Raw genomic sequence first — 56,337 nt, 5'->3', positions numbered from 1 at the left:
CGTTCACTCGACAGGGTGGAGGCGCTGACCCGCCATCCGTCGTTGACTTCTCCGACCCGGTGGGCGTCCGGCACCCGCGCGTTGTCGAGGAAGACCTCGTTGAATTCCGCCTCACCGGTGATCTGGCGCAGCGGGCGCACTTCGACGCCGGGTTGGTGCATGTCGAGCAGGAAGTACGTGATGCCTTTGTGTTTCGGCTGATCGGGATCGGTGCGGGCGAGCAGGATCGCGAAGTCCGCCTCATCCGCCCAGGTCGTCCACACCTTCTGTCCGGAGATCACCCATTGGTCGCCGTCGCGCACCGCCCGGGTCGCCAAGGACGCGAGATCCGAGCCCGCGCCGGGCTCGCTGAAGAGCTGACACCACTTCTCCTCGTTTCGCACGATGGGCGGTAGGAAGCGTCGCCGTTGCTCTTCGGTTCCGTGGCTGAACAGCGCAGCGGCGGCGTTGTTGAGGCCCAACGGATTGAGCCGGGTCAGCCGCAGCGGCGCGAGCACGCTCTCGATCGCGCGAGCCACGTCGTTGCCGATACCGAGGCCGCCGTGTTCGGGGCGCCAGGTCGGCGCCACCAGGCCGCTTCGGGCGAAGGTCGGATACCACCGCCGGTAGTCGGCGGGGCTCCGCGCGGCTCTCAGGGCGGCGGGGCCCTCGGCCGCCGCTGCGCGCCATTCGGTCGGCACCTCCGCCTGCACCCACTGCCGCACCACCTCGACGGCGTCGTCGGCGGCGGTTTCCGCGGTGATCGGTAGTGCTGTCATGTTCGCCTCAACGACCCTTGAACTCCGCGGGTCGCTTGTCCCGGAAGGCAGCCAGGCCCTCCTTGAAATCTTCGCTGCGACTCGATAATTCGAGGGCCATCGCCTCGTTCTGCAGATGCCGGTCGAGATCCAGACCGTTACCGCTGTGCAGCAGCCACTTGGTCAGGCCGAGCGCCACCGTGGGTGTGGTGGCGAGCCGGCTGACGAGATCTGTTGCCGCACCCTCGAGTTCAGCCTCCGGCCAGGCCCCGTGGATGATGCCCCATTGCGCGGCGGTGGTCCCCGACAGTTCTTCGCCGAGCATCAAAAGCTGGCGTGTGCGAACCATTCCGACGAGTCGTGGCAGCAACCAGGCCGCACCGCTGTCGGGCGTAAAACCGCGCGCCATGAACGGTTCCCAGAACACCGCGTTGGAAGCTGCGACGCAGAAATCGGCCGCCAAGGCGAGGTGGAAACCCAGGCCGGCCGCCCAGCCGCGAACGACAGCGACGACGGGCACCTGAGTTTCGAGCAGCAAGGGAATGAGCCGGTTGGCTTTGTTGGGCAGGCGCCGCTGCGTGCTCCCCACGCGCGGTTTGCGCTCGGACTTCGCGTTGTTGGCCACCAGATCCGATCCCGCACAGAAGTCCGGACCTTCGGCGTCGATGCGGATGACGCGAACCGATTCGTCGGTGCCGCACCGGGCCAGGTGCCCGATCATCGCGTCGAGCATGGTGTCGTTGACCGCGTTGCGGCGTGCCGCCCGGTCCAGGGTCAGCCGCAGAACCGGGCCCTGTTGTTCGGCCCGGAGTCCGGGAACGTTCGGATACGTCACGGCCGGCTCAATGTTCGGCGAATCGGTTTGAGACGGCCACCAGCAGATCGGCGAGGTCGGTCGCCCCGCCGGGCGGTTCCGGCAGGCGTACGGGGCCCCGCTGCCTGCTGGGCAACAGGATCGTGGCGTGTCCCGGCGTCGTGACTTGGCCGCGGTGATTGGTCGCCGCAAGGTCCAGGTCCACCGCCGGACGGTCTCCGTCGGCCAGGTACTTGCGGGTGACGGTGCCGGTGATGGTGTGCAGATCGCCCACGTAGTTGAACAACCGGAATTCACAATCCAGTTTCCACAGCCAGGCATCGTCGCCCATCCAGTCGGTGCACAGATGGATGAGCCACGTCTCGCGCATGCGACCGTAGTCGAATGTCGTCGGGTTGCCCGCGTTGCGCGCGGCGCTCGGGTCCCAGTGCACACGCTGTTGGACGTCGGGGATGCCGTGCTCGTTGGGTGTGTAGAACCGCGGAATCCGTTGCTTGTTCTGCCATGCCAGCCTCAGGGGTCGCACGCCGTACATGCCCATGCCCATCCCGACGTGCCAGCACACCATGTCGGTGACGGTGAGCGGACCCTTGGTGAGCGGGCCGATCTCGTCGCCCTCGGCGACGTCCTCCCACCAACGCGGTTCGGCGCCTCGGGGCGCCTCGCGGGCGTACCGCGCGTCGATCTCGGTGATCTCGTCGGCGCTCCACGTCTTGACGTCCACGTCTTCGTACTTCTTGCGTCCCCTGGCCTTGCTTCGTTCGGTGCGGATCATGTTCCGGTACTGGCCGCCGAGGATGACGCCGACATCGTCGGAGAACACCTGCGCCGACCATTCGTGCACGGCCCGGGCGGCGAACTCGCTGCTCTTGTCCAGCGCGGCGACGAGGGCGTTGCGGCGGAAGACTCGCCGGTTCGCGCGCAGCGGCGCCCACCACTCGCGCGACGACCCGCCATAAAAGGCGTGAACACCGCGCAGCGGGTCACCCGTGGTCAGCTCCCTGTCCTCCCGGGTGAGTTCGGTGACCTCGTCCTCGCCGATCAACGTGTCGCCGCCGATCAGCGCGGGTGGCGCGATCGGTTCACCCCAGACCGACTTCGTCGCATACTCGGGATCGCACCACAGCGGGTTCGCGTCGCCGTAGCTTTCCGCCACGATCCGGAACGTGTCCTCGTTGGGCCGGCGGTAATGCGGGGGCTGGGTGTGCGGGACGGCGACGCCGATGCGGGCGCGCAGCCTGGTCAGACCCTCATCGGTGATTTGGCCCGTTGCCGAGGACTGGGTCACGCATGCCTCCTCAGTTCGGGCCTCCTCAGTTCGGCACATATTGTCCCGAGGACGTCGGCGGAAATTAAGATACCCGAAAAACGGAAACGTCGTTAACGCAGGGGTGAGCGAGTTGACTCAAGAGCGGTCGGGCATCGAGAGCGCGGTCGGATCCGATGGTGTCTGCCGGATCACCATCGACCGTGCTGATACCGCAAACTCGTTGTCCCCGTTGGCACGTGAAGCTCTCACGGACGCATTCGAAAAGGCCGACGACGATCCTTCGGTGCGTAGCGTGTTGTTGCGGGCGACGGGGGACCGGCACTTCTGCTCGGGTGCGGGGTTGGGCCCGCAATCGGCGCAGCCCACCGTGGAGAAGAAGCCCGGAGACGTCGCTTTGATGCTGCAGAAGGGTTATCAGCGACTGATCTCCGCGGTGCTTGATTGTGACAAGCCGGTCGTCGCCGCGGTCAAGGGTGTGGCGGCGGGTGCCGGCGCCAGCCTGATGCTCGCCTGCGATCTGGTCGTCATGTCCACCGACGCGCGCCTGGCGGCGGCATTCGTGCATCGCGGCATCCTGCCGGACTCGGGCGCGATCCATCTGCTGACCAGGATCGTCGGACTGCGCAAAGCCACCGAACTCCTGATGCTCGGAGAACCCGTCGACGCCGCGACCTGTGAGCGGCTCACGTTGGTGAACCGTGTCGTGGCGCTGGAGGAGACCGATGCGGTCGCCGACGAACTGGCCCAACGCCTGGCCGCGGGCCCTACCGTCATGTTGGCATTGACCAGGCGCCTGTTGTCCGTGTCGTCGGAATCGGGGCGCGACCGGGCCTTCGAGCAGGAGGCATGGGCGCAGGAGGTGGTGTCGTGGACTGCGGACCTGCAGGAGGGTCTGCGGTCGTTCGCCGAGCGCCGACCGCCGAACTTTCAGGGCCGCTGACGGTCACCCGTTCGCGGGACCGCCACGGATGGTGAAGGTCGCGCTGTCGTCGATCTCGTCAATCGTCTCTGCTACCAATTCGGCTGTGAGTGAGCGGCTCTCGATCCCCTTGGTGACACCGATGAACACCCGCGACACCTTGCCCGCGCCCACAGAATAGATGTGAGCGGTGCGATCGCAATCCCGGTGCGACAGATAGACCACCACGGGTGTCACCAACTCCGGGTCCATCGCCCTACCCGCCTCACCCATGATGTCCTCGGTCATCCGGGTTCGAGCGATCGGCGCGACGGCGTTGATGGCGATGCCGTTTCGCGCCCCCTCGATCGCCAGCACATGCATCATCCCGACCAGCCCCATCTTCGCCGCACCGTAGTTGGCCTGCCCGAAGTTACCGAAAAGACCTGTGCCAGAGGTTGTCTGCACTATCCGCCCATAATTCTGCTCGCGCATGATGGGCCACGCGGCGCGGGTCACGTTGAAAGCGCCGGTCAGGTGGACCGAGATCACCGCGTCGACCTGCTCGACGGTCATGTTCTTGAACGCCGCATCGCGCAGGATGCCCGCGTTGTTGACGAGGATATCGAGCCGTCCGAAGGCGTCCATCGCCGCCGCGACGATCGCCGCACCACCGTCCTCCGTCGCGACGGAGTCGCCGTTGGCGATCGCGGTGCCGCCCGCGGCGGTGATCTCGTCGACGACCGCCTGCGCAGCCGAGATCGAGGCGCCTTGCCCGTCGACGGCGGTGCCGAGATCGTTGACCACGACGCGGGCGCCGCGGCGGGCGAGTTCGAGTGCGTGACAGCGGCCGAGCCCTCCGCCCGCACCGGTGACAACGGCAACCTGATCATCGAAGGTCAATGTCGATGAGCGCTCGCGCGAAGAGTATTGATCTGACGCCATGCTTGAGAGGTTACATTTACGTTGAAGAGAATCGGTATTTGCATCGGAGGACACCATGAGCGGGGCCACCGAGCTGCTGCGACACGCGCGGGAACGGGCGGGCGGTCTCAGGGCCCGCTACCGTGCCGCCGGCGTCTGGTCCGACCGGCCGCTCGACGTCGTGCGCTCGGCCGCCCAGCGGTATCCGGCACGACCGGCGCTGATCGATCGCGGCGCCGAAATCACCTACGCGGCACTGGATGAGCAGGTCGATCGGGCGGCCCGTGCGCTTCGTGACGCCGGTGTCGGCGCGGCGACACCCGTCGTGGTTGTGGTCGGCAACGACATCGGCTCGGTCGTCGCTGTGCACGCCGCCATCCGCGTCGACGCGGTGGTACTGCTCGTGCCGCGCAGTGCGGGCGCGACCCAGGTCGCCGACATCGTGGCCCGCGCCGGCGCCCGGTACGGCGTGGCCCCGAACTGGCCTCCCGCGGGCGATGCACCCTTGCGTGACGCGTGTGCCTGGATCGACATCTTCCGCACCTCGGAGGCATCGGTAAGCGACGAGCCCATGCGTCCCGCCGACGAGCCGTCCTTCGTTCTCTACACGTCCGGCACGACGTCTCGACCGAAGGGCGTCGTCCATTCGCTGAGCACGCTCACCAAGGCATCGGCCAACTACATCGCCGCCGCCGGACTGGATGGGGACGACCGCATCTTCCTCATCAGCCCGCTCGCCTCGGTGACGGGCGTGCTGCAGGCGCTGTTCATCGGACCCATGCTCGCCGTGCCGGTGGTGCTCGAGGATCGCTGGGATCCCGACGCGACGTGTGAACTTCTGTTGTCTTCCGGCGCAACGTGGTACGGCGGTCCGGACCGGCTGCTCGACCGGCTGCTCGACGAGGCGGTCGCCAGGGGAAGCGTCGTGCCGCTGCGGGCGGTGTATCTCGGTGGCACGATGCTCGACAGGCGCATCGTCGAACGAGTCGAGGACGATTTCGGCATCGTCGTGATGCGGGCGTACGGATCGTCGGAAGTGCCGGTCAGTACATCGGGGCTGCGCACCGAGAGCAAGGCGGTGCGGCACGCGGATGACGGTGTGGCGCTGCAGGACGTCGACGTGCGGGTGGGATCGGCGGCGGACCCGGGCGAGTGTTGTATCAAGGGCCCGCACGCCTTCCTCGGTTACACGGACACCGAGGACGATCTGAACGCGTTCGACGGGGAATGGTTCCGAACCGGCGACGTCGCCGAGGTTAATGACAATCGCGTGCGCATCGTGGGCCGGATCAAAGACATCGTCATCCGCAACGGGATGAAGATCCCCGCGGCGGAAGTCGAGGAGGCGGTGGCGCGGATCCCCGGTGTGCGGGAGTGTGCGGCTTACTCGGTTGCCGACGCCACCACCGGCGAACGGCTGGCGGTGGCCGTGGTGCTCGACGACGGCGTCGAGATGTCGCTCTCCGACGTGGCGGATGCCCTCGTCGGGGGCGGAATGCCAAAGTACAAGCTGCCCGAGGAGCTGGTGTTCTGGGATGAGCCCCTGCCGCTGAACGCCAATGGCAAGGTGCCACGCAACACCCTCGAGGCACGTTCGGAGGGGCGGCCGCGGGTACTCGCCGACCGCCTCACCGTTGCCGGTTGAACCGACCGCCGTTCGTCAATCGCCGGCTGTGCCACTGACGTTGGCGGTGGCCTTCTTCATCTGAGCCTGCCAGTCCGACGCGTCGCCGGTCTTTTCCTTCTTCGACAGGGCTTGGATGGAGACGTCGTGGCCTTCGGCGGCCTTGCGCAGGGCACCCACGGTGGCCTGTTCGCGCGTCATGTGGGTGAACGGGTCCCAGTGATACCAGCGCATCGCGTTCTCGAAGGTCATCTTGTTGATCTCGTCATCGGGCACATTGTTGGCGGTGAGGACCTCGTCGAGCTGCTCGGGAGCCCCGGGCCACATCGAGTCGCTGTGCGGGTAATCGGCCTCCCAGCAGATGTTGTCGATGCCGATCGCATTGCGGGTGGCCACCCCCACCGGATCGGCGATGAAACAGGTCAAAAAGTGCTCACGGAACACCTCACTGGGCAGCTTGCCGCCGAAGTCCTGACCCGTCCACGTCGAATGCATCTCAAAGGTGCGATCCACCCGCTCCAAGAAGTACGGGATCCAGCCCGTACCGCCTTCAGACAGCGCGATCTTCAGCGTCGGGTATTCCTTGATCGGGCGCGACCACAACAGGTCGGCCGCGGCTTGCACGATGTTCATCGGCTGCAAGGTGATCATCACATCCATCGGCGCATCCGGGGCGGTGATCGCCAACCGGCCCGACGAACCGATGTGCACGTTGAGCACGGTTTCGGTGTCCACCAGCGCATCCCACATCGGCTTCCAATGCTCGAAGTCATGGAAACTCGGATAGCCCATGGCCGCCGGATTCTCAGTGAACGTCAACGAATGCACACCGCGCTCGGCGTTGCGCCGGATCTCCTTGGCGCACTCGACCGGATCCCAGATCACCGGCAGCGTCATCGGGATGAACCGCGCCGGATAGGCCCCACACCACTCCTCGACATGCCAGTCGTTGTAGGCCTTCACCAATGCCAGCGAGAACTCCTGATCCTCAGTGGCAAACAACCGACCCGCAAAACCAGGGAAGGACGGAAAGCACATCGAACCCAGGATGCCGCCGGCGTTCATGTCCTTGACCCGCTCATCAACCTGCCAACAGCCAGGCCGGATCTCATCCAGACCCTGCGGTTCCAGGCCGTACTCCTCCTTCGGGCGCCCCGCCACCGCGTTGAGCGCCACGTTCGGGATCACCGTGTCGCGGAACTGCCAGGTATCGGACCCGTCCGGGTTGTGCACCAACCGCGGCGCCTCATCGATGTACTTCTTGGGCAGATGGTTCTTGAACATATCGGGCGGTTCGACGATGTGATCATCAACGCTGATCAAGATCATCTCGTCCTTGTTCATTTCCGGTTCCTCTCTGTGCTTTCAGTCGCCGGTCGAAAAACCGGTACGACGAATCCGTCGTCGTCCTCGCGGAAGCCGATCTCCAGTTCCATACCCGCACTGAGCCGCTCGGTCGGGCAGTCGACGATCTGAGTCATCAGGCGCGGACCCTCCTCGAGGTCGACCATCGCCACGATGTAAGGCACGGCGTCGAACGGCGCGACGTTCTGGTGAATGACGCTCCACGTGTAGAGCCGCGACCGTCCGGTGGCAGGCGTGAGACGCACGTCCTCACTCCAGCAGTGAGGGCAGAACGGCCGGACGTACAACGAGTTTCGGCCGCAGGCGCCGCATCTGTTGACCATCAGCATGCGATCCTGCACCGCCGCCCACCAGCTTTCGCCGTCGGCATCGATGGTCGGCCGGTTCGGACCGCTGGGCGATTGCATCACTGCCTCCCGAGGATCATCGTCGCGCTGTGGGTGAAGAACCCGCCCATCGCGTGCACGCACGCCAGACGTGCACCCTCGACCTGTCGTTGGCCGCATTCGCCGCGCAGTTGCCGAACCGCTTCGACCATCAGGAACATTCCGCGCATCCCCGGATGACATGACGCCAACCCGCCGCCGTCGGTGTTGGTGGGCAGCGCGCCGCCCGGCCGGAGCGCACCGGAGCCGATGAACGGACCACCCTCGCCCTTGGCGCAGAACCCGAGGTCTTCGACCGTCAGCAGGACGGTCGAGGTGAACGAGTCGTAGAGCTGACAGACGTCGATGTCGGCCGCGGTCACCCCCGCCCGCGCGAAGGCGCGCGGACCCGATTGTGCGGCCGCCGATGTCGTGAAGTCGGGCCATTCGCTCATGCTCACGTGCGAGGCGGCGTCGGCCGCGCCGAGAATCCAAATCGGTTCCTTCGCACAGTCCTTGGCCACCCGCTCGCTGGCGAGTACGACCGCACCACCTCCGTCGGTCCGCAGACACACATGTTTGGAGGTGAACGGCTCGGCGAGCATTGGTGCCGCGGCGACATCCGCCGTGGTGATCCGGTCGCGCTCGAAGGCGTTCTCGTTCATTGCCGCCCACTCGTGGGCGGCGACGGCGACCTCGGCCAATTGTTCCTCTGTCGTCCCGTACTCGATCATGTGGCGCCTGGCCGCCATCGCGTACTTGGCGATCAGCGTGGCGCCGTAGGGCGCTTCGAACTGCATCGCGCCGCCGGTGCTCAGCGCTGCGGCCGAGGCCCGCAACCGGCGTTTTACGTCGGAGCGTGCGGTCGAACCGTAGGTCAGCAGGGCGACGTCGATCTCGCCCGCCGCGATGGCCGCTGCCGCGTGCCGTCCCATGACCTCCCATGAGGAACCGCCGACATTGGTCGCGTCGACCCAGGTCGGCCGCAGGCCCAGGTACTCGCTCACCTCGATGGGCGGCAACAGTGTTCCGTGGCCGCCGAAGCCGTCGATGTCGTCTTTCGTGAGGCCGGCGTCTGCGACGGCGCGCCGGGCGGCCTGCGCCATCAGCGCCATCGCCGTCTTGTCGGGCACCCGGCCGCAATCGGACAACGCGGCGCCGACGACCGCGACCCGGTTCTCGGACATACGTAATGGTTACCACAGGCGAGAATGACGTTGCCCAGATAGTGGAATCATGGTTCTCGCTCGGTTACCGTGAGTGGGTGCCGGGACCGCTGCGGGATGCGCTGAAGGGCGATCGCCTGGTGTTGTGCCTGGCGTTGTTGAATGCCCGCACCCCCGATGTCCCAGCGATCGCGGCGGCCTGCGGATACGACGCCGTCTATGTCGATCTCGAGCACACCGCCTGCTCGCTCGAAACGGCCGGGATGCTCTGCGTGGCCGCGCTCGGCGCCGGTATCTCCGGCCTCGTACGGGTACCGTCGCACGACCCTTCCGTGATCGCGCGTGTGCTCGACGCTGGAGCTGTGGGAGTGATTGTGCCGCACGTGAACTCGGCGCAGGAAGCGCAGGGGGTCGTCGATGCCGCTCGCTACCCACCCGTCGGCCATCGGTCCATCTCCGGGCCCAACGCGGTGAGTGGCTACGCACCTCGTCCCGCCGCCGAACTCACGGCCGAACTCGAGCGCCACACCGTGGTGGCGGTGATGATCGAGACACCCGACGCGGTAGCGGTGTCCGATGAGATCGCGGCCGTCGAAGGGGTTGACATGGTGCTCCTGGGGCCCAGCGACCTGACGGCCGAGATGGGCATCCACGGCCAATATGAGAATGAGCATTTCCGCCGTGCAGTAGACTCTGTCGCAGCGGCCTGTCGTGCACACGGCGTGGCGCTGGGAGTGGCCGGGATCAAGTCCGTTGACCTGCTGGAACGCTTTGCAGGGCTGGGGTTGCGATTCATTTCGGCGGGTACCGACGTCGGAATGATGACCGAGGCCGCCGCTGCCCGTGCGCATGCCCTGCGTGAGCTCGAGAGGCGCGCGGCGAGCCGATAACCGAGAGCCTCGTCACGACAACAGGAGGACGGATGCCCACCGCGATCTACACCGAGCAAGTCAGCGATCCGATGGCATGGACCGGTGCCGACTTCAGCAGCAAGGAGGACTTCGCGTTCGACCTGTCGTCTCGCAATGTGGCGGCGCTGGAATCAGTTCTGGCGAAGACCGCCCACAAGGATCGTGACGACATCACGCCCGATGATGCCCGGCACCCGGATCTCGACGAGGACCTCGCGCGGCTGTATCGGGAGCTGATGTTCGGACGGGGGCTGGCGTGTGTGCGCGGTTTCCCCGTCGAGCAGCACTCGATCGAGGATCTGGAACGCATCTACTGGGCGTTCTGCACTCACCTCGGTTATCTGGTGTCCAACAACTCCTTCGGCCACCGCATGGTGCGCGTGCAGGAAGAGGTGCTGCCCAACGGCGTACAACCGGCGCGTGGCACCAAGTCCCGAGCCGAGCTCGCGATGCACAACGATGCGGCGGACATTCTGTCGCTGCTCTGCGTGTACCCCGCCGCCGAGGGTGGCGAGAGCCAGTTCGCCAGCGGCCCTGCAGCGCACAACCGGATGCTCACCGAGCGTCCTGACCTGCTCCCGGTGCTCTACCAGGGATTCCCGCACCACCGGCGCAGCGAGCAGCCCGACGATCAACCCGACGTGACGCCTTATGACGTGCCGGTCTTCTCCCAGATCGACGGTCGTATCTGCATCAACTTCACCTACAGCAGTATCCTGCCGGCGATGCACACCCTCGGCCGGGAGTTCACCCCCGAACAAAACGAGGCCATCGAGTTGTTGCGCAACATCCTGGTCGAACAGCAGGTCGAGTTCCGCCTGGAATCCGGGGAGGCCGCCGTCGCCAACAACTTCGCGATGTGCCACTCCCGCTCCGACTTCGTCAGCAGCACCGACCCGAAGAAGGCGCGGTGCTTCCTGCGCGCGTGGATGGAGGTTCCGCGCGAGGACCGCCGCCTGCCCGTCGGGCGGGAGTACTTCCACATGGAGAACAAAGATCTGCGCCTGGGCTATGACCCCGTTCCCGGGCGGGACGGCACGATCGCACGCAATGACTACAAGAACGTCGACCCCGCACTGGCCGACATGTTCAAGGCGGCTCAGGCGAAGCCAAAAATCAAGCGATGACCACCCGTCCGCGACTGGTCTACGAGAGGTGGACCGATCAGGTCGCAGGAGACATCCTGGCGGAGACCGACATCGAGCTCGTCAAGCTCGACCTCCAAGCGCCTGACGAACAAGGTTGGGTGGCACTGGAATCGGCACACGGATATCAGGTCGCCACCCGAACGGACGTCGCCTCGATCGGCGACGGTACGCAGTGGCTGGCCGGGCAGGCTCTGGTGAATCGCTGCCCGCAGTTGCTTGCCGTGTGTTCGGCGGGGGCGGGCTATGACGTGATCGACGTCGAGGCGTGCACCCGCGCGGGGGTCGCGGTGTGCAACAACTCCGGTCCCGGCGCCGAAGCGGTGGCCGAACATGCGCTAGGACTCATGCTGGACCTGGCCAAGAAGATCACCGCCGCCGACCGGGCGCTGCGCAGCGGCCTGCTCGGAGATCGATTGGCGTTGCGGGGCACTCAGCTGTTCGGCAAGACGCTCGGTGTGGTTGGGTTGGGCGCCATCGGTGGACGGCTCGTTGAGTTGTGTGCCCCGTTCGGTATGGAGGTCCTGGTTTTCGACCCCTACGTCGACGACGCGACTGCCCGCTCCCGGGGCGCGGTTCGGGTGGACCTATCCGAACTGGTCGAACGATCGGACTTCATTCAGGTCACGTGCCCGTTGACCGCCGAGACTCGAGGGTTGTTCGAGGCCAAGCAGTTTGCTGCGATGAAGCCGACCGCGTACTTCATCACCACCGCACGTGGCCCGGTCCACGATGAAGCGGCCCTCTATGACGCCTTGGCCGCCGGCCGGATCGCCGGCGCGGGGCTCGACGTGTTCCACGAGGAGCCGCCGAGACACGACAACCCGCTGCTGCGACTCGACAATGTGGTCGCCACACCGCATGTCGCGGGCATCACCGTCGAGGCGGCTCGCGATATCGCGGTCGCCACCGCCACCCAGTGGCAGACGATCTTCGCCGGAGACATGCCACCGCGGCTACTCAACCCGGAAGTGTGGCCGCGCTACTGCGACCGGTTCGAAGAGATCCTGGGCGTCCGGCCGACCGCCCGCAACACGGCAGCTGTGGAGTGAGATGAGCGATTACGACACCGTCACGTTCGAGGTCTCCGGTCACACCGCGTGTGTGACGTTGAACCGGCCCGAGGTGCTCAACGCGATCAACGACGAGATGATCGCGGAACTCGCCGAGGTGTACGCCGAAATCGAACATTCGCAGGACATCTGGACTGTGATCATCACCGGGGCCGGCCGCGCGCTGTGCGTCGGAGCCGACGTCAACAAGGCCGCCGACCATGACATGGAGAACGCGGCGGGCATCGACAACCAGGGCGAGCCCATCCTGAGCTCCATGCGCCAATGGGACGCGCCGCAAGAGGCCACACCCCCGTGGCTGCAGATGACCAAGCCGATCATCTGCGCCGTCAACGGCATTGCGTGTGGTGCGGGTATGGATCTCGTCACCACGGCCGACATCACGATCGCCTCCGAACGCGCGACGTTGATGGACCCGCACGTGAGCATCGGCGTCACCTCCGGGCGCGAGGGGGTCCGGCTCGCCAGGATTCTGCCGCTCCCCGTCGCCATGCGGTTGATCCTGATGGGCAGGCACGAGCAACTCGACGCGCAGCGCGCCTACGACCTCGGCGTGTTCACCGAAGTGGTGGCCCACGAAACGCTCATGGACCGGGCGTGGGAGGTCGCCGAGATCGTGAATTCCAATGCGCCCCTGGCGGTGCGGGGTTCGCGGATGGCGGTGCGCAAGGGCTTGACGCTGCCGATCTACGAAGCCGAACTGCTCGCCGAGAACTACCGGATGAAGGTGGCCCTGACCAAGGACGCGATCGAGGGTCCGCGCGCCTTCCTGGAGAAGCGCAAGCCCGACTGGCAAGCGCGCTAGCCTGTTCCCAGATGCTCCGACCGTGCGATCTCATACGGTCGCAGCGGCGTGTAGCGTACGAAACTTCACGGTCGGGCGGAAGGGTATCCGTTACACCAGGCCGAAGAAGTTCTTGGCGTTGGTGGACAACACCTTCCGCTTGGTCTCCTCGTCGAGACCCTCGGTCGCCTTGTTGGCGACATCCATGCTGTTGGGCCAGTTCGTGTCGTTGTGCGGGTAGTCGGTTTCGAACATCAGCTGGTCCGGTCCGACGAGATCGAGAATCCGAAACGCGACCGGGTCGCCGAAGGTCGAGAACCACACGCGGCCGGGCACCTGGGTGCTGGGCGGCTCGGTCAGTAGCGGGTGGATGCCGCCCCACGCCCGCCGATCCTCCCAGACCTCGTCGACGCGCTGCAGGTAGTACGGGATCCACCCAGCCTGCGCCTCGGCGAACGCGAGCTTGAGTTTCGGGAACTGCCGCAGCTTGCCCGAGAACAACCAGTCGACCAGGGCGATGGTGCAGTTGACCGCCATCAACGCACTGGTGACGACGTGCGGGGAGTCGGGTGAGGACTTCGTCAGCGACGAACTCGACCCGATGTGCAGCATGATGCCGACGTTGTTGCTCTCGCACGCCGCGAAGAACGGGTCCCAGTAACCGCTGTGGATGGACGGCAGGTCCAGTCGCGCAGGCAGTTCCGAGAAGCACACCGCGGGCATTCCCTTGGCCGCAACCCGCTCCACCTCCTTGACGGCGAGCTCGACATCCCACAACGGGATGATGCCCAGCGGAATGAGCCTGCCGTTCGAGCTGCCGCCCCATTCGTCGATTTGGAAGTCGTTGTAGGCCTGGACGCACAGCAATGCGAGCTCTTTGTCCTTGGCGTGGAGGAATCGCTGACCGCAGAAGCGGACCAGCGTGTTGGGGAAGCAGGCGGAGGCCTCGATGCCGGCGACGTCCATGTCCGCGAGCCGGTCGGCCGGTCGATAGCAACCGGGCCGCATCTCGTCGTAGGTGATCGGGTCGGTGGACAGTTCGTCGAGTTCGTAACCGGCAGCGGCGCTGATCAGCGGAATCGGGATGATCGAATCCTCGTAGTGCCAGATGTCGGCGTCGCGGCCGTCCTCATCCTCGATGAACGCGACATCGGAGGTCACCGACGGGTCCATGCGCCCGCGGTGCCGGACGATCCGCGGTCCGACGTCGCGGTAGCGCTCGGGCAACCGGCTGGTCCACAGATCGGCCGGTTCCACCAGATGGTCGTCCGGTGAGACGATCAGAATGTCTGCGCTCAACGCTGCACTCCTTCGGGGACGGCTTGCGACAACACCCATTCCCGTTCGGCGAGAATGTCCGTTTCCAAGAGTAGCGCACCAGCGAATCGCAATCGGGCGAGGGGAACGCGTATTCTCAGGTGATCATGACTGCTAAGAAGCGGGGCGCCCGCGACTCGGAACCCGATCTGGAACTCGTCGAGACCGACGTCGAGATGCCGGGCAGCTGGCAGGAGCGAACGATCGAGCGGCGACTGAGTCAAGCGCGTGCGCGTGCGCTCGCGCGCAGTTCGAGGTTCTTGGCCACCGCACTCGAACTGGTCGAGGAATCCGGTCGCGCCGACTTCACGATCCAAACCCTCATCGACCGTTCGAACCTCAGCTTGCGCGCGTTCTACCAGCACTTCGCCGGCAAGGAAGAACTGCTGCTGGCGCTGTACGAGAACGCCACGAGCCAGTTCATCGAAGCGATCCGCCACGAGGTGGCGGCCGCCGACGGTCCGATGGAACAGCTCGAGGCGTTCTGCCGGGGATTCCTCTCGCGCGCGGAGTCGTCGGAGGCCATCGGCGGCCGGGTGATGACGATCTACAACCTGAGCCTGGAGATCGAGCGCCCCGCGGATTTCGCCAAGATCTGGGAACCCCATCAGAAACTGCTCACCAAGATCCTCACCGCGTGCTCGCGTGCGGGGCTGGTCCGCAAGGATCTGACGCCCGCCCAGCTCACCACGCTGCTGAACTCGACGCTCATCGCGCTCGCCCAGATCGGGGTGTTCCATCTGGGTGTCAAGGGCGCTGAACTCACCGAGGATCAGTTGTGGGCGTGGTGCCTGCAGGCGTTGACGCCGCCCGCGAACGCCCCGAAGAAGGCTGTGACCGCCAAGGCGGCGCCGCGCAGGCGGACAACGCGCAAGCCCAAGGACCTAACGGGGTAAACCGAGCCCCCGCTGGGCGATGATGGTGCGCTGCACCTCGCTGGTGCCGGCGTAGATCGTGGTCCCCAGCGAGAAGCGCATGAGGTGTTCGAAGCGGCCGCGCTGCGGTGCCGTCGGATCGAAGAGAGACCGCATCGCATCCGGCCCGACGAGTTCGGTGATGTCCTGGCTCGCGCGTACGAGCGACTCGGTCGAGAACACCTTCGACATCGGCCCCTCGGCGACCGGTGTCTGACCGTTCTCTGTCATCCAGACGCATCGACGCTGAAGCAGCATCGCCACTTCGAGTTCCATCGCCACCCGTGCGATCCGCCGCCGCACATCGGTTTTCGCGATCGCAGGTGAGTCGTCGGACGCGCGTGTGGTGGTCGCCCACTGCTCGGCGTGGTGCAGGAGGCGTGCGATGTGCGGTCCCCATCCCGATGCGTGCTCGTCCTGCAGCGACAAGCCCAGCACCTGCCAACCGGCGTCGACATCGCCGATGCGCCAGTCGTCGCCGATGCGCACGTCGCTGTAGAAGGTGATGTTCGTACGCTCGCCCGACAGGGTCCACACCGCTTGCGCCTCGAAGCCGTCGGAGCATGTCGGCACGAGAAACATCGTGAGCCCCTTGTGCTTCGGCTTCTCGGGGCTGGTTCGGGCCAGCAGGAAGACGTAGTCGGCGATGTGTCCGTTCGTGGTGAACATCTTGGAGCCGTTGATGACCCACTCGTCACCATCACGCATCGCCCTGGTCGCCGCGGCGGCCACATCCGAGCCGCATTCGGGTTCGGTGAAGCCAAGCGCAATGGTGACGTCGCCGCTGAGAGCGCCGGGCAGGATGCGCTCCTTCATCGCGGGTGTGCCGATCTGTCGGATGATCGACGCGACCATCCGGGTGGTCTCGGACAGGTATACCGGCGCGTCCGTCCGCATCAGCTCCTCGTTGAGTGCCTGCTCCTCCCACGCGTTGCGATCCTGCCCGCCCAATTCGGTCGGCCAGCCGGGGGCGAAGTAGCCCTTTTCGACGAGTCCTTTGGCGAAGTCGTCGTCGTGCGCGACACCGCTGCGGTATATCCGTTCTTCGACGTCGGGGGTCAGCACGCCGTGCAGATGCTCTCGGACACCGTCGCGGAACGCTTCGGTCGCGGGGTCGGGCTGAAAGTGCATGAGCAGTAACCAATCTGTCGCACAGCACGGGCGGACAACGTGGACGATAATGCTACTCTCAAAACTGAGAGTAGCCATATTCGCACGTGAGGGAACCTTCAGTGGAGTTGAGCCTGTCCGACGAGCAACGACAACTTGTCGACTCCTTCGCGGCGATGTATGCGCGCGAGTCGACGTCGCAGCGGGTGCGGGCGGCCGAACCTCTGGGATTCGATCCGAAGCTGTGGGAGGCACTGGTCCAGACGGGCGTCGTCGAGATGGCGGTGGGCGAATCCGACGGCGGCTGGGGAGCTTCCGAGCTGGAGCTGGCCCTGATCGCCGAGCAGTACGGCCGGGCGGTCGCATCGGCACCGGTCATCGAGGCGCAGATCGCTTCGCGGCTGCTGGCCGCCTGCGGTGCTGACAATCTGTTGGGCTCGGCCTTGTCGGGTGACAAGCTCGTCAGCTTCGCGCCACGCGCCTGTGACAGCGACGTGTTGGCACTCGTGCCCGGCGGTGCGGTGGCCGATGCGGTGGTGGGGTTGGTCAGCGGGCGTCTCGTCACGTTGCCGACGGCAAACCGAACTCACGTGCAGAACCTCGGATCGTTGCCGCTGGCGGACGTGACCGTCCCCGGCGACGTCAGCGTTCTCGCCGACGGTGAGCACGCCCGCCGGCTGTTCTCGAACGCAGTCGACCTGTGGCTTGCCCTCACCGCCGCGGCACTGGTGGGGGCCGCCGCGAAGGCCGTCGAGATTGGGGTCGACTACGCCAAGCAGCGGCACGCGTTCGGCACCCCGATCGGGGCGTTTCAGGCCGTGTCACACCCACTTGCAGACAGTGCCACCGCTACCGACGGTGCGCGCCTGCTGGCGTTCGAAGCCGCGTGCGCGTTCCCCGATGAAGCAGGCCGTGCGACCGAGCTGGCCGCGATGGCTTTCGCATTCGCCTACGAGACCGCGCGTGACGCGACGTATCGCAGCCTGCACATCCACGGCGGCTACGGCTTCGGCATGGAGGGCGACATCCAGCTCTACTACCGGCGGGTGCGCGGCTGGGCCATGGCGTTCGGCGAGCCCGCCGTCGCCCTGGACCGCGTCGCGGATGCCCGCTACGGAGCGGTCGGCGGCTGAACCGGTCCGCTTCCGCGAGTGTGGGGTTAATGCACGCTCAAACTGCCGAATGTGTGACGGTAACCCACGTTCGGCCCGGCTGGACCTCGTCAGGCTTCGGCGCGCACCTGGCCTTTGACCGACAACACGATCGGGGGAGCGGTGCGCCAGTTCGGGACGCCCTGCTCCTCGCCGGCGGTGGCACGCTTGTCATCGCGGACCCCGACCCAGTGTGAGTGGTTCAGCTGGTGCAATGTGAAACACGACTGCAGCGCGTTGTAGAAACCCATGTTGTCGACGGACTGATTGACCGACTCCTTGATGAGCAGCGCCGCCATCGTCGGAACCGTGGCGATGCGTCGCGCCATTTCCAGTGTGCGGTCGGCCAATTCGTCGCGCTTGAAGATCTTGCTCACCATCCCGAGGCGATAGGCCTCCTCGATGTCGATGGCGTCGCCGGTCAGCATCAGCTCCTTGGTGCGTCGCGGGCCGAACTCCCACGGGTGGCCGAAGTACTCCATACCGCACATTCCCAGCCGGGTGCCCACCACGTCGGCGAAGCGCACCTCTTCGCTGCCGACGATCAGATCGCAGGCCCAGATCAGCATCAGCCCGGCCGAGAACACGTCGCCGTGCACCTGGGCGATCGTGATCTTGCGCAGGTTGCGCCAGCGCAGGTTGTTCTGGAAGAAGTAGTGCCATTCCTGCAGCATGATCTTCTCGGCGCCCTCCCGCGTGCCGCCGTTGATGGCCGCCGTCGGATGCTGTCCGGGTCCCGGCATGAACTCCGCGCGGGCCTGCTTGGAGCCGATGTCATGACCGGAGGAGAACATCGGTCCCTCACCGGCGAGGATGACCACGCGGACGTTGTCATCGGCTTCGGCGCGGGTGAACGCCTCATCGAGTTCGACCAGCATCCCGCGGTTCTGGGCGTTGCGCTGCTCGGGACGGTTCAGCGAGATCCGCACGATCTGGCCGTCGTCGAAGGTCTCCCATTTCAGGAACTGGTACTCGCTCATCGTGTCCTCCGGTTCTTCGATTACGACAATGGTGATATCAATATTTGAGAAGGTATGTTCTCACGGCTGGCGGGGCGGGTAGGAAAGGGTGTGCATGTCGGACTGCCAAGGTAACCCGCGGGTGATCCTCTGGGGGCCGGGTCAGGTCGGTGTCGGCGCGTTGCGCGCACTGATCGCGCACCCCGGTCTGGACCTGGCTGGCGTGGTCGTACACGCCGAGGCCAAAGACGGCATGGACGCGGGTGCGCTGTGCGGCATGCCCGAAACCGGCGTCATCGCCACCCGTGACATCGACTCCGCGCTGTCGTCAGACGCCGATGTGGTCGCCTATTTCGCCTCGGGCGATTACCGCTACCGGGAGGCTGCCGAGGACATCGCCCGCTGTCTGCGCGCGGGCAAGAACGTGGTGTGCACCTCCCTGGTTCCGATGTGTTACCCGCCTGCCGCCGACAAGGAGACCGCCGACCTCATCGCGTCGGCGTGTGAAGAAGGTGGCACAAGCTTCTTCAACAGCGGCGTGGACCCCGGATGGGCCAACGACGTCATCGCGTTGACTATGACCGGATTCAGCAGTCGAGTCGACACCATCACCATGCTCGAGTTACTCGACTACGGCCCGATCAACCAGCCCGAAATCATGTTCGACTTCATGGGTTTCGGGCATCCACCCGACCATCCGGCGCCGCTGTTCGACACCGAGCGCCTTGCGGCACTATGGGCGCCGACAGTCCATCTCGTCGCCGACGGCGTGGGCCTTCCTCTCGACCGCGTCGTCACCACGATCGACAAGTGGTTGGCCACAGAACGCTACGAGGTCGCCTCGGGCTGGATCGAGCCGGGCACCATGGGCGGGATGCGGTTCAAGCTGGCAGGCATGGTGGACGACGAAGAGCGCGTTGTGCTCGAGCACATCACCCGCATGGGCGAGCGGTCGGCTCCGGACTGGCCACGCCATCCCTCGCCGCACGGGGGTTACCGCGTCATCGTCGACGGTCTGCCCACCTACACCGTCGACATCGAGATGCACGGGCGCGGAAACAACATGCGGGGCTTGACGTATGCGACCGTGATGCGTGAGTTGAACGCCATCCCGGCTGTGATGGCCGCGCCGCCCGGGATGCTGTCGACACTGGACCTGCCGGTGATCACCGGACCTGTGCGCGGTGGCACGTGGCGGGGCGTCCTACCCGGCACGGCGTTGTGAAGCCGGCCGTGTCCGCTGATATCTGGACGGTGATGGAAACGGCCTCCGCGGTGCGGCGGTATCGCGAAGACCCTGTCGACGACGACACACTGGAGAGATGTCTACGGGCGGCCAGCTGGGCGCCGTCGGGCGCCAACCAACAGCCGTGGCGGTTCGTGGTGCTGCGCTCCGAGCAGGTGCGTGCGGTGGTCACCGCGGCCGCTCATCGGAGCTGGGAGGAGCTGCAGCGGTTCTACGGAGTCTCGGCACCTGGCGACGGCGAGGACGATCCGAGGTCGCGAGTGCTGAGGTCGATGGCCGAACACATGCGGACCGGCGGCGCCGCACCGGGTCTCGTTCTGTTCTGTGTCCGCCCGCAGGCCGGGGCCTCTGAGTTGCAGCAGGGTGGTTCGATCTTTCCGGCGGTGCAGAACTTCCTGTTGGCGGCTCGCGCACAGGGGCTGGGGGCGGCGATCACGTTGTGGCACAGCAGTTGTGAAGACCAACTGCGCTCGCTGGTCGGCATTCCGGACGACTGGATGATGGCGGCGCTGGTGACCGTCGGTTGGCCCGCGGGCCGACACCACAGCGTTCGCCGCAAGCCGTTGTCGGAGGTGGCGGTGGTCGACAACTGGGATCAACCCTGGCCATCGCGCGAGCCGCGGTGATCTGGTGACACGTCGCGGTCCACGTCGAATCGCACGCTGACCTTCTGAAAACCTTTCGCCCGTTCGGCTTTCGCCCTACGGGTGTAGGTGCGCCGGTCGGCGGGGGTGAGGTCGACGTCGTCGGTGAACGGTGTCATCAGCGAGCGGGGGTAGAGCTGGTCGACCCGGACGACGTTGACTTCGGCGCACATCACCAACGTCACCGAAACCAGAAACAGGAACGCCAGCAGGCCCAGAACCAACGCGAACACACTATTGGTCGCGCTGGTCGACCTGACGACATGGGAGACGTAGTTCGCACCGAACCACTGCAGCAGCTGCCATATCACCGCCGCCGTGAGGGCGCCGGGCAACACGTCGCGGTACGACACCGATCGGGCTGTGGTGACTCGGAACGCCACCAGGCAGATGAGCGCGTTGATGGCGACGGTGGCGACGGTGACGCCCACCTTGCCGAACCAGCCCAGGCCGGCTGTCGCGTGGCCGACCGCCGAGAGCACCGTCGCGGTGACCGCGGCCGAACCGAGCACGAACAACAGCAGCAGGCTGCGCAGCCGCGACCGGATCGGGTCCGGGCGGTTGTTGCGGGGCACCGCCCATACCGAGTCCATCGCGTTCTGCAGCGCCTGCCCGACGCCGAGGCCGCCGTAGAGCGCACCGGCGATCCCGACCACGACGGCCGTGGCGCCACCGCTGAGTTGCTCCGGCCGTTCGAGTTGGCTACCGATGACGGGGAACTGACCGAGCGTGGACTGCAGAATCTGCTGCTGTATCTCGGGGCGGCCGACGAGTATCACCCCGAGCGCGGTGGTCAGCAGCAACAGCAGTGGGAACAGGGAGACGAACGCGTAATAGGTGATCAGCGCGGCCAGATAGCCGCCCTGGTCGTCGATGTACTTGTAGATCACCGCGATGACGAACCCGACGCGGCGGTTGCGTCGCTGCAGCCGGTCCAGCCAGCCCACCATGTTGGGACCCCCTCGGCATGGATGGCTGGTCGATACCCGTTTCGTGAGTGCGTCAATCCGGCGTATCGGCACCGGTCGCCGAGCGGCGGCCTCCGCGGTGACGCGCGATGCCCGCCGGCCGATGACTGAGCCGTCGCGGCGGCGTCCTCGACCGCCATCGGCGCGGTGATGAAACCCGGAGCGGCCCGGCCAACCGCGCCGGCTGCCTGCTCAGGTTCTTGTCGTCATTGGAAGGCCACCAGCGTCAGCCCGACGCTGGTGGCAAGGAATGAACTGACCGTCACCACGCGGTAGATCGCATTCGCCTTGAGTCCTTCGTTGAAGGCCAACGGAATGAACAACGTTGGGTTCATCAGGGTGCCGTAGATGACCACGGCTGCGATCCAGGCGGGCAACTGCGGTACCGCCAAACCGACCGCGATCAATATGATGCCCATGATCACGTAGTCGAGGTGTGCCTGCAGGATTCTGCGGGCGTGATTCACACCGGCGCGCCGAAGCAGCTGTGGGGCAATGAAATTGCCGGCTACCACCCATCCCAGCATCGCACCGAAGGCCAGTTCGAGCAGCCCGACCCGCACGATCGTGCTCATGCGCCCATCACATGACGCCGGTACCAGCGGCGGCCGTGCCACCGTTGGTAGTGCCAGGCCGCGGTCGCGACTGGCCCGCGCGGGTGCAACCAGAATTGTCGCGGAGGGTCCAATGCGGGTGCACGGCGGCCGATCTCGATGTCGGCGAGGACAACTCCCTGTCCCTCCTCTGGCCGGCGTTCCGCCAGAACTTCTCCGCGGGCGTCGGTGATGAGTGTCGACCCCTCGAAGCGGCCGCGGTACCGCATCGGCAGCCACGGCATCGCGCACGTCAACTCGCCGGCATGCGCAGCGTGCAGGACCGGTGCCCCGACGTACTTCGCGAACGACGCCGCGGCCCGACGGGCCGTGTCCGCGTTGCTGCGTTCCCAGCGGTCGGATACGGCCCGGGGCGGCCAGGCAGGGACGGACCACCACCCGGACCCGGTCATCACCACATCGACGCGCGAGCGTAGACGTTCGACCGTGCCGGTGCGCATCAGCTCCCAGCACACCGCCGCACCGATGTCGTATCCGTCCCGGTGGAACACGCCGTCGTCGGTTCCGCCGACGTAGAAGGCGTTCTCCCACATCGTGGGCAGGTCCTTGTCGTGCCGGCCAACGAGGCCGTCGGCGTCTACCGCGATGTAGGCGTTGCGCACGTGACCGTCGGGGTCTCGGCACAGAAACGAGCCGCCGACCAGCGCGCCGTGGCGGCGCGCGAGCTCGCTGAGCAGCGCGGTGGCTTCGCCGTCCACAGGCAGCGCGGCATCCTTGAGTGAGTCGTCGAAGCCGATTCCGGTGGTGAAGAACTCGGGTAGCGCGATGATCTGTGCGCCCGCACGGCCCGCCTGGTTGGCCAGGCGTTCGCAGGCGGTCAGGTTCGTGCTCACGTCACCGAGGGTCGCCTCCAGCTGGACCGCCGCTACCAAAGTCACAATTGAACGCTACTACAAAATTGAACGGCACTTCAAGACTACGGCCGCAGCCCGCGTTCGACGATGTCGCGCCCCAGGTTGAGCACCGTCTGCAGTTCGGAATCGTCGAGTCGCAGCCGGTCGGGTCGGAGACGAAGGGACAGCACGCCGTTCCACGCGCCCCACAGGAACATCGAGGTGCGATGCGGATCGGCACAGCGCAGCTGTCCGGCGGCATCGGCGCGGCGCAGGGTGTCGGCGATGTCGCCCACCAACCGCTCGACCTTGTCGGCGATGCGGCGCTCTATCTCGCTGGCCATGTCCCCGGGAGGAACGTCGAGTGTTCGCAGCGCGATCATCCGGAAGTATCCCGGATTACTCATGTGGAATCCGCAGTAGGCGTCGCTTGCGGCGCGTAACTCCTCGATCGGTGAGCGTCCGTTGCCGTAGGCCCCGGCCATTGCTTGCTCATTCACCTCCAGCGCGCGTTCGACCAACGCGAGATACAGCCGCTCCTTGTTCTTGAAGTGGTGATAGATCGAGCCGACCGCGAGGTCGGCCGCTTCGGCTATCGCATCCATCGTGACGGCGTGAAACCCGCGTTCGGTGAACAGCCGCTCGGCCGTGTCGAGAATGTTCGAGGTCGTCAACGCGGTACGGCGATCGGGGCGTCGAGCCTTGGGCGGCGGGGTCATCGTTTGAGACTACGAACAACTGCCGCGATGCGTCAGCGCCAACCTGGCGTCAGCCGCGCTCTGCGCGTCGCGCCCGCGCCCGGCGCTTTCCCTCGTGCATCGCGGCCACCCGCGCCACGGGGATGGTGCGGCCCTGCTCGATGAGGTCGGGCGGCAACCTCTGCGGTGCCGGCATCGCCTGCGCCCACGGATCGCTCCCGCCCAGGGCGTCGATCGCGTTGTGCACGGTGAAATCCGCCGGCGTGACGCGGTCCAGGTCCGACCAGGCGACCGGGAACGACACCGGTGTGCCAGGGCGCAGCCGGGGACTGTATACGGCGACGACGGTCGCGCCACCGGAGCGGGTGGAGTCGATGAAGACCTTGCCTTCGCGGTCCTCGACGATGAAAGCCGTTGTGGCGCGGGATGGGTCGAGCGCCTCGGCTCGGGCGGCCAGCGCGCGGGTGGCAGCCGCGACGTCGTCGACCGGTGCGCTGTCGTCGACCGGCACGAACACATGCACTCCCTTTGCGCCGCTCGTCTTCACCGCTCCGGCCAGGCCGCAATCCGAAAGTGCCTGTTGCACAAGCTGAGCCGCGGCGACGACGGCGGCGAAGTCGCTCTCCGGTGGCGGGTCGAGGTCGAGCACCAGATGAGTTGGGCGGTAGATGTCATCAGCCAGACCCAGCGTGGGGTGATATTCGACGGCGCGCTGGTTGGCCAGCCACAGCAAGGTGCGCCGATCGTTGCACAGTGCATAGCGCACCTCGCGGTGCGAGGACTCGGCCCACATCGAGACGGTCCTCACCCACTCCGGGGTGTACTTCGGCACGTTCTTCTGCATGAACGGCGCCCGCCCGCGCAGCATCCGCAACACCGTCAGGGGACGCCCGACGAGGCCGGGCAGAATCCGGTCGCACACCGCGTCGAGGTAGTCGATCAGATCGCGCTTGGTGGCATCGGCGTCCGGACTCAACGGCTGGTCGAGGTTCGTCAACTCCACCCCGGCGCGCTGCTCGTCGGCGCTCATCACCTCACCATAAGCGCGGGGCGCACTCAGATGCTGAGCCTGCGGTAGCGCTGGAGACGTCGCACCCCCGCGGCCGGCACCGCGCCGTCGTGCGGTGCCAGCGCCGCGGCGACGCGGACCCGGACGTCGTCGACGTCGAGGTGTGTCCCGATCGCCACGATGGCATTGGCCTTCCCATCGACTCGGGCCGTCGACGGTGCGTTCGCGATGTGGACCGACGTGCCGACCACATTGACCACATAGCGGCGGGTGCGCTCCCGGTATCGGACGGCGACCGTGCCCTTGAGCCGGTACACACCCGAGGGTGGCGTTTCGAGCAGGTCGATCAGCGCTGCGGGATCGACGCAACCAGTGCTGGTCACGGTGACCGAATCGGCGTGCACGTGCGGATGGTCCTGCGCGTCTTCGGCGTCGACGAGCAGTTCCCGCAATGAGAGTTGCTCACCGACGTCCGCGGACGCGGACACGTCGTACAGCAGAGCCGGATCGACACGTCCGGCCGTGGCGCCCACGACGTGCGCATCCGGATTCCGTTCGCGCACACGCCTTTCGATTCGGCCGAAAGCCTCTTCGCGGGCGTCCTCGGAAATCTGGTCGAGTTTGTTGACCACCACCAGCGTGGCCGCACCGTACCGGGCCGGCGGGGTGGCGTGATCGTCGACGGTGTCGAAATGCGTGGCGGCGTCGATGACGTCGACGATGCCGCCGGGTCGCACCCGCTCCACACCGCTGAATCGGATGATCCGCGACACCGCTATCGGGTCGGCAAGGCCGCTGGCCTCGATGATGATGGCGTCCAAACCCAACCTCGGGTCGGCGAGCTTGGCCAGCGCATCGTCGAGGCCGCCTTCGTCAGGCAGGCAGCAGATGCACCCCCCGGCGATCGAGGCCGGTTCGTCGACCTGCCCGGTGACCAGCGCCGCATCGACGTTGAGTTCGCCGAAGTCGTTGATGATGACGCCGACGCGCGCACCCGGCTGGCGCAGCACGTGGTTGAGCAGCGTGGTCTTACCCGCGCCGAGGTAGCCGGTCAGGGCGATGGCCGGAATCGTCGTCGTGCTCACGCGACACATGATCGCAGCGTTTCGATCGTTCTCGAACGGCTATCCCGCCGGGCGATGGCTGTTCCAGGATCTCAGGGCTCACCCAAAGCGGCGCCGACCGCGGGGCGCGCCCCCGTGCAACGCGCGGCGGTGGCCGTCGGTGCGGTGTTCCTGCTTGTCGGAGTGCTGGGCTTCATCCCCGGTGTGACCACGAACTACGACGCACTGACGTTCGCCGGTCACCACTCGGGCGCCCAGCTTCTCGGCGTGTTCAACGTTTCTGTGCTGCACAACATCGTTCACCTGGCCTTCGGTGTCCTCGGCATCGCGTTGTCGGGAACGTTCACCGCGGCACGCGGATATCTGATCGGCGGTGGCCTGGTCTACGCGGCGTTAGGGCTGTACGGCCTGGTGATCGACCACGATTCGCCGGCCAATTTCATGCCGGTCAACACGGCCGACAACTGGCTGCACCTGGGGCTTGCCGCAGCCATGTTCGCCCTGGGTGTGCTGCTGGGCCGCACCGGGGACGCACCTGATCTTCGGCGGGACTAGCCATTTGCTGTGCGTCCGCCCACAGGGGGTTTCGGCCCCCCGCGGACGTGGAACCTTGAGGCTTGAGAGGAGGCCCGAATGACGGACCACGACAAGGCCGGCCAGGCACGAGAAGGCCTGATGGACTCGGTGAAGGGCAAGGCCAAAGAGATGTTTGGCGCGATCACCGGAAACGACTCGCTGACCGCCGAAGGCCAACTGCAGCAGGCCGAGGCCGAGCGGCGGAAAGAAGCCAACACGATCGACGCGGTCGCCGACGCCGAGGCGCGGGAGGCCCGCAACGACGTGGTGGAGGCCAAGCGCGAAGGCGCCAAGGAGCGCACCGCGGCCAATGCCGAAGCGGCCGCCGAAAAGGGTGCGGTGGAGAACCAGAAGGCCGCTCAAAAGCGCGCCGCCGAAGCGGCCGCCCATCAGCAGCTCGAGCGGGAGCGCACCCAGGCCGAAATCGACGCCGAGCGCAAGGCCCGCGAGGCCAAAGCCGAGCAGCGGGCGGAGGTGCACGACGCCGACACCCAACTCGCCGACGCACTCGAAGAACACCGCGGAGCCGTCGAGGAGTCGGCGAGCGCGAAAGCTGAAGCCGCCCGTATTCGGCGGCAGGCCGAAAACCTCAACGACGACGCCTGAGCAGGGCATAGAAGGAGCTTGACCATGAGCCTCACCGCTATTCCGAAGGCGGTGCTGAAGTTTCAGTACCAGGTGGCCCGTGTGCCGCTGCAGTTGATCGACGACCGGTTCGTCGCCCGGATGGACGACGAAGCGCCGGCCCGGCTGTTCTACGAGCGTTCTCTGGGGATGCTCGACACTGCCGTGGGCACCGCGCTGGGTGATCGTGAACTCCAGAAGCGCGGCGCCACCCTTGTCGAGCGCAGCGACGCGTTGCGCCGCGCGGCCGAGCTCGACGCGGCCGCCGATGAGAACGTCAAGCAGGCGGGCCGAGAGCTGAAGGTGACCCGCGAGAAGGCGCTGCAGGACAAGCAGAAGGCCTTCGAGGAGACCGAGGCCGAAGCGCGCCAGGCGCGCACCGAGGCCCAGCAGCGCAAGCGCGCGGCGGTCGAGAACGCCGAGAAGAAGATCGTCGAGGACAAGAAGAGGGCCGACGAGATCGCCGAGCAGCGCAAGAAGAACGTCGAGACCGCCAAACGCCGCGAAGAAGAGCAGATCGATGCGGCGGAGCGCACTGCCGCGAAGGTGGCCAGCGTCAAGATGGCCGACGCTCAGGACAAGCGCGTCGATGCGGCGACGACGCGTGCGCAGGCGGAGAAGATCGAGGATCTCGCCGACGCGGAGAAAGAGAAGCGGCAAGCCGATCGCTAGTGCCGGCTAGATCCCGAGCAGCGACTCGATCCAGCCTCGCGCGAAGTACAGCAGGAAGCCCGCGGCGACCACCCACAACAGTGGGCTGATCTCGCGGGCTTTTCCTGCTGCCGATCGCAGCACCACCCACGCGATGAAGCCGACGCCGATGCCGTTGGCGATGGAGTACGAGAACGGCATCGTGGCCACCGTCAGCACCGCGGGCAGCGCAACCGAGAACTCGGAGATGTCGATGTGGCGCAAATGCGACACCATCATCGCCCCGACGATTACCAGCGCAGCCGCGGCCACTTCCGTCGGCACCACCGACGCCAGCGGCGAGATGAACATCGCGGCGAGGAACAGCACGCCGGTCACGAGGTTGGCCAGGCCAGTGCGAGCGCCCTCGCCGATACCTGCTCCCGATTCGACGAACACCGTGTTCGACGAGGCCGACGATGCGCCGCCGACCACAGCGCCGGCGCCTTCGACGATCAGGGCCGCCCGCAGGCGGGGAAAGGTGCCCTTGTCGTCGGCGAGTCCAGCCTCGCGCGAAAGCCCCGTGAAGGTGCCCATCGCGTCGAAGAAGTTCGCGAACACGAGCGTGAACACGAACATGGTCGCGGCGATCACCCCGATGCGCCCGAAGCTGTCCATGCTGAAGGCGCCGACCAGCGAGAGATCGGGGAGCGCGAACGGTGACCCCGACAGGGTCGGAACCGACAGGCTCCATCCACCGGGCTTTTCCGCGGCGGACCCGAGGTGCCAGATCGACTCGATCACGACCGCGACGACGGTGCCGGTGACGAGCCCGATCAGGATGCCGCCCCGCACTTTTCGGGCCACCAGGATTCCCGTCAGCAGCAGCGTGAAGGCGAAGACGACGGTGGGCACGGTGCTGATGGAGCCGCTGCCGTTGCCGCCGAGGCCGACCGGCGGCGACGCTGCCCCCGTCGAGCCGATGAACCCCGCGTCGACCAGGCCGATGAACAGGATGAACAGCCCGATACCGGCGGTGATGGCCAGCTTCAGCTGCATCGGCACCGCATCGAAGACCAACCGCCGCAACCCGGTCGCCGCCAGCACGACGATGATGAGCCCGTTGATCACCACCAGCCCCATGGCTTCTGCCCAGGTGAGGGAGCCGACGAGCGTCGTCGCGACGAACGAGTTGATGCCGAGGCCGGCGGCGAACGCGAACGGCATCCGCGCAATGAGGCCGAACAAGATCGTCATCACGCCCGCGGCCAGCGCCGTGACGGCCGAGACCTCGGCGAACTGCAGCCTCTGACCGGTGACGTCCTCGGAACTGGACAGGATGATCGGGTTCAGCACGATGATGTAGGCCATCGCGATGAACGTGACCAGGCCGCCGCGGGCCTCCGCGCCGACCGTCGTCCCGCGCGCGGAGATCTCGAAGAAGCGGTCGAGGCGGTTCACCCCTCAGACCCTATGGGGTGTCCTCGACACCCGTCATCTCGTGCAGGGCGCGCAGGAACGCTCGCCGGTCGGCGGGCGACAGCACCGAAAGCAACCGCTCCTCTCCGCGCTGAATCTGCGCCTGCACCGAATCCTTCAGAGCGCGGCCGGTTTCGGTGATCGCCAGCAGCCGCACACGCCGGTCGGCCGGGTCGGGGCTCCGCTCGATATAGCCCCGCTCCTGGAGTTCGTCGAGCGTGGGGATGATCCGGGTCTTGTCGGCGCCGATGGCCTCGGCGAGCGCGGCTTGGGTGCGCACCGGGGATTCGTCGAGCGCCGACAGCACGCTGTAGCCCCACATCGAGACGTCGTGTTCGGCGAGCACCGGGGTCTCCAGGGCGATCAACCGACGCAGTAGCGGGGCGAGCATCGCCGCGAGGTCCCGTCGTCGCGACTTGGGCGGCATGGAGGGATATTAAGCGTTGACCAATGATAAGCGAACATTTATCGTAAGCAAATGCATACGATAAACGATCCGCGACCCTTCCACCGAACAGCGATCAACGCCACCGTCGATGTCGTCTCGCGAGTGACGGCCGACGACCTCGCTCGCCCGACCCCGTGTCAGGGGTGGGACCTCTTCGAGCTGCTGACCCATATGACCGTGCAGCACAAGGGATTCGCCGCCGCGGCTCGAGGCGCCGGCGGCGATCTTGCGATGTGGGCGCCGATGACCGTCGCAGAGGATGTCCGCGCCGATCCCGGGGGCACCTATGCCGCGGCGGCTGCAGAGGTGCTGGCCGCGTTCGCTGTCGAGGGCGTGCTCGAGTCGACGTTCGCGTTACCGGAGTTCGGCGAGGACGCCGCCGTTGCGGGTGCCATGGCGATCGGTTTTCATTTCGTCGACTACGTCGCACACGGGTGGGACGTCGCCCGCAGCATCGACGTGCCGTTCGGGCTGCCCGACGACGTGGTGGCGGCGGTCCTGCCACTGGCGATGGCGGTTCCCGACGGTGAGATCCGCGACGCGGACGACTCTCCGTTCGCCCGCGCTGTGGCGCCGGAGGCGGGGGAGAGCGACCTCGATCGGGTGCTACGCCACCTGGGCCGATTTCCCGGCTGGCGGGCCGAAGGCGTCACCGCGGATCGATGAGGTCGCGCAGCCTCTCCGCCGGTACGACGGACGCACCGGCTTCGCGTACCCGATCGGCGAGGGTGCGGTCGGACGTGGCCACGCTGATGTCGCCCGGCCGGTCGTCGGCCCGGACCAGGCGGACGATTTCATCGTCGGCCGAGTTGGGCGCCGGACGCGGGGCATAGGCGACGGTGATGGTCGACGAGTCGATCGGTGGCTTGGGCGGGCGTTCGAACACCACGGTGACGTCGTCACCGTCCGGCCGCCAGGATTCCAACCGCTCGACCAGGGTCGCCATGGCGCGATGACGGTCACGCCACCAGCCGTCGGGGCGTGATCCGATCACATTCATACCGTCGACGATCCACCGCATCGCGTGTCGAGGACCGGCCTCGGCCGACGGTCGGGGGTTCAGTAGGCGTGGCCGGTCTGCTTGGCCGTCGAATGCCGACGGCCAAGCAGGTAACCGAGCCAACGAATATCGAGAAGCACCTGGTCGCCTTCCGCTATGCGGTCTTCTGGGTCAACAGCGGCAGTAACCGACGCCGTTTCTCGATGCTCTCCGCGAAGTGATGAAGCGCATCAGGTACAGATTCGGCGACCGGGACGCTCACGCCGGAGGTGTGCAGCACTCGCTGTACTTCGTCACTGGCGATGACGGCCCAATCCACCTCGGTGTGATAGCAGCACTCATCGACGTCGTACATCAACGAAATGAGTTGCTCTGCACACGAACTCACTCCGCTCAGATCGAGGATGAACGGCTTCTCAGCCAATACGAAGCGCCGAACGAACGCAGTGAGCCGTTCAATGTTGCGGTCATCGATGATGCCGTCGACCGTCACGACCGTTGCCAGCTGGCGGCACACCGCATGAAGCTGGGCCCCGGCGCAGTCGAATGTCGGATTCCCGTACATCACCGCCTCCTCGATTATTCAGCTTCGATGGAGCCCAACTTATGCGGCGAGATTAAGGCAAGCGCCAACAGCGGCTAATACTTTGGTAAGAAGCAGATTTTGCGTTCGCTAGCAAATTCTAGTCTCGCTGCATCCACTGGGGCCCGGAGTAGTTCTCCCACGGGCTGTAGTCGGCGAGCAGCTCCTCCTGCGGAGGCCGCTCGCCTTCGGGCACGTGTTGCAGGTTGATCCGGATGCGGTACCAGATCGAGCTGGGTCCGCGCATACCGTCGACCAGAATGTCTGCGGGCTCCAACTTTTCGGCCACGGACGGGTGCCGTCGGCGCCATTTCTCCAACGCCGCCATCGCCTCGTCTTTGGTCTTCGTGCGGGCGATCTCGATGAGCGGCTTCGAGGAGACCCGGCGGCCGGTTCCTCGGCTCGATGGTTTGGCGCCGCGCGGTGCCTTCTCCGCCGGGCCTTGCCGGTCGGCCAGGTCCAACAGCGCGTCCAGCGATCCCGCCGAATCATCGATGCCCTCCCACGGGTCACCGAGTTCGGCGAATCGTTGCGGCACGGTCGCGATCGTGAACGCATCGGGGCGGCAGCCGGGCACCTCGCTCCAGAGCAGCGGCGTCGACACCCTGGCGTCCGGCGTCGCGCGCACCGAATAGGCCGAGGCGACGGTCCGGTCGAAAGCGTTCTGGTTGAAATCGACGAATACGCCCTCGCGCTCCTCCTTCCACCACCGCGCGGTGGCGATCTCGGGCGCGCGGCGTTCGACCTCGCGGGCCACCGCCTGCGCGGCGAGCCGGACGAACTTGAACGGCCACCGCCGCTGGATTCGGGCGTAGATGTGAAAACCCCGCGATCCCGACGTCTTGGGCCACGCGGTCAACCCGTGGTCCTCGAGCACTTCGCGGGCGACCAGCGCGACCTCGATGATCTGCGGCCATTCGACGCCCGGCATCGGGTCGAGGTCGACGCGCAGCTCGTCGGGGTGGGCCAGATCGTCCGCCCGGACCGGGTGGGGATTGAGGTCGACGCAGCCGAGGTTGACCGCCCACACCAGGCCGGCCGCATCGCGCAGCACCGCTTCGGCCGCCGACGTCCCGGATGCGTACTTCAGCTCAGCGACGTCGACGAAGTCCGGCCGCTTCTTCGGCGCGCGCTTCTGGAAGACCGCCTCCTCGGTGATGCCCTTGACGAACCGCTTGAGGATCATCGGCCGGTCGCGAACACCGCGCAGGGCGCCCTCGGCAACGCTGAGGTAGTAGTGCATCAGGTCCGACTTGGTGACGCCGATATCGGGGAAGACGACCTTGTCGGGGTGGCTGATGGGCACCCGGTGACCCTCGACCTCCAGGTGCTGGGTCGCGGCCATAGCGTCATGCTAGTTTCCCGGCCGCAGTGCGACGCGGGTCACATATGGTGGGGTCATGGCCAGACTTTCCGAACTCCCGCTGCAAGCGTTCGCCAAGGCTCAGCAACTCGTCGAACGCGGGTCGGCCGAGTTGCACTACGCCGCGAAGATGTTCGGCGCGGGTGCGTTCAAGATCGAACCCCCGCAGAACGTCGCCGCGATGCTCGCCGACATCCGTCGGTGGGGCGAGTTCGGGATGATCCCGGCCCTCAACGCGCGTCGCACCCCGAACGCCACGGCGATCATCGACGACTTCGGCGAGATGACGTTCAAAGAACTCAACGACGCCGCGCACTCGGTGGCCAACGGTCTGCTGGAGAAGGGCGTCAAAGGCGGTGACGGGGTCGCGATCCTGGCCCGCAACCACCGGTGGTTCCTCGTCGCGCTGTACGGCGCCGCCCGCACCGGCGCGCGGATCATCCTGCTCAACAGTGAGTTCTCCGGTCCTCAGGTCAAGGAGGTGTCCGAACGCGAAGGCGCCAAGCTGATCATCTACGACGACGAGTACTTCCAGGTGGTGTCCAAGGCCGATCCGCCGCTGGGCAAGCTGCGCGCGCTCGGTGTGAACCCCGACAAAGACGAACCGTCGAAGAGCACCGACGAGACGCTCGAGGACTTCGTCTCCCACCACTCGGGGAAGGCCGCCCCGAAGGCGACCAAGCACTCGTCGGTGATCATTTTGACCAGCGGAACGACGGGAACGCCCAAGGGCGCCAACAGAAGTACGCCGCCCACCCTCGCCCCGATCGGCGGCGTGCTGTCGCATGTGCCGTTCAAGGGCGGCGAGATCACCGCGCTTCCGGCGCCGATGTTCCACGCGTTGGGCTTCCTGCACGCGACGATCTCGATGATGTTGGGCACGACGCTGCTACTCCGCAGACGGTTCAAGGCCGAGAAGGTGCTCGAGGACATCGAGAAGCACAAGGTGACCGCGGTGGTGGTCGTGCCGGTGATGTTGTCGCGCATGCTCGATGCGCTCGACGGTATGGAGCGCAAGCCCGATCTGTCCTCGTTGCGGATCGTGTTCGTCTCGGGGTCACAGCTGGGCGCGGAAATGGCGCAACGCGGGCTCAAGATGCTCGGACCCGTCATCTACAACTTGTACGGGTCGACCGAGATCGCGTTCGCCACGATCGCGCGGCCCCAGGATCTGGAGAAGAACCCGGCGACCGTCGGACCGGTGGTGAAGGGCGTGAAAGTCAAGATCCTCGACGACGACGGCAACGAACTGCCACAGGGCGAGGTCGGGCGAATCTTCGTCGGCAACTTCTTCCCGTTCGAGGGTTACACCGGCGGGGGCCACAAGCAGATCATCGACGGGCTGATGTCCTCGGGCGACGTGGGCTATTTCGACGAGAACGGCCTGCTCTACGTCAGCGGCCGCGACGACGAGATGATCGTGTCCGGCGGTGAGAACGTGTTCCCCGCCGAGGTGGAGGACCTGATCAGCGGGCATCCGGAGGTCGTGGAGGCCACGGCGGTCGGCGTCGAGGACAAGGAGTGGGGTCACCGGTTGCGGGCCTTCGTCGTCAAGAGCGACGGTGCCTCGATCGGTGAGGACGACATCAAGCAATACGTCCGCGAGCATCTGGCGCGCTACAAGGTGCCGCGCGAGGTGGTCTTTCTCGATGAGTTGCCGCGCAATCCGACCGGCAAGATTCTCAAACGCGAACTCCGGGAGATGGACGTCGACGGAGGCGGCGAGAAGGGGAAGGCCGACGGAGGCGACGAGAAAGGCAAGGCCGACGGAGGCGGCGAGAAAGGCAAGGCCGACGGAGGCGGCGAGAAGGGAAAGGCCGACGGCGGCGGCGACAAGAAGGCCGATGGCGCTGAGAAGAAGTCCGACGAGAAGGCCGACGAGAAAGCGGACGCCAACAAGTCGGACTAGTCACGCCGCTGCACCCCGCGCTACGGCGGGTGTCTCAGTCGGCCATCGCGGCCGCGCCCGGAATCGACAGGCACACCAGCATCAGCAGCAGCAAGAACCATCCCGCGCCCTGCCACTGCACCCACGCGCCCTCGGCCTTCCACTCGCGGTAGGTCCTGATGAACGCGCCCAAACCGCCAAGCAACAGGATTGTGGGCACGGTCGAGGCGGCAACGACCGAAGTCTTCGACACGAGGGCGTAGATGACGAAGGCGACGGCGGCCACCGCGACCACCACCGCGGTGTAGGTGGCGGCGGCCCGGAACGCTTTGGGCCGGTCCCAGCGCTTCTCGACATCGTTGGTCATGACTGAATTGTTGCCTTCGGTGCGATCGCTAAACGCCCATCAGGGTCCGTTGATGTACCACGACAGGCATCCGGGGATGTCACGGCACGCGATCACCGCGGTCTGGTCGGGCGGACCGCCGCGGATCTTCGGCGGACGTTTACCGAAGTTGCACGAGGTTGCCCACGGGTTCCCGGGGATGATGCCGGGATAGCACGGCGCCGACTGGTCTCGTGGCGCCGGATCACCGGCGAAGACCCCAGGCGTCAGCAACAGCCCCAGCATCGCCGAGGCGCCGACAACGACGCGGGCGATCCGGACACTCAAGCCACTCATTGCTGGCCGCTCATCTTCACCGCCAACCGCTCGAACGCAACCGCTGATCTCAGGCTACGCCGTTGAGCAAGCGCCTTTACGGATCGCGCGGCAGTCCCAACAGGCGTTCGGCGATGATGTTGAGCTGCACCTCGGTCGTGCCGCCGTAGATCGTGGTGGCCCTGCTGCCGAGCAGGTACTCCGCCCACCGGCCGGGCTCCTGCTTCGGATCCCCGATCGCGCCGTCGGTACCGAACGAGGACACCGCGAACTCCGCGTAACCCTGGCCGGTTTTCATCGACAGCAGTTTGGAGATCGCCGCGGCCGGCATCGGATCACCACCGGCGAGCGTGAGCAGCGTCGAGCGCATGTTGAGCACCTTGGCGGCGTGTCCTTCGGCGATGAGCCTGCCGGCGTGGTTCTGCTCGATCTGGTCGAACTGCCCGTCCTGAAGGAACGTGATGAAGTCGGCCAAACTGGCCAGGAACGGCGGCTCGCTGCTGCCGATCGAAACCCGTTCGTTGGTCAGCGTGTTCCGGCTGACCTCCCAGCCCCGGTTCACCTCGCCGAGCACCATCTCATCGGGCACGAACACGTCGTCGATGAACACGGTGTTGAACATCGCGTTACCGGTCAGCTCGCGCAGCGGCTTGACCTCCACGCCCTCGCTGGCCATGTCGAGCAAGAAGTAGGTGATCCCATTGTGTTTCGGCGCCGATGGGTCGGTGCGCGCCAACAGCGCACCCCACTGCGAGAACTGCGCACCGGTGGTCCAGATCTTCTGGCCGGTGATCCGCCAACCGCCGTCGACCTTGGTGGCCTTGGTGGTCAGGCTGGCCAGGTCCGACCCCGCGCCGGGCTCGGAAAACAGCTGGCACCAGATCATTTCGCCGCGGAACGTGGGCGGCAGGAAACGCTGTTGCTGTTCGTCCGTGCCGAACGCGACGATCGAGGGGATGATCCACGCCGCGATGCCCATCTGTGGGCGCTTGACCCGGCCGCTGTCGAATTCCTGGGCGATGATGATCTGCTCGACGGGACCGGCAGCCCGTCCCCACGGCTTGGGCAGATGCGGTTGCACCCAGCCGCCCTCGGCGATCGCGACACTGCGCTCTTCACGTGGAATGGCTTTCAGCGCAGCCACTTCCGCGCGGATCTCATCACGCAGCTTCTCGGTATCGGGATCGAGGTCGATGTTGAGCTTGCGCATCCCCGTGCTGGTCGCGACGTCGACGACCTGCTGCGGGTAGTCGGCGTGCCTGCCGAAACCGGCCGCCAGCACCAGCGCGCGCCGGTAGTACACGTTCGTGTCGTGCTCCCAGGTGAACCCGATGCCGCCGTGCACCTGGATACAGTCCTGGGCGCAGTGCTGGGCGGCCTCGGGCGCCAGCGTGGCCGCCACGGCCGCCGCGAACTCGAATGCGGCTTCGGTAGAGCCGGTTTCGGGGTCTTGCCCGCTTCTCACGTGCGCGGTGAACTCGTCGATGGCGCGGGCCGCATCCCAGACGGCGGCGGTCGCCCGCTCGGTGTCGGCGATCATCGAAGCGCACTTGTGCTTGATGGCCTGGAACTGGCCGATGGGCCTGCCGAACTGCTCCCGGATCTTGGCGTACGCCGCGGCGGTGTCGGTGGCCCACCGCGCCACCCCGATGCACTCGGCCGACAGCAGCGTCGAGATCAGTGCGCGAGCCAACGGCCGGCTCAGGTTGCTCAGCACCCGGTCGTCACCCACTTCGATGGCGTTCGCGCGCACATGCGCCAACGGGCGCAGCGGGTCGAGGCTGGTGACTGGTTCGATCTCCAGCTGGTCGGCGTCGAGGATCACCCACTCTTCCCCGCTCTCGATGGCGACCGGCAGCACCAGCAGCGACGCCTGTGCGGCGGCGGGTACGGCACGCACCTCACCGCGGATGACCAGTCCGGCGGCATCCCCTTCGCCGTGCCGGGTGGCGGTCAGGCTCGAGTCGAGGGCGTAGGTTGCGATCGTTGCGCCGGAGGCCAGGTTCGCCAGCTGTGGGGCGTTCGGGTCGTGTGCGGCGATCAGCGCGCTGGCGATGGCCGACGGAACGAACGGCCCCGGGACCGCGCCGTAACCGAATTCCGCGGCGACGATGGCCAGCTCGAGTATTCCGAAGCCTTGTCCGCCAACATCTTCGGACAGGTGCACACCCTGCAGGCCCTGATCGGCCGCGCCCTTCCAGTAAGGCGGCGGATTGGAGATCGGCGTCTCCAGGGCTTCGTGCAGCACCTCGGAGGGCGCCACCCGAGCGACGAAGGACCGCACCGAGTCGGCCAAGTCGTTGTGCTCAGGATTGATTGCGATGGGCATACCTGCACCTCACTGTGACGGACCATCCCTATTAACCGGTCGGTTGGGAGACACGATACCGTTGACGACGTTGGCCAATTCACGGCCGTCCCGGAGTCGGCGGCAGTTGTCCAGACCGTGCTCCAGATACCTGCGCATGGTGTCGGCGGTGTACCAGGTGACGTGCGGGGTGAGCACGACATTGTCGAGCGACAGCAGCGGGTTGTCGACCGGCACGGGCTCGGTGGCGAAGACGTCGAGGCCGGCGCCGGCCAACTTCTGAGACCGCAGCGCTTCGACGAGTGCGGACTCGTCGACGATGGGGCCGCGACTGGTGTTGACCAGAACGGTGCCGGGCTTCATCCGGTCCAGCGCGGCGCGGTCGATCATGCCCGCTGTCGAATCGGTCAGCGGCAGATGCAGCGAGACGATGTCGCTGGCGGCCAGCAGGTCGGGCAGCGCACGCCAGCCGGGATGGCCGTCGTCGCGCGTACTGGTGTGCAGGACCTCGGCATCCATCGCCCGCACGATGCGCTCGACCCTCGTTGCGACGTTGCCGTAGCCGATCAGACCCACCGTGCAGCCGCCGATGTCGCGGACGGTCTCGCCCAGGCTCGGGTCGGAGGGCCAGCCCCGTCCCACCCGGGTGGCTTGGTCGAGTTCGGTGAGCCTGCGCAGCACGGCCAGCATCAGCAACACGGTGCCCTCGGCGACCGACGGGGCGTTGGCCCCCGGCATGTTGGCGACCGCGACGCCCAGGGCGGTCGCGGTCTCCACGTCGATGGTGTTGACCCCTGCGCCCATCTTGTGCACCAGCAGGCAACGCCGCGCTTTGGCGAGGTCGTCTCCGGAAATCGGCCGGAGCACATGCCAGATCACGTCGGCCTCGGGGAGCTCACGGTAGAAGGTGGTGTCGTCGTCCTCCGCGCAATAGCGGATGTCAAGCCAATCGGATTGCGGTGCAACGAAATCGATGGCCTTCGAACCGGGCGTGAAGTGAGCGAGGACCCTCAGCGGTGAGCGCCCGCGCGACGAGTCGGCGTCTAACGCCACCGCTTCGCGATCCACTTGGCGATGGTATCGGCTTGTTCGCTACGTGCCCCGGGAGTGGTGAAGTAGTGGTCGGTGTCGATCGAGGTCTGTGCCTTGTCCGTGCCGGCAAGCGCGTCGAAGATGTGCTGGGCATCCGACGGGAACACGCCGGTGTCCTGATCGGCGTTGATCACCAGCGCCGGGCACGTGATCCGGTTGAGGTGCGGTTCGGCGCGGGTCTGGGCGTATCGCAGGCTCCACATTCCGAGCCAGTTACGCAAGGTGCAGGCCGCGGCGATACCGCGCGCAGATCTGTTGGCCTGCACCGGCACTCCGGCATAGCACATGTTGGCGGGTCGCTTGGTCGGCTCCAGGGCGGGGTCGACCATGCGCGGGTCCGCCCATGTCCGCAGCACCGTGAACGGGCGGTCGGAGAAACCCGCCGCGCGCACATGCTCCAGTTCGGCCTCGGCCCAGTCCGTGATCGCGTGGTTTCGGGCGATCTGGGCAGCGCGATACCGTTCGACGAAGTCCGCGTTGAAGGGGGGCCCGTTGCGTTCGTCGAAGATATCGAGTTGGGGATCGCTTGCGACCGCGTCGGTTTCGTCGACGACAGCCCCGTCCATCCAGGCGGTGAGCACATCTGGGCGGCCGGGGTGCGCCGCGGTCGCGACGTACCCGTCAGCGGCCGGCAGGTCGGTCAGGCCGGCCGCGGGACGCATCCCCGGAAGGGGCGTCACATGCGGGTCCACGGCCTGTGCCTGGTACGCCGCCATCAACGAACCACCGCCGGAGTTTCCCAGCAGCACAATGGTTTCCACGCCCTGGACCTCGCGGAGCCACCGCACCCCGACGCCGATGTCCACGAGCGCGTGATCGAGCAGGAAGCTGCTCTCGAACCCGCGATAGCGGGTGTTCCAGCCCAGGAAGCCGATACCGCGGGTGGCCATGTAATCGGCGAGATAGTGCTCGGTGAAATCGATCTGGTAGTGCGCGGCGATCATCGCGACCTTCGGTTTGCGGCCAACGCCGCGGTGATAGAGACCCTGGCACGGATGTCCACCCGCGCCCGCGCGCCGGGCCGTCGGGGAGTCGAGGCCGACGAACTCCCGGGTGACGCCCGGTGTGGCGTTGCCCGACGGTGTTCTCGTCATTCGAGCCGCCCCCCATCTGTCCAAAGTTCAAGGGCTGCAGGCTGTTCAGTGATCTTGATGATCGGTTTGACCGGCAGCGGGGCGTACGGGACGATCGTCATAGCGGTGCCGGTCCGTTCGTCATTGCTCGTGATTGTCCCTGATGCTAAATTCGATTTGCGTTTCTGGCCAGAGATTCGCGCTAGGAGGCGCCCAGTGATCAGGCCCGACAATCCCAACACCGAGTTCGAACTCGGCGGCATCAACCACGTCGCGCTGGTGTGCTCGGATATGGCGAAAACCGTCGATTTCTACAGCAACGTCCTGGGTATGCCGTTGATCAAATCGCTCGATCTGCCCGGAGGCATGGGCCAGCACTTCTTCTTCGATGCCGGCAACGGCGACTGCGTCGCGTTCTTCTGGTTCGCCGACGCGCCGGACCGAGTTGCGGGCATCTCCTCGCCCGAGGCCATTCCGGGAATCGGGGACATCGTCAGCGCCGTCAGCACGATGAACCATCTGGCATTTCACGTCCCCGCCGAGAAGTTCGACGAATACCGACAGCGCCTCAAGGCCAAGGGCGTGCGGGTGGGTCCGGTGCTCAATCACGACGACAGCGAGGCGCAGGTTTCGCCGACGGTGCACCCCGGTGTTTATGTCAGGTCGTTCTACTTCCTGGACCCGGACGGCATTACGCTCGAATTCGCCTGTTGGACGAAGGAATTCAGCGAGAGCGACGCGAAGGCCACCCCGAGGACCGCGGCGGACCGGCGCCCGAGGGTGACCGCCTGAGCTCTCAGGGGTCGTTCGTCGGCACACCCGAGATCGCGTTGATGTTCGCCGCGAGCCGGTCGATGAGTTGGTCGGCGGCCAGATCCAGGCGGCCCGCAAGCCAGGTGCTGATCGTCTGGCCCACCCCTCCGACCGCGAAATGCGCCGTTGCTTCGTCGAGTTCGTTGTCGTAGGGGACGACCGCACCCGCGTGCTGCAGCAGCAGCTGGGCGAAAAGGGCCGTGGACTCGACGCGTTTACGCATGATCACCGTGTTCGACAACTCAACGCTGAACACCAAACGGCCTACACGCTGATCTGCGGCGATGGTGTGGACGATGTTCGCCATCGCCGCACGGGGCTGCTCGCGGGGCGGCGCGGCGGCGACTGCCGCCTGGGTCGTCGCTGCGATATCGGCGATCACCCAGTCGTAGACCTGCGCGGCGAAGTCGTCCTTGTCGCGGAACGTCTCGTAGAAGTAGCGGACACCGAGGCCGGCCTTGGCGCAGATGGCCCGCACCGTCAACTCCGCGAGATCGTCGGCACCCGCGCCGAGCAACTCCAGCCCGGCGTCGAGCAGCCGCAGCCGGCGCTGCGCAAGGCGTTGGGCCGCGTCGACGCCGCGGTAGGGGCGGACCTGTCCCATGGCCGCCATCTTGACACCTGGCACCGGGCGCGGGCAATATCAGGAAACACGTGTTCTCACATTTGCGATAGGGGTCCCCGATGGTTTCCCAGCCGATCGACCACGTCGGAAGACCGGTCAACGACGCGCCGCTGCCCGGGCACAAGCTGCGTCGCAACGTCGCGCCCGAGGACGCCATGCTCGGCATCGGTCTGCTGTCGGGTCCGGCCAACGTGATCATGGAACTCTCGCGACCGGGCGTCGGATACGGCGTCAAGGACAGCCGCGTCGAGAGTGGCCGTGCCGACCGGCACCCCATCAAGCGGGCGCGGACGACGTTCACATACCTCGCTGTCGCCCTCGCGGGCACCGACGAGCAGAAGGCCACGTACCGGCGTGCGGTCAACCGGTCGCACGCCGAGGTGTACTCGCTGCCGGACAGCCCGGTCGAGTACAACGCGTTCGACAAGGACCTGCAGCTGTGGGTGGCGGCCTGCCTGTACAAGGGCTTCGTCGACGTGTACCGGGTCTTCGTCGGCGAGATGGACGACGAATCCGCCGACCGCCACTACCGCGACGGCGCGGCGCTGGGCACCACGCTGCAGGTGCCCGCCCAGATGTGGCCCGCCGACCGCAAGGCCTTCGACGAGTACTGGCAGCAGTCGCTGGACAAGGTCCACATCGACGACGCGATGCGGGAATACCTGTGGCCCTTCGCAGCGGGTCGGATCGGAAAAATCAAGGCTCCGGCTTGGTTGCAGAAGCGCACCGACGCGCTCAACCTCTTCATCACGACCGGTTTTCTGCCCCAGCGATTCCGTGACGAGATGCGGCTGCCGTGGGACGCGAAGAAGCAGCGCCGGTTCAACCGGGTGATGCGCCTACTCGGCCGCATCAACAACGTGATGCCCCGGTTCGTTCGGCAGTTCCCGTTCAACGTGCTGCTCAAAGACCTGGACTGGCGGGTGCGCACGGGTCGCCCGCTGGTGTAGTCAATCCGGCGCCGCTATTGCGCTCTAGTGTGCACTCAGATCGGAAAACCCCACGGTAGGCGCCGAAAAGACGATCTGACCGCACACTAGAGGCCGTCGAATGCTGGGGTGGCCTGTCAGCGTGCTGTCAGAATCGCGGCGTACAAAAGGTACATGCGTAGCGACGACGACACCTGGGACATCACCACCAGTGTCGGCTCCACCGCGTTGTTCGTCGCCGCTGCCCGTGCGCTGGAGGCGCAGAAGCCCGACCCGATCGCTGTCGACCCCTTCGCCGAGACCTTCTGTCGCGCGGTGGGGGGTGACTGGGCGGACCTGCTCGACGGGGCAGCGCCCGACCATCCCCTGCGAACCGACGACTTCGGCGCGGCCTTCGTCGACTTCCAGGCTGTCCGCACCAGGTACTTCGACGACTACTTTCGCGCTGTCGCCGACGCCGGAGTCCGGCAGATTGTGCTGCTGGCCGCGGGTTTGGATTCGCGCGCGTACCGCCTGGACTGGCCCGGCGGCACCGTGGTGTTCGAGTTGGACCAGCCCCGCGTGCTCGAGTTCAAACGGCAGGTCCTGACCGCGCACAACCCGCGAGCAGAACGCCGTGAGGTCCCGGTCGATCTGCGTGACGACTGGCCCCAAGCATTGCGCGCCAACGGGTTCGACCCGAACGAACCGTCGGCCTGGATCGCCGAGGGCCTACTGATCTACCTGCCGGCCGATGCCCAGCGCGAGCTGTTCACCGGAATCGACTCGTTGGCCGCCGCCGGCAGCCACGCCGCCGTGGAGGAGGCGGCACCGATGGACGCGGCTGCCTTCGAGGCGAAGAGGGAAGAAGAGCGGTCCTCCGGGGACGAGGACGCGTTCTTCAATCTCGTCTACAACCAACAGCACGCACCTGCCGCCCAGTGGTTCGGCGCCCGCGGCTGGCGCGCCGAGGCCGTCACCCTCGAGGACTGGTTGCGCAGAAACGGCCGACCGGTGCCCGAGCGGGGGTCGGAGGCGGCGACGATGACGGGGACTATAAGCCTGGTGAGTGCCGTCAAGGCGTGAGCTTGTTCACCCGCTGAGCGGACCCCGTGCGTCTGTACAAGTTAGCTTAGTCAATGCTAACTTCGGGCGGAAAGTTAGCCTGCCATAACTACGGGGAGATCACGGCGCGTGCCGCTACAGACCGATTTTGCTGCGACTTCGCGCGTCGACCACGACGTGGTGAGTCGGTTCGCCACGTGTTGCCGGGCCCTTGGGCTGTCGGTGCACGACCGTCGGCGCCCGCCGGATCCGGCCGCGGCCCTGTCCGGTTTCACAGAGCTCACCCGCATCGCCCGCGAACAGTGCGATGCGTGGACGGGTCTGGCGGCGGCGGGGGACACCAGTCCCAGGGTGCTCGAGGCCATCTGGCAGACCGTCGCCACGGCGGGTGTCCTCCAGCGCCACGTGCAGCTCGCCGAGCGCGATCTGGCGTTCACCTACGACACCGGGCTCTACCTGAAGTTCTCGGCGTCGACACCGGACGATTTCCAGCTGGCCTATGCGGTGACGCTGTGCGACACCGGTGACTACGCAAAGGCGGACCAGCTCGTCGAGCCCTTGATCGACCGGCGCCCCAGCTGGCTGGATGCGCGCTGGGTGCGGATCGCGATGTACTACCGCACCGAGCGGTGGTCGGACGTCGTCCGGCTGATCACGCCGATCGTCAACGACTCCCGTCTCGACGAGACCTACGCACACGCGGCGCGCGTCGCGCTCGGCACCTCCCTGGCGCGCCTGGGTATGTACGCGCCGGCCCTGTCGTATCTCGAAGACCCCTCGGGTCCAGTGGATGTCGCGACCGTGGACGGCGCCCTGGTCAAGGCGTTGTGCCTGCGCGCCCAGGGCGAAGAGCTCGACGCGGGCGACGTACTCGCCGAGCTCTACGCCGCGAACCCGGAGAACGAGCAGGTCGAGCTCGCGCTGTCGGACACCTCCTACGGCATCGTGCCGACCACGGCCGCGCGCATCGAGGGCCGCTCCGATCCGTGGGATCCCGCCACCGAGCCCAGCGAGTCCGAGTTCGTCGACCCCGGCGCCAAGGAGCGCAAGGCGCACCTGCTGATCGAGGCCGAGGCCGAGCTGGCCGACTTCATCGGCCTGGACGAGGTCAAGTACCAGGTCGCTCGGCTGAAGAGTTCGGTCGCGATGGCCATCCGCCGTCAGGAGCGCGGCCTGACGGTCGCCCAGCGCACCAACCACCTGGTGTTCGCCGGTCCGCCCGGTACGGGTAAGACGACCATCGCGCGCGTCGTCGCCAAAATCTATTGCGGGCTGGGCATTCTCAAGAAGGAGACGGTCCGCGAGGTGCACCGAGCCGACCTGATCGGCCAGCACATCGGTGAGACCGAGGCCAAGACCAACGCGATCATCGACAGCGCGCTCGACGGTGTGCTGTTCCTCGACGAGGCCTACGCGCTGGTGTCGACCGGCGCCAAGAACGACTTCGGCCTGGTCGCGATCGACACGTTGCTGGCGCGCATGGAAAACGACCGCGAGCGGTTGGTCGTGATCGTCGCCGGCTACCGTAAGGATCTCGACGCCTTCCTCGACACCAACGAGGGCCTGCGGTCCCGCTTCACCCGGAGCATCGAATTCCCTTCGTACACACCGCATGAACTCGTCGAGATCGCGGTCCGGATGGCCGAGAAGCGCGACAGCGTCTTCGAACCTGCGGCGCTCGCCCACATGGAGTCGCTGTTCGGGCAGTTGGCGGCGGCGACGACGCCGGACGCCACCGGCGTGGAGAGGCGCAACCTCGACATTGCAGGTAACGGCCGTTTCGTCCGCAACCTGGTCGAGCGTTCCGAGGAGGAGCGCGAGTACCGACTTGATCACTCCGATGTCGAAGACTTCACAGATGACGAGCTGATGACCATTACCGATGAAGACGTCACCAAATCCGCCATTCCGCTGCTGCGTGGCCTCGGTCTGACGGTGCCCGAATGAGCACTGAAGACAATTCGGATCGCCGGGCGTTCGCCTCGCGCACACCGGACAACGAGAACCCCGACCGGGTCGTGTACCGCCGCGGGTTCGTCACCCGTCATCAGGTGACCGGATGGCGCTTCATCATGCGACGCATCGCCTCCGGTGTCGCGCTGCACGACACCCGCATGCTCGTCGACCCGCTCCGCACGCAAGCCCGTTCGGTGCTCGTCGGCGCGCTGGTGCTGATCACCGTGATGGCAGGGTGTTTCGTGTTCTCGCTGATCCGGCCGGGCGGCGTCGCCGGCAACGACGCGATCCTCGCCGACCGCACCACCTCCGCGCTCTACGTCCGCCTCGGTGAGCAACTGCACCCGGTGCTGAACCTGACGTCGGCGCGCCTGATCGCGGGCCGGCCGGACAACCCGTCGCAGGTCAAGACCAGCGAGATCGACCAGTTCCCCCGCGGCAATCTGATCGGCATCCCGGGTGCACCCGAACGCATGGTCCAGAACACCGCCCGTGACGCCGATTGGACGGTGTGCGACGGGGTTTCGGGGCCGGCTCTCGGTGTCACGATGATCGCGGGCCCGCTGACCGACGGCGGCGAGCGCGCGGCGCAGCTGCCCGATGACAAGGCAATCCTGGTTTCCAACCCGAGCGGTCCCAATGCCGGCACCTGGCTGTTGTGGAACGGGCGCCGAAGCTCGATCGACATGAACGACCGCGCTGTCACCAGTGCACTCGGTCTGGGTACCGCCGGCGCCGACGCGCGCCCCATCGCACCCGGTTTGTTCAATGCGGTGCCGGAAGCTCCCGCGTTGATTCCCCCGGTCATCCCCGGCGCCGGGGAACCGCCGCGATACCCGTTGCCGGCACCTGCGCCGGTCGGCGCGGTGGTCACGGCCTTCGCCACCGACAACACTCTGCGTCATTACGCGGTGCTCGGCGAAGGGCTGCAACCGATTTCACCGGTCGTCGCCGCAATCATGCGGAATGCGAACTCGTACGGGCTCGACCAGCCGCCGCGGTTGGGCGCCGACGACATCGCACGTCTGCCCGTCGCGGACGTCATCGACACCGATGCCTATCCCGCCGAGCCGATTTCGCTCGTCGACTCCGCCGATGCGCCGTTGACGTGCGCCCAGTGGAAGCGGCCCGCCGATGCCACGAGCGCGACACTGGACCTGCGTTCCGGGGTCACGTTGCCCGTGTCCGATCAGCTGCGCCCCGTGCCGCTGGTCGGTGCGGGGTCCGGAACGACCGCCAACCAGGTCGTGCTGAATCCCGGGCGCGGTTATCTGGTCCAGACGGTCGGTCAGGACGGCGGGGGCGCGTCGACGTCACCCGTCGGCGGCGCGGCCTTCTGGCTCAGCGATGTCGGGGTCCGGTACGGGCTCGACGTGGACGGTGACGAGAACGCCATCTCCGCGCTCGGCCTCACCCCGCCCGCCCTACCGATTCCATGGTCGATGCTGAGCCAGTTCGCGCCCGGCCCGACGCTGTCGCGAGGCGATGCGTTGCTGGCCCATGACGCGCTGGCCGCCGACCCCCGCCCCGCTGTCGTGAGGGAGACGCCGTAATGAGTCGGCTCATATTCGAGGCGCGTCGCCGCATCCCGGTGCCGACGACACGCAAAGGCACCATCACGATCGAACCGCCGCCGGAGCTGCCGCGGGTGATTCCGCCGTCACTGCTGCGGCGGGTGCTGCCGTTTCTGATCGTCATCCTGATCGTCGGCATGATCGTGGCGCTGTTCGCCACCGGTATGCGGCTGATCTCGCCGACCACGCTGTTCTTTCCGTTCGTTCTGCTGCTGGCCGCGACCGCGCTCTACCGCGGCACCGACAACAAGATGCGCACCGAGGAGGTCGACGCCGAGCGGGCCGACTATCTGCGCTACCTGTCGGTGGTCCGGGACAACGTGCGTGCACATGCCGCCGAACAGCGTGCGGCACTGGAGTGGTCGCATCCAGACCCGGGCCTGCTCATCGACGTCCCCGGCACTCGCAGGCAATGGGAGCGCGATCCGCACGACCCTGACTTCCTGGTGGTGCGCACCGGATTGCACGATGCTCCACTGAACGCCTCGCTGCGGGTGAAGGACAGCGCCGACGAGGTCGACCTGGAGCCGGTGTCGCACAGCGCCTTACGCGCACTGCTCGACGTGCAGCGGACGGTACGGGCCGCGCCGACCGGTATCGGGCTCGGCAAGGTGTCGCGGATCACGGTGCTCGGTGAGCCCGACGAGGTCCGCGGAGCGCTACGGGCCTGGATCGCCCAGGCCGTCACCTGGCACGACCCCGCCGTGCTCGGCGTCGCACTGTTGGCTCCGGACATCGAGAGCGACGACTGGTCGTGGCTGAAGTGGCTGCCCCACAACGACATTCCCGGTGCGATCGACGGTGCCGGCCCCGCCCGCTACCTGTCGTCGGACATCGTTGAACTGCGCTCGCAGCTCGCCTCCGCGCTCGATGACCGGTCCCCGTTCGGCAGCGACGACGACGCCGAGGTCAAGCACCTGCTGATCATCGTCGACGATCCCGACGTGGACACCACGGCGCTGGTCCCGCGCGGCGGGCTGGCCGGTGTGACGCTGGTTCAACGCGTCGCCGAGCCGCCGCACCGCGAGCAGTACCCGGACCCGGAACGGCCGATCCTGCGGCTGACCGACGGAAAACTGCAGCGCTGGCAGTCCGGCGGCTGGCAGCCCTACGTCGACTCCGCCGATCAGCTCGACGTCGCGACCGCGCGGCACATCGCCCGCCGGTTGTCGAAGTGGGATTCGAACCCGAGCCACGCGCGCACCGGCAGCACCGGTGTCGCGACCTTCTCCACGCTGCTCGGCATTTCGGACGCCGCGGCGCTGGACGTGGCGAGCTTGTGGGCGCCGCGGGCGCGCGCCGATGAACTGCGCGTACCCATCGGCGTCACCGCCACCGGTGAGCCGCTGATCTTCGACCTCAAGGACGAGGCCGAAGGCGGTATGGGCCCGCACGGCCTGATGATCGGCATGACCGGCTCGGGCAAGTCGCAGACGTTGATGTCGATCCTGTTGTCGCTGTTGACGACTCACTCCGCCGACCGGCTGATCGTGATCTACGCCGACTTCAAGGGTGAGGCCGGAGCCGACATCTTCCGGGACTTCCCGCAGGTGGTCGCCGTCATCTCGAACATGGCCGAGAAGCGTTCGCTCGCCGACCGGTTCGCCGACACGCTGCGCGGCGAGGTATCACGACGCGAGCAACTGCTGATGGAGGCCGGCCGCCGGGTCCAGGGCAGTGCGTTCAACTCGGTGCTCGAATACGAAGCGGCGATCGCGGCCGGCCACGACCTGCCGCCGCTACCCACGCTGCTGGTGGTCGCCGACGAGTTCTCGCTGATGCTCTCCGATCATCCCGAGTACGCCGACCTGTTCGACTACGTTGCGCGCAAGGGCCGTTCGTTCCGCATCCACATCCTGTTCGCGTCGCAGACGCTGGATGTCGGCCGGATCAAGGACATCGACAAGAACACCTCGTACCGGATCGGGCTCAAGGTGGCCAGCCCGGCCATCAGTCGCCAGGTCATCGGTGTGGAAGACGCGTTCCACATCGAGGCCGGACCCGAGCACAAGGGCGAGGGATTCCTGGTGCCTGCGCCGGGCGCCATGCCGGTCAAGTTCCGCAGCACCTACGTCGACGGCATCTACGATCCGCCGCGGGCGGAGAGGTCGGTTGTGGTGCAGTCGGTACCGGTGCCACAGCCGTTCACCGCGGGACACGTCGAAGCTCCCGCCGACGCGGTCGTCGTTTCCGATCCCGCCGCCCACGAGGAGCGTCCGCCGCGCAAGCTCGTCGCCACCATCGGTGACCAGCTGTCCCACTACGGTCCGAAGGCGCCGCCGCTGTGGCTGCCACCGCTGGACGAGCCGATCCCGCTCGACGAGCTGCTCGCCCGCGCCGATGTGGCCGAGCGCGAATGGCGTTGGCCGCTCGGCGAGATCGACCGTCCGTTCTCGATGCGGCGCGATCCGTTGATCTTCGACGCCAGGTCCGCCGGTGCCAATCTGCTGATCCACGGTGGTCCGAAGTCGGGGAAGACCACTGCGCTGCAGACGTTCATCCTGTCCGCGGCCGCTCTGCACTCGCCGCGCGATGTGACGTTCTACTGCCTGGATTACGGCGGCGGTCAGCTGCGGCCGCTCGAAGACCTGGCTCATGTCGGTAGCGTTGCCTCTCCGCTGGAACCCGAGCGCATCCGGCGCACCTTCGGTGAGCTCGAGCAGTTGCTTCGTGCCCGCCAGGCGCGGGGACACTCGGGTAATGGTCAACGCGACGAGTACGGCGAGACTTTCCTGGTCATCGACAACCTCTACGCGTTCAGCCGAGACAACACCGACACCTTCAACACCCGCAACCCGTTGCTGTCGAAGGTCACCGAGCTGGTGAACACCGGTATGTCCTACGGCATCCATGTCGTCATCACGACACCGAACTGGCTCGAGGTTCCGTTGGCCATGCGCGACGGTCTGGGCCTGCGGCTCGAACTGAAGCTGTCGGATCCGCGCGACAGCAATGTGCGGGTCACCGGTGCGCTGCGGCGGCCCGCCGAAGCCGTGCCCGCCGACCAGCCCGGCCGCGGTCTGACCATGGCCGCCGAGCACTTCCTGTTCGCCGAGCCGGCGCTGCGCGACATCAGCGTGATCAACGCCCGCCATCGGGGTGTCACCGCACCGCCGGTGCGGTTGTTGCCGCACGATCTGGCTCCCAGCGCTGTGGCGCCGCTGTATCCGGCGCCGGAGCAGGTGGTCATCGGCCAACGCGAGGAGGACCTCGCGTCCGTGTCGGCCGCGTTCGACCAGAACCCGTTGTTGATGGTGTTCGGAGATGCCAAGTCGGGCAAGACGACCCTGCTGCGTCACGTGATTCGCACCATCCGGGAGAACTCCACCCCGGACCGCGTCGCGTTCACGGTGATCGACCGGCGTCTGCATCTGGTCGACGAACCGCTGTTCCCGGACAACGAGTACACCCCGAACATCGACCGGATCACCCCGGCGATGCTCGGGCTGACCGCTCTGCTCGAGAAGCGCCGCCCGCCCGCCGGCCTGTCACCGCAGGAGCTGAGCACGTGGAACTACCGATCCGGCGATGACGGTCACACCCACTACCTGATCATCGACGACGTCGACCAGATCCCGGACGCGCCCGCGGTCAGTGGACCGTTCGTCGGCCAGCGGCCGTGGACCGGCATCATCGGATTGCTGTCGCAGGCAAGCGAGCTGGGCCTGCGCGTCATCGTGACCGCACGGGCCACCGGCTCGGCACACGCGCTGATGACCGCACCCCTGCTGCGCCGGCTCAACGAGCTGCAGGCGGCGATCCTCATGCTGTCGGGCAACCCGCAGGACAGCGGAAAGATCCGGGGACATCGCTTCCGTCGGCTTCCTGCAGGCCGCGCGATGCTGCTGGACGACGGCGATGGCCCCACGTTCCTGCAACTCGTCAACCCGTTCGCGGACGCGGTGGCAGGACATACCGGAAACAACGGCAACAGTGGAAGGGAGTTCAACTGATGACTCTTCGCGTCGTTCCCGAAGGCCTCGCCGCGGCAGCGTCCGCTGTCGAGGCGTTGACGGCCCGGTTGGCAGCGGCCCACGCCGCGGCCGCACCCGCGGTCACCGCCGTGATTCCGCCCGCCGTCGACGCGGTGTCGATCCAGACCGCCGTCAGCTTGAGCGCCCATGGCGCGCAGCACAACACGATGGCCGCCCTCGGTGTGGAGGAACTGGGTCGCTCCGGAGTCGGCGTCGGCCAGTCCGGTACGAGCTACGCCACCGGTGACGCGGCCGCCGCGGCGAGTTACCTGGTCGCCGGAGGCTGACCGTGACGGCTCCCATCTGGATGGCTCTCCCTCCGGAGGTCCACTCGGCGATGCTGAGCAGCGGACCCGGTCCGGGTTCGCTGCTGGCCGCGGCGGGTGCGTGGCAGTCGCTGGCGGCTGAATACTCCTCGGCGGCAGCCGAGTTGACCGCCGTGCTGGGTACGGTGCAGGGCGGCGCATGGGAAGGGCCCAGCGCCGCCCAGTATGCGGCCGCGCATACGCCGTACCTCGCGTGGTTGGCCCAGGCCAGCGCGAACAGCGCGGCCGCCGCCGTGCAGCACGGGGCCGCCGCCGCGGCCTACACCACCGCGGTGGCCACCATGCCGACGATGGCTGAGCTGGCGCTCAACAAGTCCACCCACGCCGTGCTGCTGGCCACGAACTTCCTGGGCATCAATACGATTCCGATCGCGTTGAACGAGGCCGATTACGTTCGGATGTGGATTCAGGCCGCCACGACTATGAGCACCTATCAGGCGGTGTCGGGCGCCGCGGTGGCCGCGACGCCGATGACGCCGCCGGCGCCTTTTGTGTTGAAGCCGGGCGTGGGCGAGGCGGGTTCGGCCGCCGCCGACGTGCAGCAGGCCGCCGCGCTGGCCACCGCCGCCGACTCCGGCGGGGCACGAAACATCGCCGACTCCATCGCGGACCTGTTGCGCGAGATCATGAGGTTCTTCGAGGACTTCTTCGAATCGATCCTCAACTTCGCGCGACAGTTCTTCGGAAACGTCCTGGATTTTCTCAGCGACTTCCTGAACGGCTTCTTCGGGTGGCTCTTCAACCCGTCGTCGGGACTGATCCTGTTGTTCGTTCTCTATCAGGCGATCACGCAGCCGCTCGGCTGGACCACGTGGTCGATGATATTCACCGCGCCGATCTGGTTGCCGCTGTTGATCGGTCTCATCGTCCAGTCGCAGACCCCGGAGCCGGTTCCGGCCGCCGCACCCGAGCCTGCGCCCGCCCCCGCCCCTGCACCCATCCGGCCCGTCGCGGAGCCGCGCGCGGAATCGCTTCCGCCGGTAGCCGCCGTGGCGCCGACGGTTCCGGCGGCTCCGGCCGCTCCCGCGGCGTCGGTGGCTGCGGGGGCGGCTCCCGCGGGCGCCGCCCCGGCACCCGCCGCGGCTCCGGTGGTTCCGTACGCGGTCGCCGGCCCGGACCCCGAAGGCGGTGTCTCGCCGACCTTCCGCGAGGGCACCGGCTTGAAGGCGCCCGCATCGGACATCGCGGCGTCGGCCGCCGCCGCTGCTGCCGCGTCGTCGCTGGCCAAACGCAAGGCGCGTCGCAAGCGGCCGCAACCCGTCCACCAACGCCAGTACGCCGATGCCTACATGGATTACGAACCCGACGAGCCGGAGGACGCGACCCCACCGCGTGAAACGGCCCGGCGCCCGCATGTCGCGGCGTCGGAAACGGGTGCGGGCGCAGTGGGTTTCACCGGCGCAGCGACCAAGTCCGAAGCCGAGCAGGCCAGTGGGCTAGCCGAGCTCGCCGGGGACTCCTTCGGCGGCGGGCCCACCGAACCCATGTTGCCCAGCGACTGGGATCACAAGGGGGGAGAAAACGACTGAACCGAACTGACCCAAACCCATTCCCGCGAACGACAATCCGAAAGGAACATCCATGAGCCTCCTGGACGCTCACATCCCTCAGCTCGTGTCATCCGAGGCCGCGTTCTCGGCGAAGGCCGCGCTGATGCGCAGCACCATGGCGCAGGCCGAGCAGGCAGCGCAGTCGGCACAGGCATTCCACATGGGCGAATCCTCCGCCGCCTTCCAGGCAGCGCATGCGCGCTTCCTCGAGGTCTCCGCGAAGGTCAACATCCTGCTCGACATCGCGCAGGCCAACCTGGGCGACGCGGCGGGCACCTATGTGGCGCAGGACGCGGCTGCGGCCAGCACCTACACCGGTATCTGAACTTCGAACTGACCGAGACCTAAAAGGGAGAACCTGATGTCGCAGATCATGTACAACTACCCGGCGATGCTGGCCCATTCGGGCGAGATGGCCGGATATGCGGGCGCACTGCACGCCGTCGGCGCCGACATCGCCAGCGAGCAGGCTGCTCTGGCCGGGGCCTGGCAGGGCGACACCGGCACGACCTACCAGGCGTGGCAGGCGCAGTGGAACCTCGCACTGGAGGAGCTGGTGCGCGCATACCGTGCGATGGCCGCCACCCACGAGCAGAACACCATGACGATGAGCGCCCGGGACCAGGCCGAAGGCGCCAAATGGGGTGGCTAACCGACGGTGGCAGTTAACGCAGTCGAGCTGACCGCGGAGCAGGCCTGGTTCGTCGCCGACGCGTCGGGGGCGGGTAGCTACCCCTGGGTGTTGGCGATCACCCCGCCCTACAGCGACCACGCGCACCGGACGGCAGTCGAGGACAGACTGTCGGCCGAGCTGGTGGAGATGGGCGTGATGACGGCCGACGGCGACGTCGAACCCCATGTTCGGCAATGGGTTACGGCGACATGCCGGCCCCGGCGGTGGCTCGAACTCCGGTTCGTGCGCGGCTCGGGCAGGATGCTGCGCGGGCATGTCGCGCGCCGCGGCGACGAAACCGTCGTCGCGCTGCGCGGCGGCGGCCTCGTCACCCTCAGCGCGTTGGAGGTGGACCATCCGCAGGCCTTGGTTCCCATCCTGACCGCCGGTCTGTCGGGGCGTCCGCCGGCCAGATTCGACGAGTTCGCGATTCCCGCGCGCATCGGCGCGCGCGCGGACGAACAGCTGCGCAACGGCGCGACGCTGGACGACGTGATCGAGTTCCTCGGCATCCCGCCGAGCGCACGCGCGGTCGTCGAAGCGGCCTACGCGACGGACCGCAGTTATGTGGAGATCGTGGCCGGTGACCACCGAGACGGCCACCGCGTGAGCACCGATGTCGGCGTCAGCGTCGTCGACACCCGCGAGGGCCGGGTACTCGTCTATCCGGCGAAGGCGTTCGACGGCGAATGGGTCTCGACCTTCACGCCGGGCACGCCGATGGCCATCGCCACCGCGGTCGAGCGGCTCACCGCAACGCTGCCCGACGGGGCGTGGTTCCCCGACCTGAGATTGACCCGAGACTTCGACTCCAACCAGAGAACGGAACACCAATGGCAGACAGTTTGAGCGGCGCGACAGGGTCTTTGGCGGACCCGGCCCCGTCCCGGTCGATGCCGATCGTCCGCGTCGCGGTGCTCGCCGCGGGCGAGGCGGGCGGTCGAGTCACCGACATGGCGTTGCCGACCGAGCTTCCGCTGCGCGAGATCCTGCCCGCGGTGCGGCGGATGGCGATGCCCGCCGACGAGGAGTACGGCGATGCGACCCCGGTGGTGCTGTCGTTGGCGCCGGTCGGCGGTGCGCCCTTCAGCCTCGACGCCACGCTGGACACCGTCGGTGTCGTTGACGGTGATCTTTTGGCGCTGCAACCGCTTCCGGCCGGTCCGGCGGCACCGCGGATCGTCGAGGACATCGGCGACGCGGCCGTCATCTTCTCGGCTGCCCGCGAGAAGCCCTGGGGTGCAGCACATATCGCGCGTGGTGCGGCCGCGGCGGTGATCACGCTCATCGTGATCGCCACTGCGTTTGCCGCGGTGCACAGCGAAATCGTCGGCGGCTTCGCCGGTCTCGCCGTGGCCAGCGGTGCGGCGGCGCTCACGGTGCTGGCGGCCCTGCTGACGTGGGGCCGTTCCCCCCGGCTCGGCACGGCGCTGGCCGTGACGGCGCTCGCGCCCATCGCAGTTTCCCTCGCGCTCGGAGTGCCCGGCGAGTTCGGGCCGTCACATGTGCTGCTCGCCGCCGCGGGCGTGACCGCCTGGTCGATCGTCAGCATCGTTGTCGCCCAACGGGCCATCGCGGTGTTCACGGCCGCTACCGTCGTCGGTGCCGGTGCCCTGATCACGGCGGGGGCCGCGACGATCTGGCATCTGAACCATCTCGTCGTCGGGTCCGTGCTGGTGGTGCTCGCGTTGGTGGTCACGGTCCAGGCGGCCCAACTCTCGGCATTGTGGGCGCGGCTGCCGATGCCGGTCATTCCGGCTCCCGGCGACCCGACCCCCGCGCCGCACCCGATGAAGGTGCTCGCCGATCTGCCGCGCCGTGTTCGGATCAGCGATTCGCACCAGACCGGCTTCATCGCCGGAGGAGTGCTGCTCTCCACCGCAGGAGCGTTGACACTGGCTGCGCCCCAAGGCGTGTCGCCGTGGGCGTGGTACGTCGTGGCTGCAGTGGCGCTCGGATCGGTGCTGCGGGCACGCGTGTGGGATTCCGCTCCGTGCAAGGCGTGGTTGCTGAGCCAGCCGTTCCTGCTGGCGATCTCGTTCATGGTCGTGTTCAGCGTCGACGACCGCATCAGCGCCGCATGGTGGGCGCTGGTGGCGCTCATCGGCTTGACGGTGGTGTGGGTGATCGTCGCGGCATTCCCGCGCGTCGCCTCCCCGGACACCTACTCGCTTCCCATGCGTCGCCTGGTCGGGTTCCTGGCCTCCGGCATCGACGCGTCGCTGATCCCCGTGCTGGCCTATCTCGTCGGGCTGTTCGCGTGGGTGCTCAACCGATGAGGCATCGGTGATGCGCGACCGGCTGCGCACTGTACTGGCCGCCACGGTGTCGGTGGCCGTCGTGGGTGTGAGTTCCCCGGTCGCACAGGCGATGACGCCACCTCAGGTGGATCCGGCGGTGCGGCCCCCGTCGGGTGCCGCCGGGCCCGTCCAGCCGCAGTCGCAACGTGGACCGTGTGTCAGTGCGGGTGTGTTGCCCGGTAGCGATCCCGGTTTGCCCAGCCCCAATCGACAACTGCTCAACCTCGAGGGTGCGTGGGAGTACAGCCGCGGGGACGGACAGCTCGTGGCGGTCATCGACACCGGCGTCACACCCGGGCCTCGGCTGCCGAACGTGGATCCCGGCGGAGATTTCGTCGAGTCGGCCGATGGACTGAGCGATTGCGACGGCCACGGGACGCTGGTGGCCGGGCTGATCGCGGGCCAGCCGGGGGCCGACGGGTTCTCCGGTGTGGCGCCCGGCGCGCGCGTGCTGGCTATCCGGTCGACGTCGTCGCGGTTCTCCCCGCGCGAGACCGGCGGGGATCCGGCGACGGCACGCGTCGCGCTCGACGTAGCCACCCTGGCCCGTGCGGTTGTCCGCGCGGCGGACCTGGGCGCGCGGGTCATCAACATCTCCGCCGTCACTTGTCTGCCCGCCACGGAGAATCTCGACCAGAACGAACTCGGCGCGGCCTTGCGGTACGCCGCCGTGGACAAGGACGCGGTGATCGTCGCGGCCGCCGGCAACAACAAGATGGGGTTGAACCCGGGGTCGGCATGTCCGTCCAATCCGTTGTCGGATCCCAGCCGCCCGGAGGACCCTCGCAACTGGGCCGGAGTGACGTCGGTGTCGATACCGTCGTCCTGGCAGCCCTACGTGCTTTCGGTGGGTTCGATCGACACTGCCGGGCGGCCATCGGATTTCACGATGGCGGGCCCGTGGGTGGGAATCGGCGCACCCGGGCAGGACATCGTCTCGGTGGGCAACGGTGACGGTGGCGGCCTGGCCAACGCGCTGCCCGACGAGAGGGGCCGGCTGTATCCACTCAACGGCTCGAGCTTCGCGGCCGCCTACGTGTCCGGCGTTGCGGCGTTGGTGCGGAGCCGGTTTCCCGAGCTGACCGCCGAACAGGTCCGGGATCGGCTCACGGCCGGAGCGCAGGGGGCGGCGAGAGCGCCGTCGAATCTGACCGGCGCCGGACTCGTCGACCCCGTCGCCGCCCTGACATGGGACGTGACGGCGGCCGTCGCCGCTAACGGAGAGCCCGAACCCCAGCCCGTTGC

At 67.0% G+C, this 56,337-nt stretch carries 55 protein-coding genes (2 of these 55 only partly in view); 28 read left to right on the top strand and 27 right to left on the bottom strand.

All coding sequences use genetic code 11. The annotated features are described in order from the left end of the window. The 3 genes in view from RMCN_RS19590 to RMCN_RS19580 are tightly spaced (at most 7 nt apart) and all read right to left on the bottom strand, a layout consistent with a single transcriptional unit that may run on beyond the window. Positions 1-758: the 5' portion of an acyl-CoA dehydrogenase family protein gene (locus RMCN_RS19590; RefSeq protein WP_067392676.1), read on the bottom strand. 490 nt of this gene lie to the left of the window's left edge; 758 of the gene's 1,248 nt are visible here — the first part of the coding sequence; its start codon is at positions 756-758; the stop codon falls past the left edge of the window. 7 nt (positions 759-765) lie between these two features. Beyond that, complete coding sequence (locus tag RMCN_RS19585; RefSeq protein ID WP_067392674.1) at positions 766-1,572, bottom strand: enoyl-CoA hydratase/isomerase family protein; 807 nt, start codon at positions 1,570-1,572, stop codon at positions 766-768. A gap of 7 nt (positions 1,573-1,579) precedes the next feature. Continuing rightward, positions 1,580-2,839, bottom strand: coding sequence for a hotdog family protein (locus RMCN_RS19580; protein WP_234787720.1), 1,260 nt, complete (start codon positions 2,837-2,839; stop codon positions 1,580-1,582). A gap of 112 nt (positions 2,840-2,951) precedes the next feature. Between RMCN_RS19580 and RMCN_RS19575 the strand changes: the two genes are divergently transcribed. After that, a complete protein-coding gene (locus tag RMCN_RS19575; RefSeq protein ID WP_276018911.1) occupies positions 2,952-3,761 on the top strand; it encodes an enoyl-CoA hydratase/isomerase family protein in 810 nt (269 codons plus the stop codon). Between the two features lie 3 nt (positions 3,762-3,764). On the opposite strand, the gene RMCN_RS19570 is transcribed toward RMCN_RS19575, so the two are convergent. Then, positions 3,765-4,664: an SDR family NAD(P)-dependent oxidoreductase gene (locus RMCN_RS19570; protein WP_067392666.1), complete on the bottom strand. Its 900-nt coding sequence runs from the start codon at positions 4,662-4,664 to the stop codon at positions 3,765-3,767. A gap of 55 nt (positions 4,665-4,719) precedes the next feature. Here RMCN_RS19570 and RMCN_RS19565 point away from each other — a divergent pair, with 55 nt between their 5' ends. Next, positions 4,720-6,288: a class I adenylate-forming enzyme family protein gene (locus RMCN_RS19565; protein WP_067392664.1), complete on the top strand. Its 1,569-nt coding sequence runs from the start codon at positions 4,720-4,722 to the stop codon at positions 6,286-6,288. A 15-nt stretch (positions 6,289-6,303) separates the two neighbouring features. Here RMCN_RS19565 and RMCN_RS19560 read toward each other — a convergent pair whose 3' ends face one another. Genes RMCN_RS19560 through RMCN_RS19550 form a run of 3 tightly spaced genes read right to left on the bottom strand, consistent with a single transcriptional unit; the run spans position 6,304 to position 9,184 of the window. After that, entirely contained in the window at positions 6,304-7,611 is a 1,308-nt protein-coding gene (locus RMCN_RS19560) for an amidohydrolase family protein (protein ID WP_067392661.1), read from the bottom strand. Further along, positions 7,608-8,039, bottom strand: a complete 432-nt coding sequence (locus RMCN_RS19555; protein WP_067392658.1) for a Zn-ribbon domain-containing OB-fold protein — start codon at positions 8,037-8,039, stop codon at positions 7,608-7,610. Before RMCN_RS19555 ends, RMCN_RS19560 begins: the two co-directional genes overlap by 4 nt. Further along, the gene (locus RMCN_RS19550) at positions 8,039-9,184 is read right to left on the bottom strand and encodes an acetyl-CoA acetyltransferase (RefSeq protein WP_067392655.1); all 1,146 of its coding nucleotides are present in this window, start codon (positions 9,182-9,184) and stop codon (positions 8,039-8,041) included. Before RMCN_RS19550 ends, RMCN_RS19555 begins: the two co-directional genes overlap by 1 nt. 5 nt (positions 9,185-9,189) lie before the next feature. On the opposite strand from RMCN_RS19550, the gene RMCN_RS19545 reads away from it, so the two are divergent. From RMCN_RS19545 to RMCN_RS19530, 4 genes are read left to right on the top strand one after another with little or no spacing between them, the layout of a single operon-like run. After that, entirely contained in the window at positions 9,190-10,053 is an 864-nt protein-coding gene (locus tag RMCN_RS19545) for an HpcH/HpaI aldolase family protein (RefSeq protein ID WP_201028883.1), read from the top strand. Positions 10,054-10,085: 32 nt separating this feature from the next. Next, positions 10,086-11,201, top strand: a complete 1,116-nt coding sequence (locus RMCN_RS19540; RefSeq protein WP_067392649.1) for a TauD/TfdA family dioxygenase — start codon at positions 10,086-10,088, stop codon at positions 11,199-11,201. Beyond that, a complete protein-coding gene (locus RMCN_RS19535; protein ID WP_067392646.1) occupies positions 11,198-12,271 on the top strand; it encodes a hydroxyacid dehydrogenase in 1,074 nt (357 codons plus the stop codon). Before RMCN_RS19540 ends, RMCN_RS19535 begins: the two co-directional genes overlap by 4 nt. Position 12,272: 1 nt before the next feature. Further along, positions 12,273-13,097: an enoyl-CoA hydratase/isomerase family protein gene (locus tag RMCN_RS19530; RefSeq protein ID WP_067392642.1), complete on the top strand. Its 825-nt coding sequence runs from the start codon at positions 12,273-12,275 to the stop codon at positions 13,095-13,097. A gap of 90 nt (positions 13,098-13,187) precedes the next feature. Here the strand turns inward: RMCN_RS19530 and RMCN_RS19525 are convergent, their stop codons facing one another. Then, positions 13,188-14,375: an amidohydrolase family protein gene (locus RMCN_RS19525; protein WP_064413954.1), complete on the bottom strand. Its 1,188-nt coding sequence runs from the start codon at positions 14,373-14,375 to the stop codon at positions 13,188-13,190. Between the two features lie 125 nt (positions 14,376-14,500). Between RMCN_RS19525 and RMCN_RS19520 the strand changes: the two genes are divergently transcribed. Beyond that, the gene (locus RMCN_RS19520) at positions 14,501-15,289 is read left to right on the top strand and encodes a TetR/AcrR family transcriptional regulator (protein ID WP_067393052.1); all 789 of its coding nucleotides are present in this window, start codon (positions 14,501-14,503) and stop codon (positions 15,287-15,289) included. On the opposite strand, the gene RMCN_RS19515 is transcribed toward RMCN_RS19520, so the two are convergent. After that, a complete protein-coding gene (locus RMCN_RS19515; RefSeq protein WP_067392639.1) occupies positions 15,278-16,438 on the bottom strand; it encodes an acyl-CoA dehydrogenase family protein in 1,161 nt (386 codons plus the stop codon). The two genes, RMCN_RS19520 and RMCN_RS19515, sit on opposite strands and share 12 nt — an antisense overlap. Before the next feature lie 101 nt (positions 16,439-16,539). On the opposite strand from RMCN_RS19515, the gene RMCN_RS19510 reads away from it, so the two are divergent. Continuing rightward, complete coding sequence (locus RMCN_RS19510; RefSeq protein WP_067392636.1) at positions 16,540-17,550, top strand: acyl-CoA dehydrogenase family protein; 1,011 nt, start codon at positions 16,540-16,542, stop codon at positions 17,548-17,550. 89 nt (positions 17,551-17,639) lie between these two features. Here RMCN_RS19510 and RMCN_RS19505 read toward each other — a convergent pair whose 3' ends face one another. Beyond that, positions 17,640-18,548 carry an enoyl-CoA hydratase gene (locus tag RMCN_RS19505; protein WP_067392633.1) on the bottom strand — a complete coding sequence of 303 codons (909 nt, stop codon included), beginning with the start codon at positions 18,546-18,548 and terminating at the stop codon, positions 17,640-17,642. Between the two features lie 121 nt (positions 18,549-18,669). Here RMCN_RS19505 and RMCN_RS19500 point away from each other — a divergent pair, with 121 nt between their 5' ends. Continuing rightward, positions 18,670-19,752 (top strand): NAD(P)H-dependent amine dehydrogenase family protein, encoded by a 1,083-nt coding sequence (locus RMCN_RS19500; protein WP_067392631.1) that lies wholly within the window; start codon positions 18,670-18,672, stop codon positions 19,750-19,752. 32 nt (positions 19,753-19,784) lie between these two features. Then, the gene (locus tag RMCN_RS19495) at positions 19,785-20,399 is read left to right on the top strand and encodes a nitroreductase family protein (protein WP_067392628.1); all 615 of its coding nucleotides are present in this window, start codon (positions 19,785-19,787) and stop codon (positions 20,397-20,399) included. Here RMCN_RS19495 and RMCN_RS19490 read toward each other — a convergent pair. From RMCN_RS19490 to RMCN_RS19465, 6 genes are all read right to left on the bottom strand, one after another. Beyond that, positions 20,369-21,367 (bottom strand): YihY/virulence factor BrkB family protein, encoded by a 999-nt coding sequence (locus RMCN_RS19490; RefSeq protein ID WP_067392626.1) that lies wholly within the window; start codon positions 21,365-21,367, stop codon positions 20,369-20,371. The two genes, RMCN_RS19495 and RMCN_RS19490, sit on opposite strands and share 31 nt — an antisense overlap. A 224-nt stretch (positions 21,368-21,591) precedes the next feature. Continuing rightward, positions 21,592-21,960 (bottom strand): hypothetical protein, encoded by a 369-nt coding sequence (locus RMCN_RS19485; protein WP_064413959.1) that lies wholly within the window; start codon positions 21,958-21,960, stop codon positions 21,592-21,594. Next, complete coding sequence (locus tag RMCN_RS19480) at positions 21,957-22,877, bottom strand: carbon-nitrogen hydrolase family protein (RefSeq protein WP_067392623.1); 921 nt, start codon at positions 22,875-22,877, stop codon at positions 21,957-21,959. Before RMCN_RS19480 ends, RMCN_RS19485 begins: the two co-directional genes overlap by 4 nt. 38 nt (positions 22,878-22,915) lie before the next feature. Then, a complete protein-coding gene (locus RMCN_RS19475; protein WP_064413961.1) occupies positions 22,916-23,551 on the bottom strand; it encodes a TetR/AcrR family transcriptional regulator in 636 nt (211 codons plus the stop codon). 49 nt (positions 23,552-23,600) lie between these two features. Next, positions 23,601-24,560: a non-homologous end-joining DNA ligase gene (ligD, locus tag RMCN_RS19470; RefSeq protein ID WP_067392621.1), complete on the bottom strand. Its 960-nt coding sequence runs from the start codon at positions 24,558-24,560 to the stop codon at positions 23,601-23,603. A 26-nt stretch (positions 24,561-24,586) separates the two neighbouring features. Beyond that, on the bottom strand, positions 24,587-25,633 hold the full coding sequence (locus RMCN_RS19465; RefSeq protein WP_067392618.1) for a CobW family GTP-binding protein: 1,047 nt from the start codon (positions 25,631-25,633) through the stop codon (positions 24,587-24,589). A gap of 45 nt (positions 25,634-25,678) precedes the next feature. On the opposite strand from RMCN_RS19465, the gene RMCN_RS19460 reads away from it, so the two are divergent. The 3 genes from RMCN_RS19460 (at position 25,679) to RMCN_RS19450 (ending at position 27,475) form a co-directional block, all read left to right on the top strand. Then, entirely contained in the window at positions 25,679-26,158 is a 480-nt protein-coding gene (locus tag RMCN_RS19460) for a DUF4383 domain-containing protein (RefSeq protein ID WP_067392615.1), read from the top strand. Between the two features lie 78 nt (positions 26,159-26,236). Further along, a complete protein-coding gene (locus RMCN_RS19455) occupies positions 26,237-26,785 on the top strand; it encodes a CsbD family protein (protein WP_064413965.1) in 549 nt (182 codons plus the stop codon). Between the two features lie 24 nt (positions 26,786-26,809). Then, a complete protein-coding gene (locus tag RMCN_RS19450) occupies positions 26,810-27,475 on the top strand; it encodes an IF2 family translation initiation factor (protein WP_067392612.1) in 666 nt (221 codons plus the stop codon). 6 nt (positions 27,476-27,481) lie between these two features. On the opposite strand, the gene RMCN_RS19445 is transcribed toward RMCN_RS19450, so the two are convergent. After that, entirely contained in the window at positions 27,482-28,894 is a 1,413-nt protein-coding gene (locus RMCN_RS19445; protein WP_067392609.1) for an NCS2 family permease, read from the bottom strand. A gap of 10 nt (positions 28,895-28,904) precedes the next feature. After that, positions 28,905-29,339, bottom strand: a complete 435-nt coding sequence (locus RMCN_RS19440; RefSeq protein WP_064413968.1) for a MarR family winged helix-turn-helix transcriptional regulator — start codon at positions 29,337-29,339, stop codon at positions 28,905-28,907. 51 nt (positions 29,340-29,390) lie between these two features. Between RMCN_RS19440 and RMCN_RS19435 the strand changes: the two genes are divergently transcribed. After that, positions 29,391-30,026: a TIGR03086 family metal-binding protein gene (locus tag RMCN_RS19435; protein WP_064413969.1), complete on the top strand. Its 636-nt coding sequence runs from the start codon at positions 29,391-29,393 to the stop codon at positions 30,024-30,026. Here RMCN_RS19435 and RMCN_RS19430 read toward each other — a convergent pair. The 3 genes from RMCN_RS19430 to RMCN_RS19420 form a co-directional block, all read right to left on the bottom strand. Then, positions 30,010-30,381: an NYN domain-containing protein gene (locus RMCN_RS19430; protein WP_067392606.1), complete on the bottom strand. Its 372-nt coding sequence runs from the start codon at positions 30,379-30,381 to the stop codon at positions 30,010-30,012. The genes RMCN_RS19435 and RMCN_RS19430 overlap by 17 nt on opposite strands. Positions 30,382-30,514: 133 nt before the next feature. Next, positions 30,515-30,925, bottom strand: a complete 411-nt coding sequence (locus tag RMCN_RS19425) for an STAS domain-containing protein (protein ID WP_067392603.1) — start codon at positions 30,923-30,925, stop codon at positions 30,515-30,517. Between the two features lie 118 nt (positions 30,926-31,043). Next, the gene (locus tag RMCN_RS19420) at positions 31,044-32,288 is read right to left on the bottom strand and encodes a DNA polymerase domain-containing protein (RefSeq protein ID WP_067392601.1); all 1,245 of its coding nucleotides are present in this window, start codon (positions 32,286-32,288) and stop codon (positions 31,044-31,046) included. Positions 32,289-32,343: 55 nt separating this feature from the next. Between RMCN_RS19420 and fadD2 the strand changes: the two genes are divergently transcribed. Further along, entirely contained in the window at positions 32,344-34,215 is a 1,872-nt protein-coding gene (fadD2, locus tag RMCN_RS19415) for a long-chain-fatty-acid--CoA ligase FadD2 (protein ID WP_084377577.1), read from the top strand. A 34-nt stretch (positions 34,216-34,249) separates the two neighbouring features. On the opposite strand, the gene RMCN_RS19410 is transcribed toward fadD2, so the two are convergent. From RMCN_RS19410 to RMCN_RS19390, 5 genes are all read right to left on the bottom strand, one after another. Next, on the bottom strand, positions 34,250-34,561 hold the full coding sequence (locus tag RMCN_RS19410; RefSeq protein ID WP_064413973.1) for a hypothetical protein: 312 nt from the start codon (positions 34,559-34,561) through the stop codon (positions 34,250-34,252). 39 nt (positions 34,562-34,600) lie between these two features. Continuing rightward, positions 34,601-34,876 carry a hypothetical protein gene (locus tag RMCN_RS19405; RefSeq protein ID WP_067392598.1) on the bottom strand — a complete coding sequence of 92 codons (276 nt, stop codon included), beginning with the start codon at positions 34,874-34,876 and terminating at the stop codon, positions 34,601-34,603. A gap of 76 nt (positions 34,877-34,952) precedes the next feature. Next, entirely contained in the window at positions 34,953-37,184 is a 2,232-nt protein-coding gene (locus RMCN_RS19400; RefSeq protein WP_067392595.1) for an acyl-CoA dehydrogenase family protein, read from the bottom strand. Between the two features lie 9 nt (positions 37,185-37,193). Then, positions 37,194-38,231 carry a 2-hydroxyacid dehydrogenase gene (locus RMCN_RS19395; protein WP_234787719.1) on the bottom strand — a complete coding sequence of 346 codons (1,038 nt, stop codon included), beginning with the start codon at positions 38,229-38,231 and terminating at the stop codon, positions 37,194-37,196. Further along, positions 38,207-39,349 carry an alpha/beta hydrolase gene (locus RMCN_RS19390; protein WP_067392592.1) on the bottom strand — a complete coding sequence of 381 codons (1,143 nt, stop codon included), beginning with the start codon at positions 39,347-39,349 and terminating at the stop codon, positions 38,207-38,209. Before RMCN_RS19390 ends, RMCN_RS19395 begins: the two co-directional genes overlap by 25 nt. A gap of 195 nt (positions 39,350-39,544) precedes the next feature. On the opposite strand from RMCN_RS19390, the gene RMCN_RS19385 reads away from it, so the two are divergent. Continuing rightward, positions 39,545-40,120, top strand: coding sequence for a VOC family protein (locus RMCN_RS19385; RefSeq protein ID WP_064413976.1), 576 nt, complete (start codon positions 39,545-39,547; stop codon positions 40,118-40,120). Positions 40,121-40,124: 4 nt separating this feature from the next. Here the strand turns inward: RMCN_RS19385 and RMCN_RS19380 are convergent, their stop codons facing one another. Beyond that, positions 40,125-40,745 (bottom strand): TetR/AcrR family transcriptional regulator, encoded by a 621-nt coding sequence (locus tag RMCN_RS19380; RefSeq protein ID WP_067393046.1) that lies wholly within the window; start codon positions 40,743-40,745, stop codon positions 40,125-40,127. A gap of 80 nt (positions 40,746-40,825) precedes the next feature. On the opposite strand from RMCN_RS19380, the gene RMCN_RS19375 reads away from it, so the two are divergent. From RMCN_RS19375 to mycP, 12 genes are all read left to right on the top strand, one after another. After that, positions 40,826-41,716, top strand: a complete 891-nt coding sequence (locus RMCN_RS19375) for an oxygenase MpaB family protein (RefSeq protein WP_067392589.1) — start codon at positions 40,826-40,828, stop codon at positions 41,714-41,716. Positions 41,717-41,869: 153 nt separating this feature from the next. Continuing rightward, positions 41,870-42,760 (top strand): class I SAM-dependent methyltransferase, encoded by an 891-nt coding sequence (locus tag RMCN_RS19370; protein ID WP_067392586.1) that lies wholly within the window; start codon positions 41,870-41,872, stop codon positions 42,758-42,760. 108 nt (positions 42,761-42,868) lie between these two features. Continuing rightward, the gene (gene eccA, locus RMCN_RS19365) at positions 42,869-44,686 is read left to right on the top strand and encodes a type VII secretion AAA-ATPase EccA (protein WP_305802305.1); all 1,818 of its coding nucleotides are present in this window, start codon (positions 42,869-42,871) and stop codon (positions 44,684-44,686) included. Beyond that, positions 44,683-46,248, top strand: a complete 1,566-nt coding sequence (gene eccB / locus RMCN_RS19360; protein ID WP_067392581.1) for a type VII secretion protein EccB — start codon at positions 44,683-44,685, stop codon at positions 46,246-46,248. Before eccA ends, eccB begins: the two co-directional genes overlap by 4 nt. Continuing rightward, positions 46,248-50,222, top strand: a complete 3,975-nt coding sequence (gene eccCa / locus RMCN_RS19355; protein ID WP_067392578.1) for a type VII secretion protein EccCa — start codon at positions 46,248-46,250, stop codon at positions 50,220-50,222. The genes eccB and eccCa overlap by 1 nt, the downstream gene beginning before the upstream one ends. Continuing rightward, a complete protein-coding gene (locus RMCN_RS19350) occupies positions 50,222-50,530 on the top strand; it encodes a PE family protein (protein WP_064404938.1) in 309 nt (102 codons plus the stop codon). Before eccCa ends, RMCN_RS19350 begins: the two co-directional genes overlap by 1 nt. Positions 50,531-50,532: 2 nt before the next feature. Next, positions 50,533-52,098, top strand: a complete 1,566-nt coding sequence (locus RMCN_RS19345; protein WP_110765886.1) for a PPE family protein — start codon at positions 50,533-50,535, stop codon at positions 52,096-52,098. 52 nt (positions 52,099-52,150) lie between these two features. Next, complete coding sequence (esxG, locus tag RMCN_RS19340) at positions 52,151-52,444, top strand: type VII secretion system protein EsxG (RefSeq protein ID WP_064413982.1); 294 nt, start codon at positions 52,151-52,153, stop codon at positions 52,442-52,444. 36 nt (positions 52,445-52,480) lie between these two features. After that, positions 52,481-52,771 carry a WXG100 family type VII secretion target gene (locus RMCN_RS19335; RefSeq protein WP_064346860.1) on the top strand — a complete coding sequence of 97 codons (291 nt, stop codon included), beginning with the start codon at positions 52,481-52,483 and terminating at the stop codon, positions 52,769-52,771. A gap of 6 nt (positions 52,772-52,777) precedes the next feature. After that, the gene (locus RMCN_RS19330) at positions 52,778-53,641 is read left to right on the top strand and encodes an ESX secretion-associated protein EspG (RefSeq protein WP_067392576.1); all 864 of its coding nucleotides are present in this window, start codon (positions 52,778-52,780) and stop codon (positions 53,639-53,641) included. Next, on the top strand, positions 53,626-55,071 hold the full coding sequence (gene eccD, locus RMCN_RS19325; RefSeq protein ID WP_110765885.1) for a type VII secretion integral membrane protein EccD: 1,446 nt from the start codon (positions 53,626-53,628) through the stop codon (positions 55,069-55,071). The genes RMCN_RS19330 and eccD overlap by 16 nt, the downstream gene beginning before the upstream one ends. Positions 55,072-55,081: 10 nt before the next feature. Beyond that, on the top strand, positions 55,082-56,337 hold the 5' portion of the coding sequence (gene mycP, locus RMCN_RS19320) for a type VII secretion-associated serine protease mycosin (protein ID WP_067392571.1). 148 nt of this gene lie beyond the right edge of the window; only the first 1,256 of its 1,404 coding nucleotides appear in the window; it begins with the start codon at positions 55,082-55,084; the stop codon falls past the right edge of the window.

It is taken from the genome of Mycolicibacterium novocastrense (assembly GCF_001570485.1).
GTDB classification, from domain to species: domain Bacteria; phylum Actinomycetota; class Actinomycetes; order Mycobacteriales; family Mycobacteriaceae; genus Mycobacterium; species Mycobacterium novocastrense.
This window is presented reverse-complemented; position numbering and strand designations above follow the sequence as displayed.

Excerpts from the sequence above, each read along its gene's own strand:
- RMCN_RS19570 (WP_067392666.1), bottom strand. The coding sequence starts at position 4,664 with ATGGCGTCAGATCAATACTCTTCGCGCGAGCGCTCATCGACATTGACC.
- RMCN_RS19565 (WP_067392664.1), top strand. The coding sequence starts at position 4,720 with ATGAGCGGGGCCACCGAGCTGCTGCGACACGCGCGGGAACGGGCGGGC.
- RMCN_RS19560 (WP_067392661.1), bottom strand. The coding sequence starts at position 7,611 with ATGAACAAGGACGAGATGATCTTGATCAGCGTTGATGATCACATCGTC.
- RMCN_RS19555 (WP_067392658.1), bottom strand. The coding sequence starts at position 8,039 with ATGCAATCGCCCAGCGGTCCGAACCGGCCGACCATCGATGCCGACGGC.
- RMCN_RS19550 (WP_067392655.1), bottom strand. The coding sequence starts at position 9,184 with ATGTCCGAGAACCGGGTCGCGGTCGTCGGCGCCGCGTTGTCCGATTGC.
- RMCN_RS19545 (WP_201028883.1), top strand. The coding sequence starts at position 9,190 with ATGGTTACCACAGGCGAGAATGACGTTGCCCAGATAGTGGAATCATGG.
- RMCN_RS19540 (WP_067392649.1), top strand. The coding sequence starts at position 10,086 with ATGCCCACCGCGATCTACACCGAGCAAGTCAGCGATCCGATGGCATGG.
- RMCN_RS19535 (WP_067392646.1), top strand. The coding sequence starts at position 11,198 with ATGACCACCCGTCCGCGACTGGTCTACGAGAGGTGGACCGATCAGGTC.
- RMCN_RS19530 (WP_067392642.1), top strand. The coding sequence starts at position 12,273 with ATGAGCGATTACGACACCGTCACGTTCGAGGTCTCCGGTCACACCGCG.
- RMCN_RS19520 (WP_067393052.1), top strand. The coding sequence starts at position 14,501 with ATGACTGCTAAGAAGCGGGGCGCCCGCGACTCGGAACCCGATCTGGAA.
- RMCN_RS19515 (WP_067392639.1), bottom strand. The coding sequence starts at position 16,438 with ATGCACTTTCAGCCCGACCCCGCGACCGAAGCGTTCCGCGACGGTGTC.
- RMCN_RS19505 (WP_067392633.1), bottom strand. The coding sequence starts at position 18,548 with ATGAGCGAGTACCAGTTCCTGAAATGGGAGACCTTCGACGACGGCCAG.
- RMCN_RS19495 (WP_067392628.1), top strand. The coding sequence starts at position 19,785 with ATGGAAACGGCCTCCGCGGTGCGGCGGTATCGCGAAGACCCTGTCGAC.
- RMCN_RS19490 (WP_067392626.1), bottom strand. The coding sequence starts at position 21,367 with ATGGTGGGCTGGCTGGACCGGCTGCAGCGACGCAACCGCCGCGTCGGG.
- RMCN_RS19485 (WP_064413959.1), bottom strand. The coding sequence starts at position 21,960 with ATGAGCACGATCGTGCGGGTCGGGCTGCTCGAACTGGCCTTCGGTGCG.
- RMCN_RS19475 (WP_064413961.1), bottom strand. The coding sequence starts at position 23,551 with ATGACCCCGCCGCCCAAGGCTCGACGCCCCGATCGCCGTACCGCGTTG.
- ligD (WP_067392621.1), bottom strand. The coding sequence starts at position 24,560 with ATGAGCGCCGACGAGCAGCGCGCCGGGGTGGAGTTGACGAACCTCGAC.
- RMCN_RS19465 (WP_067392618.1), bottom strand. The coding sequence starts at position 25,633 with ATGTGTCGCGTGAGCACGACGACGATTCCGGCCATCGCCCTGACCGGC.
- RMCN_RS19460 (WP_067392615.1), top strand. The coding sequence starts at position 25,679 with ATGGCTGTTCCAGGATCTCAGGGCTCACCCAAAGCGGCGCCGACCGCG.
- RMCN_RS19455 (WP_064413965.1), top strand. The coding sequence starts at position 26,237 with ATGACGGACCACGACAAGGCCGGCCAGGCACGAGAAGGCCTGATGGAC.
- RMCN_RS19450 (WP_067392612.1), top strand. The coding sequence starts at position 26,810 with ATGAGCCTCACCGCTATTCCGAAGGCGGTGCTGAAGTTTCAGTACCAG.
- RMCN_RS19440 (WP_064413968.1), bottom strand. The coding sequence starts at position 29,339 with ATGCCGCCCAAGTCGCGACGACGGGACCTCGCGGCGATGCTCGCCCCG.
- RMCN_RS19435 (WP_064413969.1), top strand. The coding sequence starts at position 29,391 with ATGCATACGATAAACGATCCGCGACCCTTCCACCGAACAGCGATCAAC.
- RMCN_RS19430 (WP_067392606.1), bottom strand. The coding sequence starts at position 30,381 with ATGCGGTGGATCGTCGACGGTATGAATGTGATCGGATCACGCCCCGAC.
- RMCN_RS19425 (WP_067392603.1), bottom strand. The coding sequence starts at position 30,925 with ATGTACGGGAATCCGACATTCGACTGCGCCGGGGCCCAGCTTCATGCG.
- RMCN_RS19420 (WP_067392601.1), bottom strand. The coding sequence starts at position 32,288 with ATGGCCGCGACCCAGCACCTGGAGGTCGAGGGTCACCGGGTGCCCATC.
- fadD2 (WP_084377577.1), top strand. The coding sequence starts at position 32,344 with ATGGCCAGACTTTCCGAACTCCCGCTGCAAGCGTTCGCCAAGGCTCAG.
- RMCN_RS19410 (WP_064413973.1), bottom strand. The coding sequence starts at position 34,561 with ATGACCAACGATGTCGAGAAGCGCTGGGACCGGCCCAAAGCGTTCCGG.
- RMCN_RS19405 (WP_067392598.1), bottom strand. The coding sequence starts at position 34,876 with ATGAGTGGCTTGAGTGTCCGGATCGCCCGCGTCGTTGTCGGCGCCTCG.
- RMCN_RS19400 (WP_067392595.1), bottom strand. The coding sequence starts at position 37,184 with ATGCCCATCGCAATCAATCCTGAGCACAACGACTTGGCCGACTCGGTG.
- RMCN_RS19390 (WP_067392592.1), bottom strand. The coding sequence starts at position 39,349 with ATGACGAGAACACCGTCGGGCAACGCCACACCGGGCGTCACCCGGGAG.
- RMCN_RS19380 (WP_067393046.1), bottom strand. The coding sequence starts at position 40,745 with ATGGGACAGGTCCGCCCCTACCGCGGCGTCGACGCGGCCCAACGCCTT.
- RMCN_RS19375 (WP_067392589.1), top strand. The coding sequence starts at position 40,826 with ATGGTTTCCCAGCCGATCGACCACGTCGGAAGACCGGTCAACGACGCG.
- RMCN_RS19370 (WP_067392586.1), top strand. The coding sequence starts at position 41,870 with ATGCGTAGCGACGACGACACCTGGGACATCACCACCAGTGTCGGCTCC.
- eccB (WP_067392581.1), top strand. The coding sequence starts at position 44,683 with ATGAGCACTGAAGACAATTCGGATCGCCGGGCGTTCGCCTCGCGCACA.
- eccCa (WP_067392578.1), top strand. The coding sequence starts at position 46,248 with ATGAGTCGGCTCATATTCGAGGCGCGTCGCCGCATCCCGGTGCCGACG.
- RMCN_RS19350 (WP_064404938.1), top strand. The coding sequence starts at position 50,222 with ATGACTCTTCGCGTCGTTCCCGAAGGCCTCGCCGCGGCAGCGTCCGCT.
- esxG (WP_064413982.1), top strand. The coding sequence starts at position 52,151 with ATGAGCCTCCTGGACGCTCACATCCCTCAGCTCGTGTCATCCGAGGCC.
- RMCN_RS19335 (WP_064346860.1), top strand. The coding sequence starts at position 52,481 with ATGTCGCAGATCATGTACAACTACCCGGCGATGCTGGCCCATTCGGGC.
- eccD (WP_110765885.1), top strand. The coding sequence starts at position 53,626 with ATGGCAGACAGTTTGAGCGGCGCGACAGGGTCTTTGGCGGACCCGGCC.